Annotated in this window: 53 protein-coding genes (1 of these 53 running past the window's edge); 44 read left to right on the forward strand and 9 right to left on the reverse strand. The window is 48.9% G+C overall.

Annotated features, from left to right (window positions below; genetic code table 11):
• The first annotated feature begins 191 nt into the window (after window positions 1-191).
• The 8 genes from DWZ61_RS14305 (at window position 192) to DWZ61_RS14345 (ending at window position 7,447) form a co-directional block, all read left to right on the forward strand.
• The gene (locus DWZ61_RS14305; RefSeq protein ID WP_243026428.1) at window positions 192-425 is read left to right on the forward strand and encodes an NAD(P)H-dependent oxidoreductase; all 234 of its coding nucleotides are present in this window, start codon (window positions 192-194) and stop codon (window positions 423-425) included.
• A gap of 77 nt (window positions 426-502) precedes the next feature.
• On the forward strand, window positions 503-955 hold the full coding sequence (locus DWZ61_RS14310; RefSeq protein ID WP_117467023.1) for a hypothetical protein: 453 nt from the start codon (window positions 503-505) through the stop codon (window positions 953-955).
• Window positions 956-1,844: 889 nt separating this feature from the next.
• Window positions 1,845-2,783, forward strand: a complete 939-nt coding sequence (cysK, locus tag DWZ61_RS14320; protein ID WP_118539279.1) for a cysteine synthase A — start codon at window positions 1,845-1,847, stop codon at window positions 2,781-2,783.
• Window positions 2,784-2,907: 124 nt separating this feature from the next.
• Window positions 2,908-3,918, forward strand: coding sequence for an ATP-binding cassette domain-containing protein (locus DWZ61_RS14325; RefSeq protein WP_118539281.1), 1,011 nt, complete (start codon window positions 2,908-2,910; stop codon window positions 3,916-3,918).
• Window positions 3,908-4,570, forward strand: coding sequence for a methionine ABC transporter permease (locus tag DWZ61_RS14330; protein WP_118539283.1), 663 nt, complete (start codon window positions 3,908-3,910; stop codon window positions 4,568-4,570). The genes DWZ61_RS14325 and DWZ61_RS14330 overlap by 11 nt, the downstream gene beginning before the upstream one ends.
• A gap of 89 nt (window positions 4,571-4,659) precedes the next feature.
• Window positions 4,660-5,472 (forward strand): MetQ/NlpA family ABC transporter substrate-binding protein, encoded by an 813-nt coding sequence (locus DWZ61_RS14335; RefSeq protein WP_118539285.1) that lies wholly within the window; start codon window positions 4,660-4,662, stop codon window positions 5,470-5,472.
• 274 nt (window positions 5,473-5,746) lie between these two features.
• Entirely contained in the window at window positions 5,747-6,187 is a 441-nt protein-coding gene (locus DWZ61_RS14340) for an Rrf2 family transcriptional regulator (protein WP_022311798.1), read from the forward strand.
• A gap of 360 nt (window positions 6,188-6,547) precedes the next feature.
• On the forward strand, window positions 6,548-7,447 hold the full coding sequence (locus tag DWZ61_RS14345; protein ID WP_118539287.1) for a DegV family protein: 900 nt from the start codon (window positions 6,548-6,550) through the stop codon (window positions 7,445-7,447).
• Here the strand turns inward: DWZ61_RS14345 and DWZ61_RS14350 are convergent.
• Window positions 7,440-8,318, reverse strand: a complete 879-nt coding sequence (locus DWZ61_RS14350; RefSeq protein ID WP_118539289.1) for an HAD-IIA family hydrolase — start codon at window positions 8,316-8,318, stop codon at window positions 7,440-7,442. The two genes, DWZ61_RS14345 and DWZ61_RS14350, sit on opposite strands and share 8 nt — an antisense overlap.
• Before the next feature lie 259 nt (window positions 8,319-8,577).
• On the opposite strand from DWZ61_RS14350, the gene DWZ61_RS14355 reads away from it, so the two are divergent.
• The 9 genes from DWZ61_RS14355 (at window position 8,578) to DWZ61_RS14395 (ending at window position 19,397) form a co-directional block, all read left to right on the forward strand.
• Window positions 8,578-9,021, forward strand: coding sequence for an SseB family protein (locus DWZ61_RS14355; RefSeq protein ID WP_022311795.1), 444 nt, complete (start codon window positions 8,578-8,580; stop codon window positions 9,019-9,021).
• Between the two features lie 21 nt (window positions 9,022-9,042).
• Entirely contained in the window at window positions 9,043-9,708 is a 666-nt protein-coding gene (locus DWZ61_RS14360; protein WP_022311794.1) for a hypothetical protein, read from the forward strand.
• 84 nt (window positions 9,709-9,792) lie between these two features.
• Window positions 9,793-10,545, forward strand: coding sequence for an exodeoxyribonuclease III (locus DWZ61_RS14365; protein ID WP_022311792.1), 753 nt, complete (start codon window positions 9,793-9,795; stop codon window positions 10,543-10,545).
• A gap of 25 nt (window positions 10,546-10,570) precedes the next feature.
• The gene (addB, locus tag DWZ61_RS14370; protein ID WP_118539291.1) at window positions 10,571-14,002 is read left to right on the forward strand and encodes a helicase-exonuclease AddAB subunit AddB; all 3,432 of its coding nucleotides are present in this window, start codon (window positions 10,571-10,573) and stop codon (window positions 14,000-14,002) included.
• A gap of 115 nt (window positions 14,003-14,117) precedes the next feature.
• Entirely contained in the window at window positions 14,118-18,161 is a 4,044-nt protein-coding gene (gene addA, locus DWZ61_RS14375) for a helicase-exonuclease AddAB subunit AddA (RefSeq protein WP_118539293.1), read from the forward strand.
• Between the two features lie 27 nt (window positions 18,162-18,188).
• Window positions 18,189-18,410, forward strand: a complete 222-nt coding sequence (locus DWZ61_RS19785; RefSeq protein ID WP_118539295.1) for a hypothetical protein — start codon at window positions 18,189-18,191, stop codon at window positions 18,408-18,410.
• A gap of 135 nt (window positions 18,411-18,545) precedes the next feature.
• Window positions 18,546-18,923 carry a GNAT family N-acetyltransferase gene (locus tag DWZ61_RS14385; RefSeq protein WP_118539297.1) on the forward strand — a complete coding sequence of 126 codons (378 nt, stop codon included), beginning with the start codon at window positions 18,546-18,548 and terminating at the stop codon, window positions 18,921-18,923.
• A gap of 106 nt (window positions 18,924-19,029) precedes the next feature.
• Entirely contained in the window at window positions 19,030-19,266 is a 237-nt protein-coding gene (locus tag DWZ61_RS14390) for an ATP-binding protein (protein ID WP_118539299.1), read from the forward strand.
• Complete coding sequence (locus DWZ61_RS14395; RefSeq protein ID WP_182427098.1) at window positions 19,248-19,397, forward strand: hypothetical protein; 150 nt, start codon at window positions 19,248-19,250, stop codon at window positions 19,395-19,397. The genes DWZ61_RS14390 and DWZ61_RS14395 overlap by 19 nt, the downstream gene beginning before the upstream one ends.
• A 107-nt stretch (window positions 19,398-19,504) precedes the next feature.
• Here the strand turns inward: DWZ61_RS14395 and arcC are convergent, their stop codons facing one another.
• The gene (gene arcC, locus DWZ61_RS14400) at window positions 19,505-20,440 is read right to left on the reverse strand and encodes a carbamate kinase (protein WP_118539303.1); all 936 of its coding nucleotides are present in this window, start codon (window positions 20,438-20,440) and stop codon (window positions 19,505-19,507) included.
• Window positions 20,441-20,532: 92 nt separating this feature from the next.
• Window positions 20,533-22,590, reverse strand: coding sequence for a methyl-accepting chemotaxis protein (locus DWZ61_RS14405; protein WP_118539305.1), 2,058 nt, complete (start codon window positions 22,588-22,590; stop codon window positions 20,533-20,535).
• A gap of 286 nt (window positions 22,591-22,876) precedes the next feature.
• Here DWZ61_RS14405 and DWZ61_RS14410 point away from each other — a divergent pair, with 286 nt between their 5' ends.
• Complete coding sequence (locus tag DWZ61_RS14410) at window positions 22,877-24,004, forward strand: acyltransferase (protein ID WP_118539307.1); 1,128 nt, start codon at window positions 22,877-22,879, stop codon at window positions 24,002-24,004.
• Window positions 24,001-25,962 (forward strand): hypothetical protein, encoded by a 1,962-nt coding sequence (locus DWZ61_RS14415; RefSeq protein ID WP_118539309.1) that lies wholly within the window; start codon window positions 24,001-24,003, stop codon window positions 25,960-25,962. The genes DWZ61_RS14410 and DWZ61_RS14415 overlap by 4 nt, the downstream gene beginning before the upstream one ends.
• Before the next feature lie 96 nt (window positions 25,963-26,058).
• Here the strand turns inward: DWZ61_RS14415 and asnA are convergent, their stop codons facing one another.
• The gene (gene asnA / locus DWZ61_RS14420) at window positions 26,059-27,069 is read right to left on the reverse strand and encodes an aspartate--ammonia ligase (protein ID WP_118539311.1); all 1,011 of its coding nucleotides are present in this window, start codon (window positions 27,067-27,069) and stop codon (window positions 26,059-26,061) included.
• A 224-nt stretch (window positions 27,070-27,293) separates the two neighbouring features.
• On the opposite strand from asnA, the gene DWZ61_RS14425 reads away from it, so the two are divergent.
• The 8 genes from DWZ61_RS14425 (at window position 27,294) to DWZ61_RS14465 (ending at window position 36,763) form a co-directional block, all read left to right on the forward strand.
• A complete protein-coding gene (locus DWZ61_RS14425; RefSeq protein WP_347475453.1) occupies window positions 27,294-28,619 on the forward strand; it encodes a putative DNA modification/repair radical SAM protein in 1,326 nt (441 codons plus the stop codon).
• Window positions 28,620-28,787: 168 nt separating this feature from the next.
• Complete coding sequence (locus DWZ61_RS14430; RefSeq protein WP_117464833.1) at window positions 28,788-29,555, forward strand: TIGR03915 family putative DNA repair protein; 768 nt, start codon at window positions 28,788-28,790, stop codon at window positions 29,553-29,555.
• Window positions 29,556-29,823: 268 nt separating this feature from the next.
• The gene (locus DWZ61_RS14435) at window positions 29,824-30,048 is read left to right on the forward strand and encodes an HPr family phosphocarrier protein (RefSeq protein WP_022312539.1); all 225 of its coding nucleotides are present in this window, start codon (window positions 29,824-29,826) and stop codon (window positions 30,046-30,048) included.
• A gap of 267 nt (window positions 30,049-30,315) precedes the next feature.
• Complete coding sequence (locus DWZ61_RS20280; RefSeq protein WP_022312540.1) at window positions 30,316-32,937, forward strand: ATP-dependent DNA helicase; 2,622 nt, start codon at window positions 30,316-30,318, stop codon at window positions 32,935-32,937.
• 262 nt (window positions 32,938-33,199) lie between these two features.
• Complete coding sequence (locus DWZ61_RS14450) at window positions 33,200-34,513, forward strand: alpha-amylase family glycosyl hydrolase (RefSeq protein ID WP_118539315.1); 1,314 nt, start codon at window positions 33,200-33,202, stop codon at window positions 34,511-34,513.
• 189 nt (window positions 34,514-34,702) lie between these two features.
• Window positions 34,703-35,038 (forward strand): PadR family transcriptional regulator, encoded by a 336-nt coding sequence (locus DWZ61_RS14455; RefSeq protein WP_118539317.1) that lies wholly within the window; start codon window positions 34,703-34,705, stop codon window positions 35,036-35,038.
• Window positions 35,039-35,066: 28 nt separating this feature from the next.
• Window positions 35,067-35,792 carry a DUF1700 domain-containing protein gene (locus tag DWZ61_RS14460; protein ID WP_182427102.1) on the forward strand — a complete coding sequence of 242 codons (726 nt, stop codon included), beginning with the start codon at window positions 35,067-35,069 and terminating at the stop codon, window positions 35,790-35,792.
• Entirely contained in the window at window positions 35,789-36,763 is a 975-nt protein-coding gene (locus tag DWZ61_RS14465; protein WP_118539321.1) for a DUF4097 family beta strand repeat-containing protein, read from the forward strand. Before DWZ61_RS14460 ends, DWZ61_RS14465 begins: the two co-directional genes overlap by 4 nt.
• A 69-nt stretch (window positions 36,764-36,832) precedes the next feature.
• On the opposite strand, the gene DWZ61_RS14470 is transcribed toward DWZ61_RS14465, so the two are convergent.
• From DWZ61_RS14470 to DWZ61_RS20285, 3 genes are all read right to left on the reverse strand, one after another.
• Window positions 36,833-37,834 carry a PDDEXK nuclease domain-containing protein gene (locus tag DWZ61_RS14470; RefSeq protein ID WP_118539359.1) on the reverse strand — a complete coding sequence of 334 codons (1,002 nt, stop codon included), beginning with the start codon at window positions 37,832-37,834 and terminating at the stop codon, window positions 36,833-36,835.
• Between the two features lie 208 nt (window positions 37,835-38,042).
• Window positions 38,043-38,999 (reverse strand): bifunctional hydroxymethylpyrimidine kinase/phosphomethylpyrimidine kinase, encoded by a 957-nt coding sequence (locus DWZ61_RS14475; protein ID WP_118539323.1) that lies wholly within the window; start codon window positions 38,997-38,999, stop codon window positions 38,043-38,045.
• Entirely contained in the window at window positions 38,989-39,573 is a 585-nt protein-coding gene (locus tag DWZ61_RS20285) for an ECF transporter S component (RefSeq protein ID WP_227064249.1), read from the reverse strand. Before DWZ61_RS20285 ends, DWZ61_RS14475 begins: the two co-directional genes overlap by 11 nt.
• An 898-nt stretch (window positions 39,574-40,471) precedes the next feature.
• Between DWZ61_RS20285 and DWZ61_RS14485 the strand changes: the two genes are divergently transcribed.
• From DWZ61_RS14485 to DWZ61_RS19795, 12 genes are all read left to right on the forward strand, one after another.
• Complete coding sequence (locus tag DWZ61_RS14485) at window positions 40,472-43,150, forward strand: valine--tRNA ligase (protein WP_118539325.1); 2,679 nt, start codon at window positions 40,472-40,474, stop codon at window positions 43,148-43,150.
• A gap of 50 nt (window positions 43,151-43,200) precedes the next feature.
• On the forward strand, window positions 43,201-44,601 hold the full coding sequence (locus tag DWZ61_RS14490; RefSeq protein ID WP_022313051.1) for a folylpolyglutamate synthase/dihydrofolate synthase family protein: 1,401 nt from the start codon (window positions 43,201-43,203) through the stop codon (window positions 44,599-44,601).
• Window positions 44,588-44,737, forward strand: coding sequence for a hypothetical protein (locus DWZ61_RS19790; protein ID WP_022313050.1), 150 nt, complete (start codon window positions 44,588-44,590; stop codon window positions 44,735-44,737). Before DWZ61_RS14490 ends, DWZ61_RS19790 begins: the two co-directional genes overlap by 14 nt.
• A gap of 11 nt (window positions 44,738-44,748) precedes the next feature.
• On the forward strand, window positions 44,749-46,164 hold the full coding sequence (locus DWZ61_RS14495) for a tetratricopeptide repeat protein (protein ID WP_022313049.1): 1,416 nt from the start codon (window positions 44,749-44,751) through the stop codon (window positions 46,162-46,164).
• A gap of 123 nt (window positions 46,165-46,287) precedes the next feature.
• Window positions 46,288-46,596 (forward strand): anti-sigma factor antagonist, encoded by a 309-nt coding sequence (locus tag DWZ61_RS14500; protein ID WP_022313048.1) that lies wholly within the window; start codon window positions 46,288-46,290, stop codon window positions 46,594-46,596.
• A 172-nt stretch (window positions 46,597-46,768) separates the two neighbouring features.
• Entirely contained in the window at window positions 46,769-47,251 is a 483-nt protein-coding gene (gene spoIIAB, locus DWZ61_RS14505) for an anti-sigma F factor (RefSeq protein ID WP_243026429.1), read from the forward strand.
• A 3-nt stretch (window positions 47,252-47,254) separates the two neighbouring features.
• On the forward strand, window positions 47,255-48,022 hold the full coding sequence (locus DWZ61_RS14510; protein WP_118539329.1) for a SigB/SigF/SigG family RNA polymerase sigma factor: 768 nt from the start codon (window positions 47,255-47,257) through the stop codon (window positions 48,020-48,022).
• Between the two features lie 301 nt (window positions 48,023-48,323).
• On the forward strand, window positions 48,324-49,469 hold the full coding sequence (locus DWZ61_RS14515) for a glycoside hydrolase family 25 protein (RefSeq protein WP_022313045.1): 1,146 nt from the start codon (window positions 48,324-48,326) through the stop codon (window positions 49,467-49,469).
• 30 nt (window positions 49,470-49,499) lie between these two features.
• The gene (locus DWZ61_RS14520; protein WP_022313044.1) at window positions 49,500-50,207 is read left to right on the forward strand and encodes a hypothetical protein; all 708 of its coding nucleotides are present in this window, start codon (window positions 49,500-49,502) and stop codon (window positions 50,205-50,207) included.
• A gap of 920 nt (window positions 50,208-51,127) precedes the next feature.
• Window positions 51,128-51,826 carry a metallophosphoesterase gene (locus DWZ61_RS14535; RefSeq protein WP_118539335.1) on the forward strand — a complete coding sequence of 233 codons (699 nt, stop codon included), beginning with the start codon at window positions 51,128-51,130 and terminating at the stop codon, window positions 51,824-51,826.
• Window positions 51,827-51,845: 19 nt separating this feature from the next.
• Window positions 51,846-52,160, forward strand: a complete 315-nt coding sequence (locus DWZ61_RS14540) for a hypothetical protein (RefSeq protein ID WP_117464815.1) — start codon at window positions 51,846-51,848, stop codon at window positions 52,158-52,160.
• Window positions 52,157-52,330 (forward strand): hypothetical protein, encoded by a 174-nt coding sequence (locus DWZ61_RS19795; protein ID WP_182427106.1) that lies wholly within the window; start codon window positions 52,157-52,159, stop codon window positions 52,328-52,330. The genes DWZ61_RS14540 and DWZ61_RS19795 overlap by 4 nt, the downstream gene beginning before the upstream one ends.
• Here the strand turns inward: DWZ61_RS19795 and DWZ61_RS14545 are convergent.
• Entirely contained in the window at window positions 52,327-52,848 is a 522-nt protein-coding gene (locus tag DWZ61_RS14545) for an acyl-CoA thioesterase (RefSeq protein ID WP_118539337.1), read from the reverse strand. The genes DWZ61_RS19795 and DWZ61_RS14545 overlap by 4 nt on opposite strands.
• A 278-nt stretch (window positions 52,849-53,126) precedes the next feature.
• Here DWZ61_RS14545 and DWZ61_RS14550 point away from each other — a divergent pair, with 278 nt between their 5' ends.
• Together DWZ61_RS14550 and DWZ61_RS14555 are read left to right on the forward strand one after the other, a co-directional pair.
• Entirely contained in the window at window positions 53,127-53,612 is a 486-nt protein-coding gene (locus tag DWZ61_RS14550; protein ID WP_118539339.1) for a stage V sporulation protein AB, read from the forward strand.
• Between the two features lie 99 nt (window positions 53,613-53,711).
• Window positions 53,712-54,338 (forward strand): stage V sporulation protein AA, encoded by a 627-nt coding sequence (locus DWZ61_RS14555; protein ID WP_118539363.1) that lies wholly within the window; start codon window positions 53,712-53,714, stop codon window positions 54,336-54,338.
• Between the two features lie 7 nt (window positions 54,339-54,345).
• Here the strand turns inward: DWZ61_RS14555 and DWZ61_RS14560 are convergent, their stop codons facing one another.
• On the reverse strand, window positions 54,346-56,481 hold the full coding sequence (locus tag DWZ61_RS14560) for a clostripain-related cysteine peptidase (protein ID WP_182427109.1): 2,136 nt from the start codon (window positions 56,479-56,481) through the stop codon (window positions 54,346-54,348).
• Between the two features lie 164 nt (window positions 56,482-56,645).
• On the opposite strand from DWZ61_RS14560, the gene DWZ61_RS14565 reads away from it, so the two are divergent.
• From DWZ61_RS14565 to DWZ61_RS14575, 3 genes are all read left to right on the forward strand, one after another.
• Complete coding sequence (locus DWZ61_RS14565; protein ID WP_207664187.1) at window positions 56,646-56,999, forward strand: ATP-binding protein; 354 nt, start codon at window positions 56,646-56,648, stop codon at window positions 56,997-56,999.
• Window positions 56,971-57,192 carry a hypothetical protein gene (locus DWZ61_RS14570; protein ID WP_118539345.1) on the forward strand — a complete coding sequence of 74 codons (222 nt, stop codon included), beginning with the start codon at window positions 56,971-56,973 and terminating at the stop codon, window positions 57,190-57,192. Before DWZ61_RS14565 ends, DWZ61_RS14570 begins: the two co-directional genes overlap by 29 nt.
• 171 nt (window positions 57,193-57,363) lie before the next feature.
• Window positions 57,364-57,671, forward strand: the 5' portion of a protein-coding gene (locus DWZ61_RS14575; RefSeq protein ID WP_182427111.1) for a SpoVA/SpoVAEb family sporulation membrane protein. It continues 175 nt past the right edge of the window; the window shows 308 of its 483 coding nt (coding positions 1-308); it begins with the start codon at window positions 57,364-57,366; its stop codon lies off the right edge, out of view.

Below are 57,671 nucleotides of genomic sequence, written 5' to 3' on the forward strand. Positions count from 1 at the left end.
TGTGTTTGCTTTAGCATTTTGTGTTATATTTTATTGGTTTATGTCTAAAAAAACGGTTCATGCGGGACTCAATGTACGCTTTAATGAAGAAAAATAGATTACTTCTGATAACGAAATTCAAAAGTGGGCGAAACAGATTGTAAAATAGTACTCTTACTAAGATTGAAGAATAAAAAGATAAGGTGATGGAAATGAAGATATTAGTATTAAATGGAAGTCCACATCCACAGGGAAGTACAAAAGATATGGTTAATGCATTTAAGAAAGGAGCTGAGAGTGCAGGACATATCGTTGATGTGGTGGATGTATGCAAAAAGAAGATAGGTGGGTGTTTGGCATGTGAATACTGTCATAGCAAGGAAAACAATAAGGGAAAGCTCACCTGCGACAAATCCAGTGTTTTCAAGGGATTGCGGAGAATTTGATAACAAAATATAACAGTTATTAAATTTCTTAAAACAGGTGAAATCTCAATCGGAATTTGACGAAGGAGGTTGATTGTATGAAAAAGTTGATAGCATTAGTTTTAGCAGTGGTTTGTGTGCTTGGCTTGGTTGGGTGCAACAACAAGACAGTCAATATTGATTTGCCTTTTGAGGTAGGTGATGTTGAAAATATAGAAATGTATCACTTTGTTGGAGCACCTGTGTCAGCAGAAAAGAAGGTCATTGTTGCCGAAGAAACCATAAAGAACTTGTATGATATGTTTGAGGGGCTATCCTTGGAACTCAAAGAAGTAGAGGAAACCGCTGGAGCAGAGATAACCAGTTTCAGATTTAACCTTTCTGATGGAACAAGTTATGAACTGATTTATGGTTGCTATGGAGTAAAGACAGGCAATCTGAAATCTTCCACAGATAATTTTGAATACTTTACAAGTGCAGATATTAGCTCTTATTGGAGCAACACTGACTTAGAGGCAGTTCCCGTTGAAGAAAGCGAGTTGCCAAACTAAGCAGAACAATTCCAATTTGTCAATTACATGAGATATTGAAAGAGCCAGTCCACTCAAGGTGCTGGCTCTTTCAAAATTCCAATCTAATAAATTGCACGACAACTTAGAGTAAAAATGAATACTCATTAGCCAGAAATGAATAGAAAATGAATAAAAAGTGGTGTTTCGTATAATTATGAGTTAATATGCATCAGACACACTTTTGTAAAAAGGGAGTTACAATATTTCCCTGAAATGATGTCGGGGCCAAAAGCCCCCGACTTTGATGCCTACGGATTGTTCCGTGCTACGCACTCCCACGTCTCCGCTCCGCTTCGGTCCGTGCTAGACATGTGCCACTGGCACATAGCACCCTACCCAATATTCGCATACCGTGGGATTATCATCCCACTTTTATGCTCATATCGGGGCGGGTCCCAAGGTCTTTCACCCATTTATGAGCAAGCTCATATGGGATTAGACCTTTTGACCCTGGTATCATAAAATATGACAATAACCCAGTAGTCACGACAGCAGGTAAGAATAAGCAGGCCGTAAGCAGACGTCGGTATCATAGCGCCCTAAGGGACACATTGCGCAAGTACTTTTCACGCTTATGTACCGCTACGCTCTGCGACATGAGCGCATCGTACTAAAGTATGAGAGTGCCGCGTTTCTTACCTGCTGTTGTGACTACGGAGACGCAAAAGCGGCTCCTGGCCCCAATGGAGGCTACGGACTAATTGTATAAATCATACCATCTTCTCTCCTCTAGCACAATTCCAAAAAAAATATAAAATAATTGTTGACATTCCTAGCGGAATAGTATAGTATAAAATCATAACATCCCTATCAGATAAGTAGGAAATAGAAAACGAACACAATTTTCAAGTATAAGGAGGATTTCATTATGAGTAAGATTTACACATCCGCAACCCAGCTGATCGGACATACACCCCTTTTAAAAGTAAACAATTACTTGAAAGACCAGAACATTGAAGGTGTAGAACTTCTGGCAAAGCTGGAGTATTTCAATCCCGCAGGAAGCGTTAAGGACAGAATCGCACTGGCAATGATCGAGGATGCTGAGAAGAAGGGCATCTTAAAGGAAGGCTCCACCATCATCGAGCCCACCTCCGGCAACACCGGTATCGGTCTGGCAAGTGTGGCTGCTGCCAAGGGCTACCGGACCATTTTAACCCTTCCCGAGACCATGAGCGTGGAACGTCGTAACCTCCTGAAAGCTTATGGCGCAGAACTGGTACTGACCGAAGGCGCCAAAGGCATGAAGGGTGCCATTGCCAAGGCAGAAGAGCTGGAGAAATCCATCCCGGGAGCCGTGATCCTCGGACAGTTTGATAACCCCGCGAACCCCGCTGCACATGCAGCTACCACCGGTCCCGAGATCTGGGAAGACACCGATGGCAAGGTAGACATCTTCGTAGCAGGCGTAGGTACCGGCGGAACCGTGACCGGCATTGGTACTTATTTAAAATCCAAGAATCCCAATGTGAAGATCGTAGCAGTAGAGCCTGCAGATTCTCCCGTACTTTCCGGCGGACAGCCCGGACCGCATAAGCTGCAGGGTATCGGCGCAGGATTCGTTCCTTCCGTTCTGAATACCGGCATTTATGATGAGATCTTTACCGTTACTACCGATCAGGCATTTACCACCGGCCGCCTCATCGCTCATAAGGAAGGTATCCTGGTAGGAATCACCTCCGGCGCAGCTCTGTATGCCGCAGCACAGATCGCAAAACGCCCTGAAAATGCAGGCAAAACAGTCGTAGCATTGCTTCCCGATTCCGGTGACAGATACCTGTCCACCCCGATGTTTGCAGAAGCTTAAGACGAAATTTGCAGAACTGGACAGACTTGCATTCTTGTGTTAGAATGTATGGCATGGTACTAGGAATTCAAGGAATTTGCGCTTTTCTCCCCCTTAAAAGCACGAACCTGGAATGGAGGAACTTATGGAACCGATCATTCAGATCAAGAATGTAACAAAAACTTTTATAGGTAAGGATAATCAGGTAGAGGCCCTGAAGGGCATCAGCCTGGATATCAACAAGGGAGATATCTATGGCATCATCGGTATGAGTGGTGCCGGAAAGTCTACCCTGGTGCGTTGCCTGAACTACCTGGAGAAGCCCACCACCGGAACTGTTGTGGTAGAGGATCAGGATCTTTCGACCTTGACAGAGGCGGAACTCCGCAAGGTGCGGACGGGCATCGCTATGATCTTTCAGCATTTTAACCTGCTCATGCAGCGCAGTGTCCTCGACAATGTGTGCTTCCCCATGGAGATCGTGGGTGTGAAAAAACAGGCAGCCAGAAAGCGTGCCATGGAGCTGCTTGAGATCGTAGGACTGAAGGAAAAGGCAGACGCTTATCCTTCCCAACTCTCCGGTGGACAGAAGCAGCGTGTGGCAATCGCAAGAGCTCTTGCCAATACGCCGAAGATCCTGCTGTGTGATGAGGCGACCAGTGCGCTGGATCCCACGACGACCAAGGAGATCCTGAAATTATTACAGGACATCAACAAACAGTATGGCATCACCATCGTGATCATCACTCATGAGATGGCTGTGGTACAGGAGATCTGTTCCCATGTAGCCATTATCGATGCCGGAGAACTGGCAGAGCACGGTACTGTGGAGGAGGTATTCTCCAGACCCCAGTCCGCAGCCGCAAGAAAGCTGGTGTTCATGGTGGATCCCAAGGCAAAGGAAATGTCCGGCAAACGCTGCATCCGCATTGTTTTCACTGAGAATTCTTCTTTTGAACCTGTGATCGCCAATATGGTGCTGGAGTGCAAGGCTCCCGTTAATATCCTGTTAGCGGATACCAAGGACATCGGCGGTATCGCCCATGGACAGATGATCTTACAGCTGCCGGAGGATGAAATGGCGGCGAACAAGATGGTTCATTATTTACAGGAGAGAAAACTGGAAGTGGAGGAGTTGAGAGACTATGTGGGATAATGCAACGACTATGATGGTGGTGGAAGGCATCTTTGTTACTTTGTACATGACGTTGGCAACAACGTTTATGGGGTATGTGCTCGGACTGCCGATGGGAATTGCCCTGGTAATTACCGCACCGAAGGGACTTCGACCGAATAAGATTATTTATAAGGTATTAGATGTGGTCGTGAATGTTGTTCGAAGCTTTCCGTTTTTGATTTTGCTGATCGTGATTCAGCCGTTGACACGGATCATCGTAGGAAAAAGCTATGGACCGACCGCAACGATCGTTCCGTTGACACTGTCAGCGGCACCGTTTATAGCCAGAATGGTAGAGTCCTCTCTGTTGGAAGTGGATCACGGCGTTATTGAGGCGGCACAGAGCATGGGAGCGAACCTCTGGACCATCATCTGGAAAGTAATGATCGGAGAGGCAAAGACTTCCCTGATCGTCAATGTAACGATTGCTCTGGGTACGATCCTGGGATACTCCGCTATGGCGGGCATCGTCGGCGGTGGCGGACTGGGTGATATCGCAATCCGTTACGGTTACTACCGTTACGATAGCAGCATCATGTGGGTGACTGTGGTATTGCTGATAGTGCTGGTACAGCTGATGCAATATGTTGGAATGAAGTTATCCAAGAAGCTGGACAAGAGAACCAGATAAGATGGTTTGATAAAAGGTTGAGACAGGTGCAGATCACCTGATTCAATAAAGTTAATATTATGAACGAATGATTTAGGAGGAGAAATATTATGAAAAAGAAAGTAATCGCTTGGATCGCCGTTGCAGCATTGTCCGTGAGCGCACTGACCGGCTGCGGCAGCAAGGGAGCCGACGACAAGACCATTAAGGTAGCTGCAACTGCAGTACCTCATGCAGAGATCCTGGAGGCAGCAAAGCCTCTGTTAGAGGAGCAGGGTTATACTCTGGAGGTTCAGGTATTTGATGATTATGTACAGCCCAATGAAGTAGTAGAGTCCGGTGAGTTCGATGCTAACTACTTCCAGCATATCCCTTATCTGGAGAGCTTCAACGAGGAGAAAGGTACCCATCTGGTAAATGCCGGCGATATCCATTACGAGCCCTTCGGACTGTATCCCGGAACTGAGACCAGCTTAGACAACATTGACAATGCAACTATCGCAGTACCCAACGATACCACCAATGAGGCACGTGCTCTGTTACTGTTACAGGATAACGGTTACATCACCCTGAAGGATGGTGTGGGTCTGACTGCTACTACCAAGGATATCGTAGAGAACCCTCACAACATCACCTTCGTAGAGCTGGAAGCAGCACAGGTTCCCAGAACCCTTCCAGAGGTATCCTTCGGTGTCCTGAACGGCAACTATGCTATGGAAGCAGGCCTGACTGTTGCAGACGATGCTCTGCTGTATGAGAGCGATGATTCCGAAGCAGCCGCTACTTATGTAAATGTAATCGCTGTTAAGGAAGGCAACGAGAATCTGCCTAAGATCAAGGCACTGGTAGATACCCTGAAGTCCGATGAGATCAAGCAGTTCATCAACGACAATTATAACGGTGGCGTTATCCCTTACAAGTAAGGTGAAGTGCCAGTAAAGTAATGCGAAAATCCGGAGAGCATTCCGAGGAATGGGAGGAGATTTTTCCGAACAGCATTCGAGTGGATGCTCTCCAGATTTTTCTGTTGTTTCCACAAATCCTATATGAACTATAGGAAAAAGAAAAATAAAGAAAAAATAAGGTAGAATCTGTGGAAACCATAGAAAGATCGGAGCAGTTTTGAACTGCTTTGGAATAAGCAGGCTGATATTAAAAGTGAAACAGAGCAGGAAGATGCTCGGAAATGAGGATAGGATGAAAATTTCAACCAAAGGAAGATATGCAGTACGTGTCATGCTGGATCTGGCATTGAACAACAACGGAGAGTGTATCAAGGTAAAAGAAATTGCTGCCAGACAGGGGATTTCCGAAAAGTATCTGGAGCAGATCATTGCTGTTTTGAACAAGGCAGGTTATGTAAAAAGCGTCCGTGGTGCCCAGGGCGGTTATCGTATTGCCAAGGATCCGGCAGATTTTACCGTAGGAATGATCTTACGACTGACGGAAGGCTCACTGGCCCCGGTGGCATGTCTGGAGGAAGGCGCTGACATCTGCGAACGATGTGATACCTGTGAGACTCTGGAGGTATGGCAGGAATTGTATGATGCAGTGAACAAGGTAGTGGACGGAGTCACCATTGCGGATCTGGTGGAACGACGGAACAAGCGCCTGGAGAATCTGGATTACTCCATATAAAGATAGGAATAATAGAAGACAATAACGCAGCCCGACAGGAGATCCTGCCGGGCTGTTTTTTGGGTTTGCAAAGAATGAAAGGGGGTCATTCCTGCAGAAAATGTTAACCGGGGGAATGAATGGTTAACAACTCAAGTATATCGAGAGAACTGCCCATTGTCAACGAATGCCGTATGTCGGTTGACAAACTTTCATCGACAAATATCGCGTAATTCGGATTTTTCATACATATAGTTATAAAAACTACATAAAACAGCATAAAACACCACGAAATGAAATATAATAACAAAAACTCATTGCTTTTTACTCCACAACGTGGTAAGCTAAACTCTGCAAACAAGTAGAAAGGTGTATGCGAGAATGAGCGAAGCATTTCATATTATATCAGACGGTTCCTGTGATCTTCCCATGGAGCTGACCAAAGAAAAAGACATTACGGTAGTTCCTTTTTATGTATCTTTTGAAGAGGGGAAATACCAGAAGGAAATGATAGAGATCGGTGTCCGTGAGTTCTATCAGGAAATGGTGGATCACCCGGATGTATATCCGAAGTCTTCCATGCCTTCCGTGCAGGATTATGTAGATGCATTTCTTCCTTTTGTCAAGGCGGGAATTCCCATCATCTGCATCTGTATCACAACCAAGTTCAGCGGCTCCATGCAGTCTGCTCTGAATGCAAAAGCGATCCTGGAAGAGGAATATCCCAATGTACAGATTTATGTCTGCGACTCTACTGTGAATACCGTATTGCAGGGCATCTATGTATTGGAAGCGGTACGCCTTAGAGATGCGGGGAAGAGTTACCAGGAGAGTATCGACCGCCTGAATGAGATCAAGAGCTCCGGCAGAATCTTTTTCACCGTAGGAAATATGGAATATTTAAAGCACGGCGGACGTATCGGCAAAGTAGCCAGCGTGGCCGGCAGCCTGCTTGGCATCAAGCCCATCATTACCTTAAAAGAGGGAGAAATCTTCCCCTCCGGTATCGGCAGAAGCCGTCGCAAGACGGTAGATAAAAATATCGATCTGCTGTTAGCATATTTTGCAGAGGAAAAGGCAGATATTGCCAATTACAACGTCTGCGTGGGATATGGCTACGATTATGAAGAAGCCGTAGAGTTCCGCGACAGACTGGCAGGCAGACTGAAAGAAAAGGGATACGACATCGACACCATTCCCATCTTCCAGATCGGTGCCACCATTGGCGTACACACCGGACCTTATCCGTTGGGAATCGGTGTCGTGAAGAGAGCTATTTAAAATTTATTTCACCCTGGCAGGCATTTAATAATTCCTGCACATTTTCAAAAGCATAGTCCGGCAGATATTGGGTATTCGGCTCCCCCTCTGGAGTCAGAATATCCTTTTTTTGTGCCTCGCCGGTGAAGAGAACACAGGTGTCCACACCACCGTTGATGCCGCAGGCAATATCGGTGTACAGACGATCGCCAACCACCAGAGTCTCCTCGGGAGTGAAGCCGGAGACTTCAAGGCAAAGCTTTACGACCTCTTTGCTGGGCTTGCCCAGATAGATGGGCTGTTTGTCTGTGGTGGCGGTGATCATGTCGCAGATGGCACCGCAATCGGGGATAAAGCCGAAGTCGATGGGGCAGCGCAAATCCGGGTTGGTGCCGTAGAAAGGAACATCCTGGGTGAATAAAACCTTGCAGACTTCGGTAAGTTTTGCATAATTTAATTCACTGTCATAGGCAACGACCACGCAGTCAATGCCGTCCTCGCAGACCTCGGTTACCAAGAGGCCATTCTTTCGCAGTTCCGCCACAAAAGAAGCGGTTCCCAGCACGAAGATTTTCTTGTCTGCATAATTCTCCTTCAAAAAACGCAGCGTCATATAGCCGGAGGTGATGAAATGATCCTCCGTGCTGTCTAGGTGAAATGCATCGTGGAATTTTTTCACATAGTCCAGTCCGCTTTTTGTGGAATTGTTGGTAATGTAATAAGCCCTGCCGCCGATGGCCTGAATGTAGCGGAGAAGATCCGCACTTCCCGCATACAAGGTATCGCCTACGGCAATGGTGCCGTCGATATCGAACAGGAAAAGCTTTTTATCTTTCAGACGAGCCAGCTTTGCGGCATCGCTGTAAATGTGCTTCGGGTCAAAAGTATCCATAATTATCCTCATTTCTAAGCATCAAACGCTCAGGTTCATGTTAGCAACGAATATCCCCACTGTCAAGGAAAAGACGGCTTCTGGAGGGAAACGTGAGTGGAATTGCGGAGGCATTTATGGTATGATGGGCATAGGCATGAGCTGTGTTGCCTGTGGCTCTTATGGAATTCGACAGATTGCATACAAGATTGCGCAAGGGACATGGGAAATAGGATGAAGTGATTTAACGACTACAATTAAAAAGGACAACATTACGGTTATGGACGAAAAGAAAGATAAAGGTTTACAGGGAAATGAGAAAATAGAGGAGGCAATTCTGGCATTACAGCAGGAGCCGACAGAAGAACTTCTGGCGCATGCTCTGACGGTGGTGCGCAGACGTATGCGGGAGCAGGGACAGCTTATCGTGGCGGTGGAACCGCCCTCAGCAGATGTGCAGGAAGCGGTGACACAGGCCGCCGGAACTGCCATGCGCCTGCAGGCGGTGCAGACCTCCGATGGGAAAAAATGGTGGTCGGCCTTCACCGGATTTGAGGAAGAATTAAAGGGAAGCGGCAGCGTAATGTCCACTTTTCTCACGGATATGGAGCAGCTGTTCCGCATGACGTTGACTGCCGATGGTATCGAGGGTGTGATCCTGAATCCCTGGAACCGGACGTTGATGCTGGACAAGCGGTTCCTGCATATTATTCTCGGAGAATAGCAAAAGAGGGAGAAGCGGAGCATGACAGAGAGCTATGAACTGCCCGTGCTTTTTACGGACGATGAATGCAAGGCTTATGCCGCATGGGGCATGAAAAAAGAAAAAGTACTGATGCCGTTTGCCCTGATCACTATACTGATCTATATGGTAGCAACCGTGCTGGTAGTGATGAAGGTCTGGGGTGTGCGGGAGAGTGACCATCTGCTGTTCCAGATGCTGTTGTGGGGTGACTGGATTCCGGAACTGACGGGAGCGCTGGCGGTTTTCATGACGATCCTGTTACTGGGACCGTTGAACTTTATACTGGATAAATTATGGAAAAAACCGGCAGAGCCCATGTGGCTGTGTGTAGTACCGGAGGGTGGGACTGTGAAGGTCACTGCCGTGAGAGGTCTGGAAGGTAATCCTCGTACACCGGCAGAGACCTATCCACTGACGGAACTGGAAACCTTTTTAAACCCGGCGGACAACACGATCTGCTATCAGAAGAAATGGTATCGGATCGGGGAAAATACCATAGAAAATATTTATCCGCCAGAAAAACAGCATCCATGGATGGATCACCCGGAAAATAAAGCCAGCGGCATCATCGATGTACAGAGACTTATGGAGATCCTGAAAGGGTACGAAGCGTCTCTGAAGGCTGCCCGGAAGGAATGTGAATGGATGGAAAAGCACGGCGGATAGAACGAATAGATGACAGAAAAGCGGATAAAAATTATGACCGGGATAAGATGGCATAAGACAAATCAGGAAAGAGGTAGGGAAAATATGAAACTGATCTCATGGAATGTGAACGGGCTGAGAGCCTGCATGCAGAAGGGATTTCTGGATTTCTTTCAGGAAACGGATGCAGATATTTTCTGCTTACAGGAGACAAAATTGCAGGAGGGACAGATCGCACTGGATCTGCCCGGATATCATCAGTATTGGAATTACGCAGAGAAAAAGGGCTATTCCGGCACTGCAATTTTTACAAAGGAAGAGCCCATACAGGTGACTTACGGCATCGGCGTGGAGGAACACGACCATGAGGGCCGGGTGATCACTGCAGAGTATTCGGAGTTCTATTTTGTGACAGTCTATGTACCGAATGCCCAGAGAGAGCTGACGAGACTGGAATACCGCATGCAGTGGGAAGCGGATTTCCTGGCGTATCTTAAGAAGCTGGAAGAGAAAAAGCCGGTGATCTATGCGGGAGACCTGAACGTGGCGCATCAGGAAATCGACCTGAAAAATGCGAAGACCAACCGTGGCAATGCGGGCTTCACTGATGAAGAGAGAGCCTGCTTTTCGAAGGTACTGGAGAACGGATTTATCGATACGTTCCGCTATTTTTATCCGGACCTGACCGGGGTGTATTCCTGGTGGTCTTATATGTTCCAGGCGAGAGCAAAAAATGCCGGATGGAGAATTGATTATTTCGTGGTATCGGAGTGTCTGAAAGACCGGCTGGCGGATGCGAAGATCCACACGGAAATTTTGGGATCGGATCATTGTCCCATTGAACTGGATCTGAAATAAACGGACAGCATAACGGAGGAGACTTATGAGCTTACGTTTCTGTTTTGGCCCTTCCGGGTCGGGCAAAAGCCACAGAATCTATGAAGAGATCATGCAGCGGGCGGCAGAGGAACCGGGCAGGAATTTCCTGATCATTGTGCCGGATCAGTTCACCATGCAGACCCAGAAGGATCTGGTCATGCGCAGTGACCGGGATGGCATCCTGAATATCGATGTCCTGAGCTTCGGCCGACTCAGCCACCGCATTCTGGAGGAAGTGGGGACCAAAGAGATGCCGGTACTGGATGACACCGGCAAAAGCCTGGTGCTGCAAAAAGTGGCGGCGGATCTGAAGGAACAGCTTCCGGCCATGGGAAGTCTCCTGCACAAGCAGGGCTATATCCATGAGGTGAAAAGTGCGATCTCCGAGTTCATGCAATACGGTATCAGCACACAGGATATGGACAAGCTGATCACCAGTGCACAGAAGCGTGGCGCGCTGGCCATGAAACTGAAAGACTTAAAGACTCTGTACCGGGGCTTTCAGGATTATATCAGGGATCATTTTATCACCACCGAGGAGACACTGGATGTACTGCGCAGATCCCTGTCCAAATCAAAGATCTTAAAGGGCAGTGTAGTGGTGTTTGACGGCTTTACGGGATTTACTCCCATACAGAACCGGCTGATCCAGGAACTGATGCGCGTGTGCGCAGAGACCATCGTTACCGTGACCATTGGAGTGGGAGAGGATCCGTATAAAATGGATGGTGAACAGAAGCTGTTCCATCTGAGCAAGAAGACGGTGGCGGATCTGGAAAAGCTGGCAGCGGAGGCAGAGGTAGAGCGGGGAGAGGATCTCTTTGTCAAGGGGGGGCCCAATCGCTTCGCCAAGGCACCGGCATTACACTATCTGGAACAGAATCTGTTCCGGTATCAGTATGAACCGTATGCGGGAGAACAGCAGGAGATCCATATGTTTGAAGCCCTTTCCCCCAGAGAGGAAGTCCACCAGACAGCGCTGTACATCCGGCACCTGATCAGAGAGCAGGGGATGACCTACCGGGACATTGCCGTGGTCATCGGAGATCTGGAAGGATACGCTTCCTATGTGGAAACAGAATTCGGACAGCTGGAGATCCCATGTTTCCTGGACCGTACCAGAGGGATCGTGCTGAATCCCATGATCGAATATATCAAGAGCGCATTGCAGCTGTATATTAAGGATTTTTCCTATGATACGGTGTTTCATTTTCTGCGCAGCGGCATGGCGGATATTTCCAGAGAAGAGATTGATGAGCTGGAAAATTATGTGATCCGCACCGGGGCGAGAGGCTATCGGACCTATAGCCGTCTGTTTACCCGCAGAACGGAAGAACTGCAGGGAAATGCGGAGGGGAGCGAACAGGCGGAAGAGAAGACCTTGGAGCGTCTGAATCGTATCCGGCAACAGTTCATGGATGCGGTGGAGATTCTGCACATGGGAAGCCAGGAAAAGGCTGGAGACTATGTCAGCCATCTGTACGATTTCCTGGAACAGAATCAGGTGCAGCAAAAGCTTTTGAACTATCAGCAGCAGTTTGAAAAAGAGGGAGACTTATCCAGAGCCAGAGAGTATGCACAGATTTACCGGCTGGTCATGGATCTGCTGGATCAGGTCTATGAACTGTTGGGAGAGGAAGAAATCTCCAGACAGGAATTTGCGGATATTTTAGAGGCCGGTTTCGGCGAGATCACTGTCGGTACGATCCCTCAGAACGTGGATCGTATCGTGGTGGGCGATATGGAGCGAACCCGTCTGAAACAGGTGAAGGTATTGTTTTTCCTGGGAGTCAATGACGGAAGTATTCCGAAAAATGCTTCCAAGGGCGGGATCATTTCGGATATGGATCGGGAATTCCTGATTGAATCCGGGACGGAGATGGCACCCAGCCCTAGACAGCAGATGTATATCCAGAGATTATATCTGTATCTGAATATGACCAAGCCCTCAGAACAGCTGTATCTGTCCTATGCCAAGGTAAACAGTGAAGGAAAGGGCATAAGACCGTCCTACCTGATCGATACGGTGCGGAAGCTGTTCCCGGCAATGAGCGTGGAGTATCCCCAGAACCGCAGCCGCCTGGAACAGATCGAGGGCAGACAGGAAGGTGCCAGATATCTGGCGGAGGAACTGCGGGAATATGTGGAAGGAACCCTGCCGGAAGAAGAGAGGCAGGACTTCTATCTCATGTACCGTGCCTACGAGGCGGATGCGGCGGGCAGAGACCTGCTGACCCGGGCGGCATTCCGCAGATACAGGGAGAGCGGTCTGTCCCGGATCGTGGCCAGAGCATTGTACGGACAGCAGCTGGAAAACAGTGTCAGCCGTCTGGAAGCTTATGCTGCCTGTGCCTGCAGACACTTTTTGCAATATGGTCTTTCCCTGCAGGAACGGGAAGAATTCGGCTTCGAGGTTTCGGATATGGGTACGGTATATCATGCAGTACTGGAAAACTTTGCAGGAAAACTTGCAGAATCCAACCTGACATGGTGGGATTTTACGGAGGATTTTGCAGCCAAAGCCGTCAAAGAATCCGTGGAAGCCTATGCGGCAACCTACGGGGAGACGGTATTATACAGCTCTGCGCGGAATGAATATGCCATTACCCGCATGAGCAGGATCCTGACCCGCACAGTGCTGACCTTGCAGAAACATTTGAAACAGGGCAGTTTCCAGCCAGATGATTATGAACTTTCTTTCCGGTTTGCGGAGGATCTGGACAGCATTCATGTGGATCTGTCTGAGGACGAGAAGATGCATTTGCAGGGACGGATCGATCGTATCGATGTGTCGGAAGATGCAGAGCATGTCTACGTCAAGGTCATTGATTATAAGTCCGGCAACCGGAAATTTGATCTGGCGGCATTGTATTACGGTCTGCAGTTGCAGCTGGTGGTATATATGAATGCAGCCATGGAGATGGAGAGCCGAAAGCATCCGGACAAGGAGATCGTTCCGGCGGCACTTCTGTATTATCACATCGATGATCCCACCATAGAGACACCGGTGGAACTCACGGATGAGCAGATCAATGAACAGATCCTTGCAAAGCTTCGTATGAACGGTGTAGTAAACAGTGATCCTGAGGTCGTGGAGCGGCTGGACCGCTATATGCAGGATAAGTCTGTGGTCATTCCGGTGGAGAAGAAAAAGGATGGAAGCTTCAGTGCCAGATCCGGTGTCTTAAGCCGGGAGGAGATGCAGCTGATATCTTCTTATGTAGATGCCAAGATCCGCAGCATCGGACGGGAGATCCTGGACGGAAAAATAGCAGCCAATCCCTATGAGAAAGGCAATGAAGAGGCTTGTACTTATTGCGCCTATAAAAAGGTCTGCGGTTTCGATGGCAGTATTCCGGGCTATGAGAAGAGACAGCTGGAAGATCTGGATAAGCAGGCGCTGATGCAGCGGATGCAGAAGACCGTGGAAGCTTAGGGCAAAGGGTGCCCGGCGGGAGTGTGTGCCTGACAGGAAGCTCGAAGAGAAAGCACCCGCTGCCCGGAGGAACAGGACGGCAACAGGAGAAAAGAAACAGGAACAGAGGTAGCGTATGGGAATGAATTTTACCCCGGAACAGCAAAAGGTAATCGAACTGCATAACAGCAACATTCTGGTATCGGCGGCCGCGGGAAGCGGTAAGACGGCGGTACTGGTAGAGCGTATCATCCGTATGATCTGTGAGGGGGAGCATCCGGCGGACATTGACCGCCTGTTGATCGTGACTTTCACCAATGCGGCGGCTGCGGAGATGCGGGAGCGTATCGCAGCCGGGATCGCCGCCAGACTGGAAGCGGATCCGGGGAATGACCATATCCAGAAGCAGTCCGCCCTGTTACACAATGCCCAGATCACCACGATCGACAGCTTCAGCCTGTTCCTGATCCGGAATCATTTTAATGAGATCGGTCTGGATCCGGATTTCCGTGTGGCAGACGAGGGTGAGATCAAGCTGTTGCAGCAGGAGGTGTTGGGACAGCTGCTGGAGGATGCCTATGCGGGGAAATTTGTTCCGGATGATGTTCCGACGTCCCGGGAAAACCGTGACAGCGGAGCGATGATACCGAAGGAAGCGTCAGGGAATGATTTTGCGGAAGAGGTTCCGGGAAAACGTGACAGCGGGGACCCATCCCGGGAGGCACGGGAACGTTTCCACGCCTGTGTGGAATATTTCTGCCCCGGCGGCAGAGAGAGCGTGCTGGAACAGCATATCCTGAACCTGTCCCGCTATGCCGGAAGTTTTCCCTGGCCTGCAGAATGGCTGGAAGAGCGTAAAAACGATTATGCGGCGGGAGATCTGGATGCCCTGCTGCACAGTGATTACGGACAATATCTGGCAGAGCGTGTGAGCCGTGTCCTGCAAGGGTGTCTGGAAAAACTGGTGGAAGTGAAAAAGCTGTGTGAGCTGCCGGACGGTCCATATATGTATGGAGAACTGACAGAAGCGGAGAGCGAACAGCTGGAACGCCTGGCTGCCTGCAAGGATTTGAAGGAACAGGCAGCAAAGGTTCCAGCAGTGACTTTCGGCCGTCTTTCTTCCAAGAAGGATGAGAGCGTGGATCCCGCCAAACGGGAGCTGGCGAAATCCATCCGTAATAGCGTAAAAGACACGCTGGCGGATCTGACGGAACAATATTTCAAGACACCGTTAGAGTTGGTGGTGGAACAGGGAAAAGCCTGCAGGGAGCCGCTCCGGATGCTGCTTAACCTGGTGCTGGAATTCGACAGAAGGCTTCTTGCGGCCAAACAGGAGCGACATCTGATCGACTTTTCCGACATGGAGCACTATGCATTACAGATTCTGCTAAAACGGGAAAAAGTGGAAGAGACCGGCGATGCAGGGACGGACAGCACCGGTGATACAGGAATGGATAGCACCGGTGTGAAATATGACATTGTGCCAAGTGACGTGGCATTGGAGTATCGCCAGTATTTTCAGGAGATCCTCATTGACGAATACCAGGACAGTAATCTGGTACAGGAATATCTGTTAAGTGCCATCTCCGGGGAAGCGGAGGGACATTATAACCGCTTCATGGTAGGTGATGTGAAGCAGAGTATTTATAAATTCCGTCTGGCCAGACCGGAACTTTTCCTGGAAAAATACGACACCTATCAGGAGAGTGGGGATCTGTGCCGGATCGACCTGGCGAAGAACTTCCGAAGCCGTGTGCAGGTGGTGGATGCGGTAAACGATGTGTTTTCCCGCATCATGAGCCGGGAGATCGGTGGCATTGCCTATGATGATAAGGCAGCATTGTATCCCGGGGCCACATATCCCGCCACAGAGGATCCTGCATACGGCAGTGAACTATTACTGATCCGTAAGCCGGAGAAGGGGGATGGTGCGGAAGGCGGCAGCGGAGAACAGCGTCCCGACGGGGCAAGAGGTCCCGTGGACTATGACAACGTAAGACAGCTGGAAGCACTGGCTATTGCGGCACGTATCAAGCAGCTGAAGGGCAGTCTGAAAGTCATGGAGAAGGCTACGGGAGAATTGCGCCCGGTGCGGTACTCGGATATGGTGATTTTGCTTCGTACCACCAGTGGCTGGGATGAGGAATTCAAGAAAGTACTGGAACAGCAGGGAATCCCTGTCTACATTACATCCAAGACCGGATATTTCGGGGCCCTGGAAGTACAGGAACTGCTGCAGTTTTTACGAGTGCTGGACAACCCGAGACAGGATATTCCGCTGTTCAGCGTGATGCAGTCGATCTTCGGAGGCTTTACCCAGGAAGAGATCGCCCGGATCCGCAGCGGAAGCAAAGGGCATTCCCGGAAGAGAATGACACTGTATGAGGCATTGAAAGAAGTGGCGCAGAGTGGACGGATGGCGGAAGCGGGAGAAGAGGCATCAGCGGGCGAAAGCGCCGGGGAAGAAACCGCCGGGGCCGGACAGTACTGGCAGCGCGCATTGGAAGCTGCAACAGTACCGGAGGACATGGAACCGGAGACAGAACTTTCCCAAAAGGCAGATACTTTCTTACAACGTATTGATCATTACCGTGATCTGACTCCCTTCACCTCCATCCGCGACCTGCTGCAGCGGATCCTGGACGATTACGATTATCTGAACTATGTGACGGCACTTCCTGCTGGCAGCAAGCGCCGGGCCAACGTGGAGATGCTGCTGACGAAGGCTTCTGCTTTTGAGAAGACCAGTTATTTTGGACTGTTCCATTTCATCCGTTATATGGAACAGTTGGAAAAATACGATGTGGATTACGGTGAGGCGGATACCCTGGACGAAAATGCCGATGTGGTGCGGATCATGAGCATCCACAAGAGTAAAGGTCTGGAATTCCCCGTGGTATTTGTCTCCGGGCTGTCGAAGCGTTTCAACATGCAGGATGCGAACCAGTCTCTGATCGTGGATATGGATCTGGGAGTAGCGGTGGACTATGTGGATTCCGGCCGCCGCATTAAAAATAAGACCCTCCGCCGGGCCGTTCTGTCAGCGAAAATGAAGGAGGACAATCTGGCGGAGGAACTGCGTGTGCTTTACGTGGCACTGACCCGTGCCAGAGAAAAACTGATCCTGACAGCGGTGTTGGATAAGGCGGAGGAAAAATGGGAGCTGTCCCGGATGACAGGACAGGAGAAGCTGACCTATCTGGATTTCTGTGAGGCGGGGAGCTATATGGATTTTCTGCTGCCGATCCTGCCTAAGACAGGAATTGCAGTAACAACGCTGGGAACAGAAGACCTGGTGGCAGAGGAGATCAGGGAACAACTGCGCATGGGAGACCGCAGGGAACTGTTGCAGCGTGTGACGGACGGCGAGACTCCTTTGCCTGGGGACCCGGAGGAGAACGAACGAAAGCTTGCGAAACTGCGGGAGCGATTTGCCTATGCCTATCCGTATCCCGGCCTGCAGAAGCTCTATACCAAGACCACGGTATCGGAACTGAAGATTGCGGCCATGGCGGAGAAGGATGAAGCGGCATTTCATACCTTCGAAGAAAAAGAAGTGGTGCCTTATATCCCGGCTTTCCGCAGAGAACAGGAAAAGGTCAGCGGAGCCGTCCGCGGTAACGCGTTCCACCGGACCATGGAACTGTTGGACTTTTCTTATCTGTTTATGGAATCCGGACTATTTGCCGGATGCCCTGGGACTTATGAGGAATACCGTCAGGGCCTGGATACGGACCGGTTACAGGTACGTCTGAAGGAATTCCTGCAGCGGGAGACAGCTTCCCTACGACTGACAGAGGAGTATGCGCAGGCCGTAAGCCTTCCCAAAATCCGGCATTTTCTGGAACAGGAGCTGGCCTACCGCATGTGGAGAGCTTTCGAACAGGGCCTTTTGTACAGAGAGCAGCCCTTCGTGCTGGGCATTGATGCGAAGCGCCTGGATCAGGACCTTCCTGAAGGGGAAAAGGTTCTCATTCAGGGTATCATCGATGTCTTCTTTATAGAAAACGGAGAGATCGTCCTGCTGGACTACAAGACCGATGTGATCGATTCCCTGCAAGCCCTCTGGAACCGCTACAGCGTCCAGATCCAATACTATGAGGAGGCACTGACGAAGCTGATGCAGCTGCCCGTGAAAGAGAGGATCCTGTATTCCTTCTATCTGGAAAAATACGAGTAAAAAAGCCGGAGTAAATGGAGGTTTCATATGAGTCAATATTTTGATTTATCAATAAGAAGGATTGAGATAAAGAAACCAAAAAGAGACTTGAAACCTGTTATTAAATTACAGGATGAAGTTAATAAGACTTTGCTGCATGATGAATATTATTATCCTACAGATGAAAGAACTATACAGGAATGTTTGGATGGTGATTATATCTTATTAGGCGTATATAATGATGTCGGGGTCAAAAGCCCCCGACTTTGATGCCTACGGATTGTTCCATGCTACGCACTCCCACAATCCTACCCAATATTCGCATATCGTGGGATTATCATCCCACTTTTATGCTCATATCGGGGCGGGGCCTAAGGTCTTTCACCCACCTATGAGCAAGCTCATGTGGGCTTAGACCTTTTGACCCTGGCATCATATAATAAAGATAAGCTTATTGCAGCAAGCTTTGCATTTGAAGGTGGTTTGTTCTTCTCTAAGTCTATTACTGATTGGATGGAAATTCCTGGCAATAAAATTATGTGTCATGAACTCGTTGTGGTTGATATGGAATATAGAGGTAATGGTATACAGAAGAGCTTCATGGATGCTACTATAAGAGAAGCTAGACAGATGGGTTATGATACTATTTGGTGTTGTGCTCATCCTAATAATACTCCGTCTGTATGTAGCATAGAGAGTACAGGCTATAAATTTGCCGATCAGTTTGTTGTAGATGGCTGGCCTAGGAATGTTTATTACAGAAGTACATCTATACAGAGATAGCAATTATTTAGAGGGAGAGTATAAGTTAAGTATGGCATGGTATGCAGAACGAAAAGGAAAATGTTGGTATTGTATCTGTGGTGTAGAAATGAAGTAGGATGACAAGGTGGGAATCCGGTTTCGTGTGAGGGATAACGGTATCGGAATGAGTCCGGAGTTCCTGCCGCACCTGTACGATCCGTTCTCCCAGGAGCGTTCCGAGGAAAACATCACGGAGAATCTGATGGATGCCAGAATTTTACTGGTGGAAGATAACGAGATCAACATTTATGTGGCCCAGCTGATCCTGGAAAAAGCCGGATGTGTGGTGGAGATTGCAAAACGGTGCTTATCATTGCCATGACAGCGGATGCCTTTGAAGAGGAGAAGAAAAAGATACTGGAGGCCGGAATGAACTATCACTTGTCCAAGCCCATCAACCCGAAGACATTGTATAATATCCTGTCGAACCATCTGACCGGAAAGGAAGCATAGAGATCAGAGATATATAACCCAGAGATATTAGAATCATGACATGTAAAAAGGAGGTATCCGTGGCGGATATCTCCTTTTGTGTTGCCTTAACTGCTTCCGATATAAAATTAAGCGGTGATCACGGTGCCGGCCTTGCCCCTGATGGCATCCTTGACGTGATCCATGGAAGTGATCAGGACCTTTCCTGCTGGAACCTTCTCCAGATAAGCAATGGCTGCCTCGATCTTGGGAAGCATGGTGCCTTCCTCGAACTGACCTTCTGCCATCAGTGTCTTGGCTTCCGCAACGGTGAGAGTCTCCAATGCAGTCTGATCCTCTTTGCTGTAATTTTTATAAACGCAGGGAACACTGGTCAGGATGATCAGCTCATCACAGTTTAAGTCGGAAGCCAGCTTACCGGCGATGGCATCTTTCTCAATGACAGCGGAAGCACCCTTCAGGGCATGCTTCTGCTCGATGACGGGAATTCCGCCTCCACCGCAGGCGATAACGACCTGATCTGCGGCTGCCAGAGCACGGATGGCTTCAATCTCTACAATATCAATGGGCTTGGGAGCTGCAACTACACGGCGGAAGCCCTTGCCGGGATCCTCCTTGACATAGTTGCCCTTTTTCACCTCAATCTCAGCATCCTCTTTGGACATATAACGGCCGATGACCTTGGTGGGCTCATAGAAAGCCTCGTCATAAGGGTCTACGGTTACCTGGGTGAGGATAGTGCTGACCGGCTTGGAGATACCGCGGTCCAGCAGCTCTGCCCGGAGAGAGTTCTGGATATCGTAGCCAACATAACCCTGACTCATAGCGGAGCAGACACACATAGGTGCGGGGGTATAATCGATGTAGACACGACGCAGCTCTGTCATGGCCTTGTGGATCATGCTGACCTGCGGACCGTTACTGTGGGTGATGGTCAGCTGATAATCAGCCTCCACCAGATCTGCCAGTGCTTTTGCGGTTACTTTTACCGCATCCCACTGCTCGGTAGTGGTATAGCCCAGGGCATCATGTCCCAGAGATACGACAACTCTTTTTTTGCTCATAAGATTACCTCTCTATATGTATTTTCCTAAGAATTTCTTTGTCAAAAGATGTTATCAGTATAACATATTTTCTCCAGGGTGTATAGCCATTTCTATACAATGAAACCTTCCAGAATCGTAGTCAGCTCTTCTGAGCGGGCTGCCAGTGCGGAGGTAGCTTTGTCCAGATCCTGAATAGCCTGCAGCTGTTTTTCGGCAGCAGTCTGTACATTGGAGGACCCGGCAGCAGTTTCTGCGGATACTGCGGAGATACCGGAGATGGCAGACAGGGTAGTGGTGCGCTGGTGTTCCATTTCCGACACGCCTGCATTGATCTGCTGCAGGAATTTCAGAAGCTCTGTTACCTTGGAATCTATCTCACGGAAGGAGTCTGTGGTACTGCCAACGGACTGGTTCTGATCCGCTACAATGCCCTCGGCCTGTCTGGCAACCTGCGTAGCTTCGTCAGTGGTAATCTCAATCTCTTCGATGATCCTGGAGATTTCACCGGAGGAGTGCAGGGACTGATCCGCCAGCTTCTGGATCTCCTGAGCGACCACTGCGAAGCCTCTTCCGGATTCGCCGGCTCTGGCAGCTTCAATGGAAGCGTTAAGGGACAGGAGGTTGGTCTGCTCTGCAATCTCATTAATGGCTTCAGTGATGGAGCCGATGGCTTTGGATTTCTCGTTCAGCCTGCCGATGGTATCTACGATGTTGGAGGTGATCTGCATGGTGGAAGAGGTGTTCTCCTTCAGATGTTCCACGGATTCGATACCGGTATGGATCGCAGCGGTGGTGCCGGTGGCAAGCGCACTGATCTGGTCAGAATGTGAGGATACGCTGCCGATGGTGTCGGACAGAGAGTCCATCTGCTGCAGGCAGTCCTCAGAGCTTTCATCCAGTTTTTCGATACCCTGGCGCATTTCGCCTACCTGATTCTGGATATCCTGGGAGGTCGCCAGGAAATGTGAGGAAGCCGCAGACATATCGGTGGCAGCCCGGGATAATTCTTCATTGACATCCTTCAGCCCGGATACCAGCTTCTTCATGTGTGCGATCATATCACAGATGCCATCAGCTAATAGCTGGAATTCGTCATTGCGCTTGGAGTGGACTTCGATCGTCAGATCTCCGTCAGAGACTTTTTTCAGCCGGCGGATAAAATAGTAGATGGAGCCGCCATACTGTCCGGCCAGCAGAGACCCTAGTAGGATCGCCACGGCACTTGCTGCAACGACAAGGATCAGAGATACATTTTTAATCTCCGCTGTCTGACCGATGATATTTGCCTGAGGGATCAGGGCACAGATCATGGCATTACGGGCACCGATCTTGGAATAGAGAAAAAGATATTCGTCGCCTGCCTCTTCCACATAGGAGGAGCCGTTGTCTTCCTCAGAGGCAAATGCTTCATCTACATAGGATTTGCCGACAAACGTATTTTCTGCCGCTGTATCGGACCGGGAGGAGAGGTATTCGTTGCCATCGCAGGTGACAAAGCCTACGAGACTGCCCTCACCGCCATCCAGGGAGGATAAGGAGGTATCCAGGACACTCGGTTTGAAATCAATGATCAGGATCGCCGGAGCGTTGGAGAAATATCTGGCGAGGCGGACACTGTATTTGGAGGAATCCGTGCCAAGCTTTGCATCGACCTCGGACTGGTTGCCGAAAAGGTAATATTTTGCCCTGTCCGCAGATAAAATCTGCCCCTGGGAGCTTTCCAGGTACGCACTTAAGAGACCGGTCTCCTTCGTTTTCGTGGTAGAGATCGTCCGCTCTTTGTCGGAGAGCACGTAAATATTGGAGAGCAGGGCATCCGTGGTCACGGCTTTGATAAAGGTGTCTTCATAGGTGTTTGGAGTATTGTACAAGGTAGTGGCATCGTTATCATACAGACCGTTCAGATACTGCTTCAGGGTATCCTCATTCATATATCCCTTGTAGTTGGACTGGACCGTGTCAAAAGAAAGCGTCAGGTACTGATTCATCATGCTGACGGTCTGGTCTACGGAGTCACGGTAGGTTGCAATGATCTGAGTGGTAGCCTTCTGATAGGATACGAAGCCTAAGACAATGATGAAGACCACAGGGATCAGAAAAGCGAAGATCAGCTTAAAGCGTATCCGCTTCCAGAGAGGAATAGGGTTTTTCTTGGTATTTTTTGTCAAAACAGACACCTCCGATGCAGATTAGTATTGATAGATGCATTTTACCAAAGTTTTACACAAATATCTACATCAATATGAAAACGATTTCCTAAATTAACATCTTTATCAGGCAGAATCTGGGCGGAATCGCTTTTGCTTTACATAATATGTTACAAAGTAATATAATGATACCAGGGTCAAAAGGTCTAAGCCCACATGAGCTTGCTCATAAGTGGGTGAAAGACCTTGGGTAGAATTGTGGTAGTGCGTAGCACGAAGCAATGGCAGGAAGGAAACGGGAATCGATATGCAGAAAAAAGAACGTATGGCAAATCTGGAAGTACTGCGCTGTGTGGCAATGATGATGGTCGTGGTGCTGCACTATCTGGGCAAGGGAGGACTGTTGCCGGATCTGACGGCGCCTTTATCGGTGCAGGATATGGTAGCCTGGCTGTTGGAAGCATTCTGCATTGTAGCTGTGAATGTGTATATGATGATCAGCGGATACTTTTTATGCGAAAGCTCTTTTAAACTGAGCAGGCTGCTTACACTGTGGCTGCAGCTGTGGCTGTATTCTGTGGGCATCGGTGTGCTGGCGGTGGTGACTGGGATCGTTCCCGCGGCGGAAGTCAGCACTCACTATTATCTGACCCTGTTGTTCCCGGTGACTATGGGACATTACTGGTTCCTGACAGCGTATCTTTTCTTATATATATTGCTCCCCTTTGTGGGAATGGGACTGCGGCGGATGACGAAGCAGCAGTTTCAGGTGGCATTAGTATTGCTGTTTGTCACCTTCTGCCTGTTAAAATCTGTGCTGCCCTTCCGGCTGGAAGAAGACGGTAAAGGCTATGATTGTCTCTGGTATCTGTGTGTATTCTGCGCGGCGGCTTACCTGCGCCGATTTGGAATCCCGTTTTTACAGAAAAAATCCCGGGCATTATTGTTGTATCTGATCGGTATCTTCGGAACCTTTGGAGAAGCCATGCTTTTGCACCTGTTTTATTTGAAAACAGGCAGTCTGGAGCTGATCCTGAAGATTCCGTATGAGTATAACCATATTTTCCCGTTTCTGGCTTCACTGGGGCTGTTCTGCCTGTTTTTGGACAGCAGCATACAGGGAAAGATCGGCAGTGTGGCGGTGAGGATCGCGCCCTATACGCTGGGAGTGTATCTGCTGCATGAAAATCTGGGTGTGCGCTATGCCTGGCAGAAGTGGCTTGGTGTGGAGCAAATCGACGGTGTACTGCCGTTGCTGTTGTGGACGGTACTTGTTGTTGTGGTAGTATTTGTACTGGGAATTCTGGTGGATTTTGTGCGGAAAGCTATCTGCGACGGACTGCATAAGATATTCCTGCATATCCGTCCCTATCGCAGTCTGACAGAGAAAATACGGGACGTAGATACTATGTTCAAAAGAGAGGTAATGGAGTGACAGAGATAATAAAAAATAAAAAAGCGGGTATTGACAGTCAGAGACGTCTCTGGGAATTTGTATTCGTGGCAATCCTGGTGCTGTATCCTCTGCGGCATATTGCCTGGGGACTGGATCTGTGGGATACCGGTTACGGCTATGCGAACTTTGAATATATGGGGACGCAGCATATGGATCCCATGTGGCTGTTTTCCACCTATCTGACCACAGCCATCGGACATTTTTTCAGTTTGCTGCCCGGGGCCGGGACTTTGATCGGCATGAACTTTTATACCGGACTGAGTATCAGTCTGCTGGCGGTGCTTGGGTATTATTTCTGCACGAAAGTACTGAAGATCCCGGCACTTCTGGTATTCCTGGGAGAATTTACGGCGGTGAGCTTCTGCTGGTGCCCCACGGGCTCTTTTTACAATTATGTGACCTACGTGTTCTATCTGGTATCGGTGGTCTGTCTGTATCTTGGCCTTGCCCGGGGGAAAAAGGGGTGGCTGTTTGCCGCCGGAGTAGCGCTGGGCTGTAATGTGCTGTCCCGATTCTCCAATCTGCCGGAGGCGGCCATGATCGTGGGCGTGTGGGCTTACGGAATCATCTGCTGGCTGGAAGCGCGCAAAGAGATTGGAAAGAGTCTCGGTCAGGCTGGGGAGACGACAGAAACTGCGGAAAAAATAAAAGCGCGGAAAAAGGCAGCGGGGGTGAAACTCCGTAAGAAATTATTACAGGATACCGGCATGTGTCTGGCGGGGTATCTGACGGCACTGCTAGTATTATTCGGTTATATCCAGATCTGCTACGGCATGGATGAATATGTGAAGGGCATTCTGCGACTGTTTTCCATGACGGAGGTGGCAACGGACTATACGGCTGCATCCATGATCATGGGCATGTTCGACTGGTATTTTCAGAATCTGTACTGGGAGATCCGGATGTGCGTGTTCTTTGTAGTGGGGATTGTCACTGTGGGAGTATTGGAACTCATCGGCTCCTACGTGAGAAAAGATACAGTAACAAAGGTTCTGCGGATCCTGGAATGGGCGGGAAGTATCGCACTGGCGGCTGTGATGGTGTTCTGGCTGTACCGCCAGGGCTTCTGTGCCAGAGAATATACGAATTACGGTGCCATTATCTGGCCCGGAGTGACGTTTTTGACATTGACTCTGCTGGTGACCCTGTGGCGGATATTTACGCCCTCCGCGCCGAAGGAAGAAAAGCTGATCAGCGGACTGATCTTCCTGATCGTATGGATCACTTCCCTGGGCAGTAACAACAAGCTATACCCCAGCATGAACAATCTGTTTCTGGCATTGCCCTATATGTACTGGCAGTTCTACAGGTTCTGCAAATATGTTGGCAGCTTTCGGTGGAAGCGGATCACCATATCTGCTATGCCGGTAAAATGTCTCTTGGGCGCTTTCTTTCTGTTGTTCTTTGTCCAGGTAGGACTGTTCGGCAGAAACTTTGCATTTGCCGAAGGTACCGGCATACAGGACATCGATGCGCAGGTGACGAATAATGAGACATTAAAAGGTGTGTGGATGAGCGAGGAACGGGCCGGATGGATGCAGGGGATCTCAGAGTATGTGAATGAACGGGGACTTGCCGGAAGAGATGTACTGATCTACGGACAGATCCCGGCGCTGTCTTATTATTTACAGATGCCTGCAGCGTTCAATCCCTGGCCGGATCTGGATTCCTATCAGATCGCACAGCTGGAAGAGGATATGCATAAGATGCAGGAGCGGATGGACGCGGATGCGACTTACCGTCCGGTGATACTGTTAGAGAAAAAATATGCTGTGTATCTGGAAGCGGGAGAGGATGCCCTGGAAGCATTACAGCCCACGGAAAAAGAGCGCAGCCTGATCGTGGATAATCCGAAGCTTTTGCTGATCGGGGATTTCATGGATGCGTACGGATATGAGAAGACTTTTGAAAATGAGAAATTTGTGATTTATGAATAAGCGTTAGACACTATAATAAAAAACCCGGAATATAGGTCATCATGTATTCCGGGTTTTTATAACAAAGCTTGCTTGTTATTTGCGTATTGCGGTTATTTATAACAGCTGTAAGCCGTTTTCCTCTGCAATTTTCATGACTTCATCGGACCACAGAGAACACTGTACTTCACCGATGTGAGCTTTGCGCAGGAAGAACATACAGATACGGGACTGACCGATACCACCGCCGATGGTAAGGGGAAGCTCGCCGTCAATAACTGCCTTGTGATAAGGAAGTTCTGCACGCTCAGGGCAGCCGGCCTTCTGTAACTGGTCTAACAGAGCCTTCTTGTCTACACGGATACCCATGCTGGACAGCTCCAGAGCAATGTCCAGAACCGGATAATATACCACGATATCAGCATTCAGCGCCCAGTCATCGTAGTCCGGTGCACGGCCATCGTGAGGCTTGCCATTCTCTAAGGTCTCACCGATCTGCATGATGCAGACAGCGCCTTTTGCCTTGGCAATGTAGTATTCCCGCTCCTTCGGGGAGTAGTCGGGGAACATCTCTGCCAGCTCACTGGTAGTTACAAAGAAGATGTCATGAGGAAGGATTTCTTCGATGTAGTCGTAATGGATGGACATATACTTCTCGGTCTTGCGAAGAACCTTGTATACGGTGCGGACGGTTTCTTTCAGAGTCTCCAGATTCCGCTCTTCCTTCGTGATGATCTTTTCCCAGTCCCACTGATCCACATAGATGGAATGGATGTTGTCGGTCTCCTCATCCTGACGGATGGCACTCATATCGGTGTAGAGACCTTCGCCGGGCTGAAAACCGTATTTCTGCAAGGCATAACGCTTCCATTTGGCCAGAGACTGTACGATCTCTGCTTCACGGTCTCCCTGTGCTGCAATATGGAAATTCACGGGACGCTCCACACCGTTCAGATTATCGTTCAGTCCGGATGTAGGATCCACAAATAAGGGAGCAGATACACGCAGCAGGTGCAGACGCTCTGCTAACAATCCCTGGAAAAAGTCCTTCACTGTCTTAATGGCAACCTGTGTCTCGTACAGGTTCAGCTGAGACTTATAATTTTTAGGTATGACAATATCTGACATACTGACCTCTCATTCTGCCGCCGGGCGGCGTGTGTTACAAAATATTCCTATATTATTTAACTGCGAAATGCACGATTTTGCAAGCCTTTTTTCGGAAAAAATAACCACTTGCAAAAATCGAACATATGTGCTAACTTGAATATACACAAGAACAAACGTTCTGATTCTGGAAATTTTCGGTAAAAGGCGGTGATAATGTGGAATATCTTATACAAAATGGGGAATTGTCCATCAAGCAGAAGCTGGAGATCCTGACCGATGCAGCCAAATATGATGTGGCCTGTACTTCCAGTGGGGTGGAACGTAAGGGCGACGGGAAGCACATGGGGAACTGCACGAAGGCCGGGATCTGTCACAGCTTTTCTTCGGATGGCAGATGCATTTCTTTGTTGAAGATTCTGATGACCAATGAATGTATCTTCGACTGTAAATATTGTCTGAATCGAAAGTCCAATGATGTTCCCAGAGCCACCTTTACCCCGGAGGAGATCTGTACACTGACTATGGAGTTTTACCGGCGTAATTATATCGAGGGACTGTTTTTAAGCTCCGGTATCATACAGGATCCTACTTTTACCATGGAATTGTTGTATCGGACCATATGGCTGCTACGGAATCAATACCATTTTAACGGCTATGTCCATGTAAAAGCGATTCCGGGAGCGGATCCCGAACTGGTGGAGCGGATGGGGTATCTGGCAGATCGTATGAGCGTGAACCTGGAGCTGCCCACGGCGGAGGGGCTGCGGACACTGGCACCGAACAAGCACCGGAAAAATATTCTGACGCCCATGCGGCAGATCCAGAATGGAATTCATGCGAATAAGGAGGAACTGATCCTGTACCGCAAGAGCCCTGTTTTCGTGAGTGGCGGGCAGTCTACCCAGATGATCATAGGGGCAACCCCGGAGACGGATTATCAGATTTTAAATGTAGCAGAGAATCTGTATCAGAAGTTTGAGTTAAAGCGTGTGTTCTATTCCGCTTTTGTAAAGGTCAATGAGGACAAGAGCCTGCCGGCGCTTCCCGGGGGGCCGCCGCTTCTGCGGGAGCATCGTCTGTATCAGGCAGACTGGCTGCTGCGGTTTTATGGGTTTAAGGCGGAGGAACTGTTGGACGAGAAAAGACCGTTTTTTAATGTGATGCTGGATCCCAAGGAGGACTGGGCGGTGCGGCATCTGGAATGTTTCCCGGTGGAGATCAACCGGGCACCTTATGCAGATCTGCTTCGGGTGCCGGGGATCGGCGTGAAAAGCGCCAGACGGATCCTTAGTGCCAGGAGGAGCACAAAGCTTACGTTTCAGGATCTGAAGAAGCTGGGCGTGGTGATGAAACGGGCTGTTTATTTTATTACCTGTGGTGGCAGGATGATGTATCCCACGAAGCTGGAGGAGGACTATATCGTGCGGAATCTGACGGATCCGAAGGAACGGATCCGGTTCGGCAGCGATGGCATGAGTTACCGGCAGATGACCTTGTTTGATGATGGGATGTTCCCGAACGGGGTACGGCAGGAGGAAGTGCTGCCTGCAGCAGTGGGAGAACTGTAGCGCACAGCGTACAGGGAAACATTTCCTGACTGCCTGCATTGGCAGGTAAACGTAAGGTCCTGTACCGGTAGATGACGGCCGTTTGCAGAAGCAAGGCAATGCAAAATGATAGGTTGACAGCGGCAGAAGGGGAAGAGAACAGAAACAGCGGGAGGTGAAACTTATTATATGAAAATATATCATTGCGAGGATTCGTTAGAAGGGATATTCACTGCCATTTATAATACTTATGAAGATCATTCTCCCGTTCGGGACACCATGGTCACGACCATCGAGGAGAATCTGTTGTTCTCTGAGTCTGTGGAGGTGGTGCCGGATCCGGAGAAGACGGTGAAGGTGATCCGGACATTGAAACGCAGATTTGGGGAGGAAGATTATGAGAGCCTGTGTCTGGCTCTTTCATCCCCGAAGCCGGAAAAGGCCCAGGCGGTATACCGTACCATTGCAAAGGGGCTTTCCGAGAAGTGTCCGCCGGGACATCTGCTGGATGCCATGGCAGACACGTATGTAAACCAGACCTTCAGCCTGGCCAGAGGCGCCGGGAATGAGTATCACCATCTGAAAGGATTTACGCGGTTTGAAGAACTGGAGAATACAATCCTCTATTCGAAGATCGCGCCGAAGAATAATATTCTGACCTTTCTGATGGTGCATTTTGCAGACCGCTTTCCCATGGAAGACTTTCTGGTGTTCGATGCAGGCCGGTATCTGTTCGGAATACATCCGGCGGGAAAGCCCTGGTATACGCTGCAAGGGAAGGATGCCTGGGAGAAAGTAAGATCTGAGACGGAGAAACTGTCCGCTGCGGAACAGCACTACCGGGAACTTTTCCGTTCCTTCTGTCATACAATAGCCATAAAAGAACGTGAAAACAGGGATCTGCAACGAAATATGCTTCCGCTGAGGTTCCAAGAATATATGGTGGAATTTCGGTAGATTTCGCCAATTTGGGATTTATATTTTACCGCGGTAACGCAACAAATATACAAAACGCCGAAAAGGTTTTCCATACGGCGAACATATATTGTGAAAATGATAACAGAGTGGTAAAAATGCCCAAAATGTGCGTTTTCTGGAAGAAAAAAACAGCTTTACATTTGGGGATGGTTGGCTATAATAGTAATGATTTCAGATGTGAGGGGAAAGTACCCGGTGTATTATTTTACTTACGATCGAACTTACTATTGAAAGGAAGGAACAAGAAATGTTAAAGACGATCCGTTTGACACCTGAAGACGTGAAACATTTTGTTGATGTAGCTTCAAAGTGTGATTTTGATATTGATATATGCTATAACAGATACGTAATCGATGCCAAATCATTCCTTGGAGTGTACGGATTGGATTTCACGAAGCCGTTGACCGTGTCCTATGACGGCTACAATGATAAATTCGAAGAGATGCTGAAGCAGTGTGCGATTGCATGTTAATGCACTGACAGGTCAGTATTTCTCAACAACAGAATGTCATTTGACTACCCAGGTAAGATAGAGTACTATTTACCTGGGTAGTTTTATTATATGATGCCAGGGGACAAAGGTCTAAATCCACTTGAGCTTGCTCATAAGTGGATGAAAGACCTTTAGCCCCGCCCCCACGATATGCGAATAGTGGGGAGGCTTGTGAGAGTGCGCAGCACGGAACAAGCCGTAGGCATCTGGGTATCGTAGGGACTTGTTTGAGGGAGGTGAAGTCACATGGCAGGAGAAGTCAGAATATCGGTACGTAATCTTGTAGAGTTCATCCTGCGCAGTGGCGACATCGACGACAGGAGGCAGGGATCCCCGGAGAATGCCATGCAGGAGGGCAGCCGGATCCACCGTATGATCCAGCGCCGTATGGGTGCGGAGTATCAGGCAGAAGTGGCATTAAAATACACCCATCCCACGGAGGACTATGTCATCATCGTGGAAGGGCGGGCCGACGGCATCATCGAGCAGAATGGAGAGACCACCATCGATGAGATCAAGGGAACCTATAGAGATCTGTCGAAGCTGAAGGCACCCTTGCCTTTACATATTGCCCAGGCGAAATGCTACGCCTATATGTACAGCCTGCAAAAGGAGCTGCCCTATATCCGGGTGCGGCTGACCTATTGCAATATAGAGACGGAAGATATCCGCTATTTTTATGAAGATTATGAATTCGTCAGACTGGAAGCCTGGTTCCAGCAGCTGATCAGTGATTACCGCAAATGGGCGGACTATACCTGGCAGTGGAGAGAATTGCGGCAGCAGTCCATTGCTGAGCTGCAGTTTCCCTTCGACTATCGGGATGGACAGAAAGAGCTGGTCAGCTATGTGTACCAGACCATTTATCATAAGAGAAAATTATTTATTGAAGCTCCTACGGGAGTCGGTAAGACCATATCCACGATCTTTCCCACGGTAAAGGCCATGGGAAAGGATATGGGAGACAAGCTGTTCTATCTCACCGCCAAGACCATCACCCGGACGGTGGCGGAGGACACCTTTTCTTTGCTCAGGCAGAAGGGACTGCGCTTTAAGAGCATTATCCTGACAGCCAAGGAGAAGATCTGTTTTCAGGGTCATACGGAGTGCAATCCGGAGCAGTGCCCTTATGCAAAGGGGCATTTTGACCGTGTCAATGAGGCTATCTATGATCTTCTGACCCACGAAGAGAGCTTTACCAGAAGCAAAATAGAAGAATATGCCCTGAAATATCGGGTATGCCCTTTTGAATTCGGACTGGATTTAAGTCTGTTCGCAGATGGAATTATCGGAGATTATAATTACCTCTTTGATCCCCATGTGTATCTGAAACGTTTCTTTGGAGATGGCAGTCAGGGTAATTATGTATTTCTGATCGATGAGGCACATAACCTCTTAGAGCGGGGCAGGGAGATGTACAGTGCACCGCTACGGAAGGAAGATCTGTTGGAACTCAAGCGGGAGATCAAACAGACAATCACGTCGGAAATGGAAGAAGCAGCCCAGAAAAAGCGTGATAAAGACGGGATTTCCGGGCAGATGACATTAGAAATGACAGGTATGTCAAAACAACTGCCACAAGAGATTACCCTGGAGGAAACAGACGGTACCGATTCCCTCTATGTAAGGGGACACAAAGGGAAAAAGTCTGACGGAAAGAGTACCTTTGTTCGGGAAGGCTATGCGGAACGGATCAGCCAGCTGCTGGAGAAATGCAACGCACAGCTGCTGTCCATGAAGCGGGACTGTGACGGGTACCGGCTGGTGGATGATATTGACATGCTGGTGCAGCCCTTGACCAGACTGCACGCTGTGATCAGTGATTATCTGGAGGAGCAGGAGAAGGTCAGCCTGGAAGTACGGGAGAATCTGCTGGACTTCTATTTCAAGCTCAGTCATTTTCTGGATATTTACGAGAGACAAGATGAAAACTATGTGAAATATACCAGATTGTGTGAGGATGGCAGCTTTGAACTGAAGCTGTTCTGCGTGAATCCCAGAGAAAACCTGAAGGAATGCATGCTCAGAGGACGCAGTACGATCCTTTTTTCCGCTACCTTCCTGCCCATCCAGTATTACAAGAACCTGCTGGGCGGTGAGAAGGAGGATTACGAGGTGTATGCCCACTCGGTGTTTGATCCCGAGAAGCGTACCATACTGATCGCCGGGGATGTGACTAGCAAGTTCAGCAGAAGATCCCAGGAAGAATACTACAATATTGCCCGTTACATTCACGAAGTGGTGAAGAACCGGCACGGCAATTACATGATATTTTTCCCGTCCTATTCCTTTATGAATCATATTTACGAGATCTATGAACAGTATTTTATGACAGAGGAAGAAGAATGTCTCGTCCAACAGGAATCCATGAATGAGGAAGAGCGTGAATACTTCCTGAATCGCTTCCGGGGCAATGAGGAATGTGACCTGCAAAGTCTCATCGGTATGGAGATCGAGGAGGAAGAGGAGCAGACGCTGATTGGCTTCTGCGTGCTGGGGGGAATCTTCGGAGAGGGCATCGATCTGAAGAAGGACAGTCTGATCGGAGTCATTGTAGTAGGAACCGGACTGCCCCAGGTAGGCTGTGAGCGGGAGATCCTCAAGGGCTATTTTGATGAGGACGGAGAGAACGGCTTCGATTATTCCTACCGCTATCCGGGAATGAATAAAGTATTGCAGGCGGCAGGCCGCGTGATCCGGACGGCGGAGGATGTGGGTATCATTGTTCTGCTGGATGATCGGTTTCAGCAGTATTCCTACCGGAGATTATTCCCCAGAGAGTGGGAACAGGTGCAGCCTGTGACCGTGGATACGGTAGCCAAAAAGGTGGAGCGCTTCTGGGATGCCTGGTTGTGGCAAAAGGGATGATTTTCAATGTGATACACGAGTTGATATCCGATATGACAATCCACATAACCACATATGACACATGTGTATATGTGGATAAGTCGGTGGATTTTGTGGATTATTTGTGGTTTTACACAGAAAAAACGACAGACGGTTCAAAAATGGTGTATAATAGCAAAAGAATTGATGTGGACAAATAAATAAAAGCAGTACTGAACCAGTCAATGGAAAAGCATTACGAGTACAAGGTATGAAATTAAGGCAGAAAGGAATGGTAACTAATATGTGGGCGTATGAAAGTGTTTTTTATCAGATCTATCCCATGGGATTCTGCGGAGTTCCTTTTGAAAATGACGGAGTACAGAGACATGAGATCAAACATGTGGAGGACTGGATCCCCCATATGCAGAAGCTGGGAGTGAACGCGGTATATTTCTCCCCGGTATTCGAATCGGATACTCATGGTTACAATACCAGAGATTATCGTAAGATCGATGTGAGACTGGGAACCAACGAAGATTTTAAGGAGGTCTGCGACGCATTGCACAGGGCCGGGATCCGGGTCGTGCTGGACGGTGTGTTCAATCATGTGGGCAGAGGCTTTGCCCAGTTCCAGGATGTGATCCGCAACCGGGAGAATTCACCGTATGTGAACTGGTTCTACCGGATCGACTTCGGTGGCAATTCCAATTACAACGACGGACTCTGGTATGAGGGCTGGGAAGGCTGCTTTGATCTGGTGAAGCTGAACCTGCAGAATCCCGATGTGGTGAACTATCTGCTGGACAGTGTCAAGGGCTGGATCGATGAATTCGGTATTGACGGTCTGCGACTGGATGTGGCTTACAGTCTGGATGAAAATTTCGTCAGAAGACTGCGGGAAGTAACCAGCGCTTACAAACAGGATTTCTTCTTATTGGGAGAGATGCTTCACGGAGACTACAACCGTCTGATGAACGATCAGATGCTGCATTCCGCAACGAACTACGAGTGCTACAAGGGACTTTACAGCAGTTTCAACAGTATGAATATGTTCGAGATCGTACATTCCCTGTTACGTCAGTTCGGACCGGAGAACTGGACCCTGTATAAGGGCAAGCATCTGCTGTCCTTTGTGGACAACCACGATGTGACCCGTGTGGCAAGTATTTTGAACAACGAGAATCATCTGCCGCTGATTTATGCCATGGCATTCGGCATGCCCGGCATTCCCTGTGTCTATTACGGAAGTGAATGGGGCTTCAAGGCCCGCAAGGAAGACGGCGATCCTGCACTGCGCCCCTGCTTTGATAAGCCGGAGTGGAATGGTCTGTGTGACTGGATCAGCAGACTGGCAGAGGCAAAGAAGCATTCGGAAGCATTGAATTACGGTGCTTTCCGTTCAGTACTGCTGACCAATAAGCAATGCATTTTCGAAAGAAAGTCGGAGCATGAGAGAGTCATGGTGGCTATCAATGCGGATGGAGCGGATTTCATGGCGCATTTTGATGCCGGATGCGGCACGGCGGTGGATCTGATCACCGGAGAGAAACATGACTTTGGCGGCGGCAGTCTTCTGCCGGCGTACAGTGCATATTTCTGGCTGATGGAAAACTAACGGAGTAGCCCCGGTCATGATGGCAAAGCCATTGTGGAATCTTTGGAAAGTCTTTAGAATTTCTTACGGTTTCTCTATATTGACGCATGATATTATATGCCGTATAGTATAGCTACAGAGCAATACTATACGGCATATAATATTGTAAGGAAAGGCGGATAGCCGCAAATTTCAGAGAGGAGCGATAGGATGCTTTTTAATACAGGAGCAGCTCTGCTGGATGCTATCGTACTGGCGGTGGTGGCCCGGGAATCGGAAGGAACCTACGGCTACAAGATCACGCAGGAGGTCCGGCAGGTGATCGAATTGTCGGAATCCACCCTGTATCCCGTGCTTCGGCGATTACAGAAGGACGAATGTCTGGAAGTCTATGACCGGGAATGCAGTGGCAGAACGAGGCGTTATTACAAAGTCACCAGCAGAGGTTGGGCGCAGCTTCATTTATATGAAAGTGAGTGGCGCAGCTACAGCGATAAGATCACGGGATTGTTTGAAGGAAAACTAAGTGACAGGTCAGAGGCGTAAACAGGCGCAGATGGGAGAACATAGTAGAATGAATAGAACGGAGTTTATGAGGCAGCTGGAAAGTCTGTTGCAGAATATTTCCGCTACAGAGCGGGAGGAAGCATTACAATACTATAATGAATATTTTAATGATGCGGGTCCGGAAAATGAACAGAACGTTATTGAGGCTTTGGGAAATCCTGCCAAGGTGGCGGAAAACATCAAAAAGGACATTTTCGGGAACGGTTATGGAGAGAATATTTACCAGAAGATCAATGCGGACAACCGTGCGGTGATCACTTATCCGGCGGATTCCGGCGCGAAGAGCGGTGCCGGAGAGGCAGGCTTTGGGCAGGAAAATGAAGCACAGGCAGCTGGAGCAGTGTCCTCTCGGAAAAAAGAAGGAATGTCCACCGGTATGATCGTGCTGATCGTAATTTTATGTATTTTGGCATCTCCGGTGATCCTGGGAGTAGCTTCCGCAGGCATCGGTGTGGCAGCGGGGCTGATCGTTGCATGGCTCGGTCTGATCGTTGGTTTCGGGGCAACGGCAGCAGCACTGATACTGATTCTGATCGCACTGGTGGTTGCAGGGATCATCAGTCTGTTTACGCATCCCTTCGTGGGAATGGGGCTGATCGGTGCCGGACTGATCTGCGGAGGTGTCGGACTTCTGTTCCTGATGTTGACCGTGGCCATGGCGGGAATCGCCACACCGGCGATCTGTTGTTGGATCGGAGGATTATTCCAGAAAAGAGGTAAAGCAGAAGCATGAGAAAATTTATGAAGGGCTGTGCCATCACAGCGTTGATATTCATATTATTGGGACTGATCCTGGGAGTGAGCGGAAGCCTGGGGAATGGCTCCACGCATTTTTCGCCGGGGGAGATCCTGTCAGCGGTTACTCTGGGAAGAATCTCCGGAGAAAAGGTAGATGACTGGAGTGACGGTGTGACGGAGCAGATTCGGGAAAATATGGACGATGTGCACTATGATCTGGAGGACAACGTGGATTATGACTCAGATTATGAAGTAAAGTCGGGAAAGATAGAGCTGTATGTTCTGGGGGATGACAGTCAGGGCATCACGGATCTACGTGTGCAGGCCGGTGGCTGTGTCATGAAGATTCAGGTGTCAGAGGACGACTGCTTCCGGGTAGAAGCCGACGGAATGCGAAAGTTCCAGGGATATGTGGAAGGCGGTACGATGGAGATCCGCGGCACTTCGAAAGCAAACAGCAACAGTGATGGCAACCTGGGCGGTTCCATCTGCCTGTATGTGCCGGAGGGATATTATTTTGAAAATACCTCTTTGGATATGGGAGCCGGAAGCCTCAGTGTAGAGGAATTGCAGACGGGGGCACTGGAAGCCAATGTGGGTGCTGGCAAGATGACGTTTGAGAAACTGGATGCTGACCAGGCAGAGTTAGACTGTGGTGCCGGTCAGATGACAGTAGAAGCACTGAGCAGCCGCGTGGCAGAGGTTTCCGTAGGAATGGGATCCGTTCGTCTGAACGGAGATGTGACCGAACGATTGGACGGAGAGTGCTCCATGGGAGAGCTGAAGCTGACACTGGCAGGAACGCAGACAGATTTCAACTACGACTTAAGCTGCGGCATGGGTGAACTGAAAGTCGGTGATGACAGTTACAACGGCCTGGCACAGGAGAAACAAATCAACAACAACGCTTCTAAAAATATGGAGCTGGAATGTGCTATGGGCAGCGTTGTGGTGGAGTTTAAATAAAATATTTCTTGGTATTACCGCCTGAGTGGAGTTGTGATTCCCTCAGGCGGTAATGTTAGAATTCTTTTGTTATTCTTTTTCCGGTTTGTGCCATTCATCCAAAACAGCTTCTACCTGTGCGATGAGCTGCTCCTTATTTGGAATATAAGAAACATAGCGTGAAGCAAAGATATTGTTGGACAGACCTCCGAGAGCATATTCAGCAGCTACACTGTCTTTGTCTGTACAAAGGATAATACCGATGGGGGGATTATCATGTTCATCATTTACTTCTGCGGCGTAGTAGTTCAGATACATATTAAGTTGCCCGGCGGCTTCCGGTGTGAGCTTGGTTGTCTTTAATTCAATCAGCACATACGCTCGGAGAATTTTATTATAGAAAACCATATCCACATAGTAGTGAGTATTGTTCAACGTAATGCGTTGCTGCGTCCCGACGAACATGAAACCGCGACCTAATTCCAACAGGAATTTTTCAATCTGCGCGACCAGTGCTTTTTCAAGATCACTTTCCAGCAGGGGCTTGTTTTCCGGCACACCCAAAAATTCAAACACATAGGGGTCTTTGATAATGTCGCTTGGCGTAGTCATTTCAATACCTTTTTCCGCGAGGGCAAGTACCGTTTCCTTGTTTGTCTTTCCTTCTGACAGTAATAATCGTTCATAGAGAGAAGTGGAAATCTGCCGCTTTAATTCTCGGATCGACCACCCGGAGTTGATGGTTTCCTTTTCATAAAAACTGCGTTTGTCTGGATCCGAAATCGTCAACAGCTCACAATAATGCGACCACGACAATTTTCCAGACACTGTCTGGAATTTTTGATGGTGCATATAGAACAGGCGCATATTGTATAGATTGGAAACAGAAAATCCCTTTCCAAATTCTTTTGTCAATCCTTTAGAAAGTTCCTTTAAGGTCTGCTTTCCGTAATCTGCCCGATCTTTGCTTTCCTGCTCATACTCAACAATGATCTTTCCTACATTCCAGTAGGTAGACAGCAATTCCGTATTTACCTGTACCGCCACGCGCTGACGTGCATTTAATAACAATTCTCTGATTTCATTCATCATAGAATCAGTATGTGTCAAATTACTCAATTTTAATGCCCCCTTTCCAGATGGAGGATAGCCAGTATAATATAAAAAAAGAATCGCAGCACACCGTTTAAGCATTTGCTATACGGGATCTCATTCTTGAGAACAACCACAATTCCTTTTCTATATAAAATATAAAAGAGATGAAATGAAAAGTCAACTAAATCATTGAGCTTTAATATTCTTACAACAGCGCCGCCAGATACCTCTCAAACACTACGCCCTCCTGCACCGGCGTTCCGGCCTTTTCGCTTCCGGCGATGCAAAGTCCTACGAAGTTCGCAGCCTTCTGCACGGAGGTTAGTAGTGTCTCCCCGCGGACGGCATCGGCAGCGAGGATGGAGGCGAAGATGTCTCCGGTGCCGGGGCGGGAGGCTCCGGCGATGGGGGTGGCAACGGTGGTATAGACACCGTCATCCCACAGGAAATTTACCAGAGAATCGCCCTGACGGATCCCGGTGATGACGATGGATGCACCGGCGGAGCCATTGGAGACAGCGCCAACGGAACTCCCGTCAGAACCACTGGCAGTAGTGCCCGTGGAGGCTTCGTCGGATGTAATGGAAGCTGTTTGACAAATGTCAGCCAGCCGTTCACATAATCCGGACAGCTCCTGCAGCGTCCATTCCCCATCCTTCCAGGGAGTCCCGGTCAGCAGGCAGGACTCCGTGATATTCGGCGTGATAATATCCGCCAGAGGCAGCAGCTCCTTCATCTTCTGAACATGGGTCTCTGTAATGGAAGAGTAGGCTCTGCCGTGGTCTCCCATGACCGGATCCAGCAAAAACAGGGGCGGCCGGAACATTTTCACGAATTCCCGTACAATGTCGATCTGCTCTTCATTTCCTAAGAATCCACAGTATAACCCATCGAAGGTAAGTCCCAGTTCGCCCCACACTTTTATATAATCTCGCATATGAGAGGTATAGTCATCAAAATGGCAGAGAGGAAATCCCAAATGGTTCGATAAAACAGAAGTAGGCACAGGGCATACCTGTACCTTCATTACGCTGATCACGGGCAGGGACACGGTGGTGGAGCAGCGTCCGAAACCGGCAATATCGTTGATCATAGCAAGGCGGGGAACGAAATCCCCGCCTTTTTGTGCATTTCTATCAAAAGTATCGAAATTAGATGTCATGGAATAATCCTGCTTTCTTCAGTGCCGGACGAAGTGCCAGATAGAATACGGAAGCACAGATCACAGCAACGATGGCGTTGACACCGGTAGTTACGGTGCTGATCTTGGCAAGAGCCTTGGAAATATCCTGAGGCACACCCAGCAGATACATTTTATAGAAGTAACCAACCAGTGGATCCGCTACCACGTTAAATGCCATACCGCAGGCAGAAGCAAGAATCGTTACGCCGGTCACATATTTTACGGAATGCTCTTTGCTCAGATGGAAGATCTTGTGAGCAACCAGTCCTACGATCAGACCGATGCACAATTTTAATAAGAAGGTCTTGGGGGCACTGGTCACATAAGCGGTGGTCAGATCGGCGATGGTCATGCCGATGGCACCGGCAAGTCCGCCCCAGTAACCGCCCAGCAGCAGAGCTGCCAGTACGCAGAATACATTGCCCAGATGGAATGCGGTCTTCTCGGGACCCACGGGAATGTCGATCTTGAAGAAAGCAAATCCGATATAGCACAGAGCTGCTAACAGACCTGCCTGCGCCAGCTTCTTTACATCCGCCTTCTGTGCGGGAATTACGCCTGCGATGGCATTGTACAATCCCTTGGCAGTTAACAGGATAGCGAAGAATACCAGAACCAGGCTATAGGAGTAAGGACGCTCTGCGGACAGCTTCTGGTCGGACAGAGTGGACTTCGAAGCGGTCAATTCATCCTTCTGCGCATTCAGGGAATCCAGATCACCGTCTGCTGTGCCGCCGGTGACTGCCTCGATGGAAGCTTCTACTTCCTCCAGCTGTGCCTTGACATCGCTTAACTGGCTGCCATAAGCAACGGATTCCTGATAACTGTTATTGTGGGTAATGACTGCCAGGACGATTCCCAGGATCAGGAGAATGGCTCCCGCAATCAATACACCGTATGATTTTTTCTTTTCCATAATGATGATCTCCTCTTTTAATTTCTTTTTCATAATTCCCATTTGTTCGGTGGGATATGTTAGGATTCAGTGTATAGAAAAAGTGGCTTGCTTAAAAGATCCAGAATGTGTTTTTTTTACCATGCCAGTTTTAAACGTTGATCATACAATCTGTAGGACAATCTGTAGGAAAACAAGATTTTCTTGACAAAGGATTGCTTCCTGTACTATATTTTTTATTAGTAGTTTTACAGATCAAAAGGCAATGACGAAGAGGAGTACACATTTCCCCTTACCAGAGAGAGCGGCTGCATGTATGCGCTGGAAGGCTGCTTCAAGACAGGAATGTGGAAGGTAGCTTCCAAGCCGGAGAGCCGAGACCGGATATTCCGGGCGTAAGTTTTCACGAGTTATCCCCGTTACCGGATAGGACTTTGTAAGAAGTCACGAGGCAGCGCAAGCTGTGAACAAAGGTGGTACCGCGTTACTGACGCCCTTTGCTGACGAGAGTCAGCAGAGGGCTTCTTTAGTTTCAGGAGAATTTAAGGAGGAAGCAATGAGCAAAGAATTAGCCAAAACCTATGACCCAAACGGCATAGAAGACAGACTGTATCAGAAGTGGCTTGACAAAAAGTATTTCCATGCGGAGGTAGATCACAGTAAGACTCCCTTCACTATCGTGATCCCGCCCCCAAATATCACAGGACAGCTCCACATGGGACATGCATTGGACAACACCATGCAGGATATCCTGATCCGTTATAAGAGAATGCAGGGCTACAATGCACTGTGGCAGCCCGGCACCGACCATGCAAGTATCGCTACCGAGGTCAAGATCATCCAGAAGCTGAAGGAAGAAGGCATCGACAAGCACGATCTGGGACGTGAAAAGTTCTTAGAGAGAGCCTGGGAGTGGAAGAAGGAATACGGCGGACGTATTATTAGTCAGCTTAAAAAGCTGGGCTCTTCCTGCGACTGGGACAGAGAGCGTTTCACCATGGATGAGGGATGCAACAAGGCTGTGACCGAAGTGTTCGTGAAGATGCACGAAAAAGGCTATATCTACAAGGGTGCTCGTATCGTTAACTGGTGTCCCGTATGTAATACCTCCATCTCCGATGCAGAGGTAGAATATCAGGAGCAGGCAGGACATTTCTGGCACATCAAGTATCCGCTGATGAACGAGGACGGAACGCCCAGCACCACAGAGTTTCTGACCTTTGCCACTACCCGTCCCGAGACCATGTTAGGTGATACCGCAGTAGCCATCCATCCCGATGATGAGCGTTATACCCATCTGCATGGCAGAAAGGTACTGCTTCCTATCGTAAACCGTGTGATTCCCATCGTTGAGGATGCTTATGTAGACAGAGAGTTCGGTACCGGTGTCGTTAAGATCACCCCCGCTCATGACCCCAATGACTTTGAGGTGGGCAAGCGTCACAATCTGCCTGTGATCAATATCCTGAACGATGATGCCACTATCAATAAAAACGGCGGCAAGTTCGAGGGCATGGACCGTTACGAAGCAAGGAAAGCCATCGTGGAAGAACTGGATCAGATGGGCCTGTTAGTAAAGATCGAAGATCATGTACACAACGTAGGTACCCATGACCGTTGTAAGACCACCATCGAGCCTATGGTAAAAGACCAGTGGTTCGTTAAGATGGATGAACTGATCAAACCTGCAAGAGAAGCTGTGAAAAATGGCGAGATCAAGCTGATCCCCGAACGTATGGAGAAGAACTATTTCAACTGGACGGATAACATCCGCGACTGGTGTATCAGCCGTCAGCTGTGGTGGGGACACAGGATTCCCGCATATTACTGCGATGACTGCGGTGAAGTAGTCGTAGCCAAGGAGATGCCGAAGGTATGTCCCAAGTGCGGCTGCACCCACTTTACACAGGATCCCGATACGCTGGATACCTGGTTCTCCTCCGCACTGTGGCCTTTTGAGACCCTGGGCTGGCCGGAGCAGACCGAGGATCTGAAGTATTTCTATCCTACCGATGTCCTGGTAACCGGTTATGATATCATCTTCTTCTGGGTGATCCGTATGATCTTCTCCGGATACGAGCAGATGGGAGAGAAGCCTTTCAAGACCGTATTGTTCCACGGACTGGTACGTGACAGTCAGGGACGGAAAATGTCCAAATCTCTGGGCAATGGTATCGATCCTCTGGAGATCATCAGCCAGTACGGTGCCGATGCACTGCGTCTGACCCTGATCACCGGCAACGCACCGGGCAACGACATGCGTTTCTACTATGAGAGAGTAGAGAACAGCCGTAACTTCGCCAACAAGGTATGGAATGCTTCCCGTTTCATCATGATGAACATGGAGCAGGCACTGGAGAAGACCGGAAAAGATATCACCACCCCTGCGGCAGCAGATTTACAGCCCGTAGATAAGTGGATCCTGTCCAAGTTAAATACTCTGGTAAAAGATGTGACCGACAACATGGATCACTTCGAGCTGGGTATCGCCGTACAGAAGGTATATGACTTTATCTGGGATGAGTTCTGTGACTGGTACATCGAGATGGTAAAACCCCGTCTGTACAGCACCGACGATGCAGTCAGCCAGAATGCGGCACTGTGGACGCTGAAGACTGTCCTGATCGACGCCCTGAAGCTGTTACATCCTTACATGCCGTTCATCACTGAGGAGATCTTCTGCACCATTCAGAATGAAGAAGAGTCCATCATGATCAGCAAGTGGCCGGAGTACAGCGAGGATCGTGCATTCCCCGCAGAGGAGAAGGCCATCGAAACCATCAAGGAAGCCGTTCGCGGTATCCGCAACATCCGTACTGAGATGAACGTAGCACCCAGCCGTAAGGCAAGTGTGTATGTAGTCAGCGAAAATGACGAGATCCGCAGGATTTTTGAGGAGGGTAAGCTGTTCTTCGCAAGCCTTGCTTATGCGAATGAGATCATGATCCAGGCTGACAAGACCGGAATCGCAGAGGATGCGGTATCCGTAGTGATCCCCGGTGCAACCCTGTACATTCCGTTTGCAGAGCTGGTAGACATCGCACAGGAGATCGAGCGACTGAAGAAGGAGCAGAAGAGACTGGAAGGCGAGCTGTCACGTTCCAGGGGAATGCTGTCCAATGAGAGATTCCTGTCCAAGGCTCCCGAAGCGAAGATCGCAGAGGAGAAGGAAAAGCTGGCAAAATACGAGCAGATGATGGAACAGGTGACAAAGCGCTTAGAACAGCTGGCATGATCTGCAACGAAACGTACAGAATAAAAAGAACGTAAAGCATAAGGAATACGATGAGATTCGGTAATGACATGATAACGTTTGAAGAAGCGGTGGCATATCTGAAGGATATGCCCCGCTTTACTGTTAAAAAAAATCCTGCGGACAGCAGGGACCTTAAATGGTTTTTAAAAAAACTCGGAAATCCGGAGAAGGATCTGCGGATCATTCATGTGGCGGGCACCAATGGAAAAGGCTCCGTCTGTGCCTACATGAGTTCGATCCTGCGGGAAGCAGGCTATCGCACGGCTGTATTCACTTCACCTCATCTGGTGGATATGCGGGAGCGTTTTGCCGTGAATGGTGAAATGATCTCAGAGGAAGCTTTTTTACAGGAGTTTCTTGCGGTATGGGACGCTTTGCAGGAGACCAATTCTGCTAATACTGGGGACGGGCAGCGAGGGGAAGAAGCGCCACAGGAATTCGTTCTCAACTTTTATGAATACCTATTCTGCATGGCATTACTCTGTTTTGCAGAAGAAAAACCGGATTATTGCATCATTGAGACCGGCCTGGGGGGAAGACTGGATGCCACGAATTATGTGGACAATAAGCTCCTGACCGTCATTACGCGGATCAGTCTGGATCATGTACAGTATCTGGGAGACACCACAGCGAAGATCGCTGCGGAAAAGGCAGGGATCCTGCGCCCCGGTGTTCCGGTGGTGTATCTGGACGGGGATGCGGATGCCAGTGCGGTAATTTGCCGCAAAGCGTCAGAACTTGGTGCGATACAGATACCGGTGTCGAAAAAGGACTATACTTTCCTTGGATTTCGGAAGAAATACATTGATTTTTCCTTGCGCTCTGAGTATTATAATTATATTAGTCTTACTTTGCATACCATTGCACGCTACCAGATGGAAAATGCGGCATTGGCAGTGCGGGCCGTGGAAGTGCTGTTTCGCAGTACGGACATGCCTGACGGCAGAATGTGTGCCGCATCCGGGTGTCCCACTGTGGAAGAGATCCGACAGGGAATCCTTGGCTGCTTCTGGCAGGGACGCATGGAAGAAGTACTTCCGGAGGTGTACGTGGATGGTGCGCATAATGACGACGGCATCCGGGCTTTTCTGGATACCGTGGAACAGGACGGCTGCACGGAGGGCAGGAGACTGTTATTTGGTGTGGCGGCGGATAAGGATTGCAGGCATATGATACAGAGGGTGATCACGTCGGGATTATTCGACCGGATCGCTTTTACGCATATGCGGACGGCGAGGTCGCTTTCGCTGGAAGAACTGAAAGGTTTACTGGCAGCTTATCCGGAAGACCGGTTTACTATGTATACGGAAGCGGATACGGCACTGCGGACGGAAGTCTCGGGCAGACAGCCAGGAGAACGGCTCTATATCGCGGGAAGCCTGTATCTTGTTGGGGAAATAAAGGAGTCTTTGGACCATGATCAATTTTGAAGAAGAACTGAAGAAATTTCATCCCAGTCTGGAAGTGGAAGACGCTGAGGAAGCTATCTACAATCAGGATCTGACCGATGCGGCGGATCTGTTGGTGAAAATGATAAAAGAATCCGAAGAAAAAGAAGAGAAATAAGGAGGGAGAGCATGTTTTGTTATAACTGCGGCTGCCATCTGTCAGAGCACGATTTCTGTACGTCCTGCGGAGCAGATGTATCCCTCTACAAGAAGATCATGTGTATGTCCAACCGTTTCTACAATGACGGTCTGGAGAAAGCAGGAGTACGGGATCTCACAGGTGCGATCAACAGCTTACGGCAGAGCCTGAAATTTAATAAGAACAATATCGAAGCCAGAAATCTGCTTGGACTGGTGTATTTTGAGACCGGAGAGGTCGTTGCGGCACTGAGCGAATGGGTCATCAGCAAAAATATGCGGCCTGAGAAAAATATCGCGGACGATTACATCAATATGCTGCAGTCCAATGCGGCCCGCCTGGATGCCATTAACCAGACCATCAAGAAATACAATCAGGCACTGGTCTATTGTAATCAGGACAGCAAGGATCTGGCTATCATCCAGCTGAAAAAGGTACTGTCCCTGAACCCGAAGTTCATCCGGGCACATCAGCTGTTAGCCCTGCTTTATATGGACAGTGAACAGTGGGACAGAGCGGAGAGAGAACTGCGTAAGTGCATGGACATCGACCGCAACAATACGCTGACCCTGCGGTATCTGAAGGAAGTTGAGATGCAGCTGACTCCGGACGAGAATAGCAAGCAGACCGGACGCCGGAAGAAGGATGATGCGGTTCGCTACCAGAGTGACAATGAGATCATCATTCAGCCTTTGAATGTGAAGGAGCAGAAGAGTGCAGGTCTCTCTTCCCTGATCAATATTGCCATCGGTCTGATCATTGGTCTGGCCGTGATGTATTTTCTGGTGGTTCCGGCAGCGGTATCCAATGCCAACAATGAGGCCCAGAAGACCATCACCGACATCGGCAATCAGTTAGACACCAAGACCTCCCGGATCCAGGAACTGGAGACCCAGATGCAGGCACTGCAGACAGAGAATGATACGCTGAATCAGGAACTGCAGGGGTATGTGGGAACCGACGGTACGCTACAGACCATCGACAGCCTGTTAGCGGCAGCCACCACATATCTGGAGACGCAGGATATTACCCAGACGGCGGCTAACCTGGAAAGCATTTCGGCATCCGTGGATGTGGACAGTACTTCCGAAGCATTCCAGAAGCTGTACAAGACGTTGCTTGGCCTGATCGGGCCGCAGCTGTCCGCACAGTATTATGAGACAGGCTACAATGCTTACCGCAGCGAGGATTACGCGACGGCCATCGAGAACCTGTCCAAGGCAGTTATTTACGATGAGACCAACAAGGATGCCTGGCTGAGCCTGGGCAACTCTTACCGTAAGAGTGACGATGCCCAGAATGCCATCACCACCTATGACAAGATCATAGAGCTGTTCCCGGATACGGAGACGGCCAGAAGTGCCCAGAGATATCGTTCCCAGCTGGCAGAGAATACGGCACAGTAGGGAAGAACAACATACCATCAGACAATGACACACAACACACGAAAGAGAACTTGCGTAAAGTAAAGCGCGGGTTCTCTTTTCTTTTGAGTAAAAATGCTGGAAAACAGCGGAATGTGAGGAAATATGGAAGACTTTCAGATCATTGATAACTGCCTGATGGTGCGCATGCCGGAGGAAGTGGATCACCACAGGGCCTCCTATATCTGCGAAGGGGCGGACAGGCTCTTGGTCAGGGAAAACGTGGAAAATGTAGTGTTTGATTTTGAGGATACCCGGTTCATGGATTCTTCCGGGATCGGGATCATCATGGGGCGGTACCGCAAGATTTCCTGCTTCGGCGGACATGTCTATGCGATCCATGCAGACCGGCAGATCCAGCGGATCTTCCGTATGTCCGGGCTTCACAAGATCGTCGAGATCCTGCCGGGTTAAACGTTGGAAGGAAGATCCTGTCGAAAATGAAAGAAATCATTCAAAAAATTATGAAAAACAGTGCAATAATAGGCGCAGAAATGAGGAAAACATGGTAGCAGAGAGGGAAAACATTCAGGTGACGGAAGAAAAAGAACTTTTGCAGCAGAGAACGCAGGGCAGCCGGAATGAGATGGAGATCGTATTTGACGCGGTCTCCTGTAATGAAAGCTTTGCCAGAGTGGCGGTGGCGGCTTTCATTACCCATCTGAATCCTACACTGGAAGAACTGGCGGATATCAAGACCGCAGTATCGGAGGCGGTGACCAATGCCATTATCCATGGCTATGAGAACCTGTCTGGATACACCAGACATGGGGAGATACGTCCGGCTTACAGCATCATCCATCCGGGAAAAGTAAGGCTGCACTGCATTCTGGAGAACGATACCCTTTCCATCGAGGTATCGGATCAGGGAAAAGGCATCGAGGATGTGGCCAGAGCCATGGAGCCGTTATTTACAACGAAGCCGGAACTGGAACGGTCCGGTATGGGATTTGCCTTTATGGAAGCCTTCATGGATGAGCTGGAAGTGGAGAGCATCCCCGGCAAGGGCACAAGAGTACATATGTGGAAGAAAATGCGCTGCGGAGACTGGATCGGAAAAGAGGACTGAGGCATGGAAGAAGTATCAGTACTCATCGGAAAGTCACAAAGCGGAGATAAAGAAGCGAGAGAAGTACTGATCGAGAAAAATCTGGGACTGGTGCATCACATTGTGAAAAGATTTCTGGGCAGAGGATATGACCCGGAGGATCTGTTCCAGATCGGCGTGATCGGCCTGATGAAAGCCATCGATAAATTTGACCTGAAGCTGGAGGTACGGTTTTCCACCTATGCCGTCCCCATGATCACCGGGGAGATCAAACGGTTTCTGCGGGATGACGGTCTGTTAAAGGTATCCCGTACCATCAAGGAGGATGGGCTGAAGATCAGACTGGCAAGACAGCGTTTACAGAGCAGACTGCACAGGGAGCCCACCTTACAAGAATTGTCCGAGGAAGCACAGCTGGACAGAGAAGATGTGATCCTGGCTATGGAAGCCGGAGCGGAGGTAGAATCCCTCTATAGCAGCAGCGGACAGGAGGACGGCAGCGAGCTGTGTCTGGCGGACCGGGTGGTGGCCGCGGCCCACGGCTGTGTGGGAGCCAGCATGGGAAGCAGCGGTGCGGTGGAAAATGATGTGGAGAAGGACAGGCTGCTGGACCAGATGCTGCTGGCACAGCTGCTGGGGGAGCTTCCGGAGAGAGACCGGGAGTTGATCCGTATGCGCTATTTTCAGAATAAGACCCAGACGGAGATCGCCGGGATCCTGGGGATCAGTCAGGTGCAGGTCAGCCGCCTGGAGAAAAAGATATTGCGGGAAATGCGGGAGATGGCCGGATAAGGGCCAATTCATTAATAATTCATAAAACAAATTTTTTCCTCTTCCTTTCCGTCGGAAATTCGATTATATTATATGAAGGAACTATTCAGCCCGCATTCGCAAAACCGCTCTTTCAGAGCTTGCTTTTTGCTTATGTGGTTATTTCGCCGTATAAATTATGTCAAATGTTCTTACGAATGCAAGCATTCGACGTACATATTGCCATAACTTGCACGGCTCTGAATAGTTATATATAATCTTATAGACCGCAATGCTGCATAGTTATAGAGAGACAGCATGAAAAAGGAGAGCAGGGGTACTTATGAAAAAACAAAATGAAAACGGACGGATCCCCGAGGATCGTCTGAGCAGAGCAAATAAGCGTAAGAAAAACAACACCATAGCATCCATTCTGGTCATGACCGGATGCCTGTTGGTGTTAGTACTGGTAACGTATGTTGCGGGAATCCTGTATTCCTGGATCGACAGCAAGTTCCAGAATAATGCCAACGATCTGGCGGCAGCAGCGGAAGCCGGAAGCCAGACGGAAGAGAGCACACAGGAAGTGGTGAAGACCTATACGCAGGAGGAAGTGGATGCCCTGATCGCTGAAGCAAAGCAGCAGGCTGAGGACGAGGAAGAGAACAAGATCCTCTCCGGGATCCGTGATGGTCTGACCTCCGGCACTACCATGGTAGAGACCCTGCGTCCTTACTATCCCAATGAACTGGTCGTTGTGAGCAACGGAACCTTTAATTTCGTACCCATTCGTGATGATTTGCAGAAAAATGATTATGTATTGGAGAACCTGAACATTCTCGAGGACGGAGAAGTGCAGTATATGCAGGACGGTCAGGTAGTATCCCACAAGGGAATCGACGTCTCCAAGCATCAGGGCAATATCGACTGGACCAAGGTAGCCGCAGACGGTGTGGAATTCGCATTCATCCGTGTAGGCCTCAGAGGCTACGGCACTGAGGGTAAGCTGGTGGAGGACGAATACTTTGAGCAGAATGTCAAGGGAGCATTACAGGCAGGAATCAAAGTAGGTGTCTACTTCTACTCTCAGGCCATCACAGACGAGGAACTGTTGGAAGAAGCCAATCTGGTACTGGAAAAGGTAAAACCTTATAACATCGAACTGCCCATCGTCTTCGACGTGGAAAAAGTCAGCGGCGGCAAGGGCCGTGCCAACGAACTGAGCGTGGAAGAGAGAACCCGCCTGACCGCCCTGTTCTGCCAGACCATCCAGGATGCCGGCTACAAGCCCATGATCTATCACAACATGGAGATGGGAACACTGATGCTGGATCTGGGACAGCTGGAACAGTACGATAAGTGGTTCGCTTATTATAATGATGATCTGTATTATCCGTATGCCTATAAGGTATGGCAGTACAGCGAAAAAGGTGCTGTGGACGGTATTAATGAGGAAGTGGATCTGAATATCTGGTTCGGGGACTTCTAAAGGGTGATTACGATGAAAGAGAAGATCTAGATGAAAGACTGTAGAAGGACATTACTGGACGAATTTGTGAAGCTGTCGAAGGATTGGGACAACAATAATATGTTATATAATTCTCTTATGTTTTCTAAATTATATCCTGGAGATGTTGAAAATAGCGTAGCAGATGCTTCACTGATGCCGAAGCAGAGTGATGAAAAGATGAGAAATGATATCATGACAAGCTGGTGGACTCCGACTAAAATCTTTTTATTGGGAAATAAGAAGGAGTTAATGCAAAAATCAAGGAAAGAATTGGAGGAAGTCTTATTGGAACGGATTCCTATGGGGAAGGATGAAGAGCAACTCCGAGAAAGCTTATCAAAAATTCGGCATGAAAAAACAGGGGAAAAAATAGAAAAAGACGTTATAGATGCATTTATGGGGTTCCTTGGATCAGTTTATGCCGTGGGCAATATGACAAGTGCAGCGGTGACATCCAGGGGTGGTGCCTTGGATAATTGGGATGCAAAACTGAAAAACATACATGAGAAGTATATAAAAGAAGAAAAAGCGTGGGTTGATTATGTAAAGACCAATAAATTTGAGTGTTATTTTGTGGATAAGGATCCACGTAAGGAAATAATCCCATTTTGGAGTTATGGTCCCAGTAAATTAGCAAACGCAACGGATAAGGATTGGAAGGAATATTTCGAAAACGCAAAAAGAATGATTGAAGAAAGAGACAAATTGAAAGCCTGAATAGATATTCATTCACTTGCGAATATAGCTCCTATAATACAAATAATGATACTTTTTAAAAGTAAGACTTTAAATGAGACGGTTGCGGCCGTCTCGTTTTATGTAGCCAGAAATTTTTTATAACCTTATCCATATCCCCATATCCAAAAATCATTTTATTTTCTAAATATACTACCACTTATTTACAAAAATATTGCCATAGATGTTGTGGAGAAAGAGAGGAAGAGACGGGGAGGAAAGCATTATCAGGCATCTATGATGCATATGATATTCGGAGGAAATCCGGGAAGTAGCAAAAGGAGGCGTATTATTCATTGATGAAGCATATTCTCTGCAAGGCGAGATCACTATTACGACATTGCTTCGGGAAATGGAAAACCACAGAGAGGATGTCATTGTGATATTTGCCGGGTACCCGGAACCTATGCAGGGGTTCCTTGACAGAAATCTCGGTATGCGGTCCAGAATTGTATTTCAGGTGAAATTTGAGGACTATTACAGCCAGAACTTCCCGGCAGGGAGGAATGCATAGGAATAAGCAGTGGGAACAGCATGCATAAAGCCGGTGGAGAATGTCTGACATGGGATTCTTGCGAGATTCCTGCGGAGGAAGAGGAGCGGGTGGATTCCCAGAGAAAGGATCGCTTTGAATATCAGTTTTTCCGAATCCCCTGTATCTGGAGGCAGATTTTCCGGAGATGGAAGAGGTGCAGGATGAGAAGCAGAGAGCACACTGGGTTTGCGGGTGAGGCAGAAACTATATGGGACAAAGTATATTAAGGAGTCTGAATGAGCAGAAGCTATAAGCATACGCCGGTATATGAGGCGAAGGGGAACAGAAGCAAGGAGCGATCCCGCTTCCAGAAAGCTCGACAGATATCAGAAGTGCTACCGAAGGAAATGAGAAAAGGAGGAAGGATATGCATTATGTTATTGGCGACATACATAACAACCTGAAGAAACTGAAACAGATCCTAAAGCAGATCAATATCACCAGGGATGATGAACTGATCGTCCTTGGTGATGTGTTTGACCGGGGTGGAGAAACTGCGGACCCCTTCGGAGTATATTGTGCCCTTGCCGGCTTGCAGGGAAAGTGCTCCTGGATACGAGGCAACCACGATGACTGGCTGGCAAATTATACTTATGAGTACTTTAATACTCCGGAGAAAAAACGGCACAAATTAGCTCCCTATGGTTACAACAGTTTTGAACTGCTGCGACAGCGTATTACCGAAGTAGACATGCGGAACATTGCTGATCTGATCAAGGGACTGCCGCTACAGAAGGAACTGGAGCTGGAGGGAAAGAAATATCTGTTTGCCCATGCCATGACTTCCCATCCGGATGTCCGGGAAGAGGACCGATATTACATGCGGGGGACGATGGATATTGACAGCTTTTTCTTTGAAGGTATCGATGGATATATCTCCATGTGCGGTCATACGCCCACGGACAGCATTGTGTGGAAGAAGGACAGAAGATATCTGGACGAGCCGGGCAATTCCATCTGGTGCAACGACAGACATAACGTATATCTCTTAGATTGCGGATGTGGCTTTGCCGGTGGAAGACTTGCCTGTCTCTGTCTGGAGACAAAAGAGCGATTTTACGCCTGAAAACGGGAGGAGGATATTTATGTACAGGAATTATTTCTACATCGACCGGGTGGAGATCGTATTGTATCAGAAACCCCGAGATATTGCCCGGAGTACGGAAGGAAAGCTTTTGTTTCGGGACTTGAAACCTTATTTACAGATATTCGGATATTTTTCTGTAGTGGACAGAGACAACTGGTCCGGTGAAATGTATAAGTACAGAGATGACATACCGGAGAAATACGATGACAGGCCCGTATATGGAATCGGTATGGAGGATAATCCCGATGCGGATACATTGCCGCCAAAGCGGCTGGTGATCGTGCTTTCAGAGAATGAAAAGGAAGAATCATGAAAAAGTTTATCTCTTTTCAGATACATGAGGATTACGGAAAAATCTTCTGGATCAGAGATGACCTGTATCGGGAAAATTACCATAATGTGATCGAACCGCTGATCCATTATCCGGGAGATCGGAGATTTCTGAGTTCTCCGATCTGCGGATGCGACGAGAATCGGATTTAGAATCCTTCTTTCTTACGAACTAATCGTAACTCTCTTCTCTTAATGGCATTGTCCCATTCCATCCGTTCCCCGTCGTTCTCCAGGATCAGGCCGGGAACCGGAGTGGGCTTTCCATCGTCGCCCATGGCTACCATGACAAAATAAGCCCGGTTGATAGGGTGTCTGGTACCATCCTGTTCTTCGCGGTAGGTGTCCACGCGGACTTCCATGGAAGTGTGTCCCACATGGGTGACCTTGCCGATCAGCACAATAATATCATTCAGATAAGCGCCGGATTTAAAATACAGGTTATCGATGGCTACGGTGGTAGCGTCTCTGCCGCAGTGACGTCTGGCGGTGGCACCGGCTACTTCGTCGATCCACTCTAACAGTCTTCCGCCGAACAGGCGCCCGAAACCGTTGATATCCGGATGAATGACCACATGCAATTGATGAGTCTCAGAATCGGAGACTTTTTTCGCAGGAAGCGTTTCTGTCTTTATTTCTTTATTATTTTCCTTATTATCTGTTGTATTCATGTTCTATAACCCTCACAATAATTATTTTTTCAGCTAAATAATGATGATGCATTAAGCATTTCATATTGTTTCAATGATCCAATGACGCTGGCAGGTTACGGATCATTGCAGAAATCAGCGTAAATAAAAATATATAAACGTAGTATAGCACACTCCTGAAGAAAATGCCATCCGCATAGGATTTTTGCTTTTGGGATATTCTATTGTGTGCAGAAGGGAATTCTTTGAAGAAACGTCGATAACTGCCGGGAGCAGAACTTTGCGAAAGGGGAACGGAAATGCTGATCAGACAATTATTGCTCATAGTAACCGGGGCCAGTTACGGCCTGCTGTCGGCAGCCGGAGTGTTTACAGTGCTGGTGGCGGTGGGGCTGATCCCCCGGTTCGCAGGCAAGACCCATACCGCACGTTATGTACTTCTCTATGAGGAAATGGTCATTTTCGGGACGCTGGCGGGATGTTTTGTTACGATTTTCCCAGAGTACAGTCAGTGGGGAAATTATCTGCGGGAACACTTCCCGGAACAGATGAGGCTGTGGACGGCAGCGGGCATTGGAGCACAGGCGGTTTTCGGGCTGTTTGCCGGAATGTTCATCGGCTGTCTGGCACTGGCTATCGCGGAGATGCTGGACAGTATTCCTATTTTTGCCAGAAGAATCTCTTTCCGCCACGGGCTGGGCTGGGCCATTCTGGGGATGGCAGCGGGAAAGATCTGCGGGTCACTGTTTTATTTTGCCACAGAACTGCATCGGACCGTGCAATAAGCAGGGGAATTCTTCTGGAGGAGCAAGCACACAAATGATATGGACAATCCGGGGAAATATGTCTATGCAGAGCAGAAACGGCAGGAAGGGACAGGGTATATGAAGCAGCAGACGGTTTATCTGAAATGTGACAGAAGTGCGGAGGTGCAGGCACAGGATGTTTTCCTGAAAGATGTGGCAGAGATTCGCTGTCAGGATCCGGTATTGCAGGCAAAACTAAAAGCCATCAAAATTTATCATTTTCCCAAGGACGGCGAAAAACGATGTGTGATCAGTTGTCTGAAACTGGTAAGTCTTATGGAAGAAATCTGTCCGGAGATCGATGTGCAGGTGGTTGGAGAGACAGATGTGCTGGTGGAATGGATCTGTGTGAACAGACACAAAGGCTGGCAGCAGTGGATCAAGGCTGCTTTTGTGTGCCTGATCAGCTTTTTCGGTACAGCCTATACGATCATGGCTTACCATAATGATGTGGGGATCAATGAGGTTTTCACAGAAGTGTACCGGATGACCATGGGTGCTGAACCCGGAGGCTTGAATACGTTGGAAGTATCTTATTCTCTTGGGCTGGCAGCTGGCATTATCGTCTTCTTCAATCATGTCGGTGGCAGGCGCCTGACCAAGGATCCTACCCCCGTCGAAGTCTCCATCAAAAACTACGAGACCGACGTGGATAAGACCCTGATCGAACAAGCAGGAAGAGAAGGAAAAGAGCTGGAAAGCTGACCTTCCCTTATTTTAGCGGAATCATTTCGGAATAAGAGGTATTCCCCTGGGAATCCTTCATGAAGAAGATGCATACGTAATTTTCCGGGTGATCCAGCGGCTGTACCACGGTATGATAATCGCCGGTCAGATCCACATCGAAGCCCATCATCCAGCCGGATTTTTCCCAGTCGAAGAAGTTCAACAGATTACCGTTGTCATCCCGGGTCACGTAGCTGCATCTTGCCACTAAGGACATAGTTTCATAGTCATCCAGATGGATCAACTGCTTGCTGGCACTCTGCAATTCCGCATCGTCATGATCCAGGGGAATCGCATTACGGATGATACCATCGGGATATTCGTCGCTGACAACGATCTGTACTTTCGCCGTCTGGGATTCCCAGTTGTCAGTGTAATTCATCAGCACCGCATGTGCCAGATAACGATTCTCTGTGTCGCTGATATCGGTCTCTGTCAGGATCATGGGAATATCGGAGAGACCATCCTGATCCTGCATGTAGACAGCGTTATTTTTGTAAGCAGCATGTAATACACCATTTTCATCCAGAGTCACACGGGTACTTCCCTGAATGAAGAGATACATATCATCGGCACGTTCGTCTTCCTCTGCGGCAATATAGCCTTCGTCCTTCGCCTTGCAGAGGATGTAGTAACCGCCGGAAGCAAAGTTAGCCTGCTGTTCGGGGGTCAGCTGCAAGGTAATGTCGGATTCATCGTAAGTACCGTCGTTCTGGGTGATAACAGTAGTCTCCGCATTGGAAATCTCTCGATCTGCCAGCAGGGTGTCACCGTTTTCAATGGCGTAAAAGTCTTCCAGAAAACGGGTGTAATTGGGAGCAAAGCCCAGATAATATAACATTTCGATGCAGGCATCCCGATAATCCGCATCCGTCTGGTAAGGATAGCAGATAGAGATTCCTCCGGCATTGTCCATGTTGGTGCCAGAATAGACGATACAGTTTTCCACGGCCTCTGCGGCAGCCTGTGCGGCTTCGGAATCATTTCCCACCAGCTCTAACAGATGCAGGACATCCACCATGCCATAATCCATATCGGAGGAGTAAGTACCGAAGTCTCTTACCCGGGCACGGTTACGCACCAGCCTGGGGTAATTCTGCACATCCAGAGAAGTGTCCAGTTCCGCAAAATAATCGTTCAGAGCTTCTTCGGCTTCGGCATAGGCATTCAGGTCGATGCAGGACAGGGTCAGGTCGGAGTACAGATTCGGATAGTAGTCGAAGACATATTCACCGTAATCCATGTAGGAATCCACGATATATTCCCCCATGACATCGCCCGGGATCACCTCATCGGACAGCTCTGACAGGAAATCGTAATTCCAGCCCCAGCCGGGTTCGGTCTCCTGGGAGGCAATCATATAATTGGCATAGGGAGCCAGCACGGAAACCACTTCCAGGGAACTCATCAGGCAGGCATCAAAGCCGATCCATTCCAGTTTTGTCATGTGGGCGCCCACGGAATCTCCCAGCGCCTCGGACAGTTCATCCAGCGTCAGAAGGTCGCGGAAGTTCTCATCCACGCCGTAGCCCAGCACCGGTCCGCCACCGTGATCCCAGAGGATCAGACTGTAGGAATCTGCCGGGAAGAAATCAAAACCGTAATTTAAAAAGCTGCTCAAAGTCAGGGGATCCCCCATGTTTTCCGCCGGATAGGTATCCACGGGGACGAAACCGGTATCGGTCAACAGCAGGACGGTGCACTCCTCACCGGACAGGCCACGGTCCTGCCATTCGGATGCACCACCGGCATAGACCAGAATATTATTGTGCGCTGTGTCCACTCCGGCCGCTTCCATCTCGTCCAGGTCCAGACTGGCATTACCGTAATCGGATTCCAGATCGGAGCCTACCAGATAGACCATGATGGTCTGGACTTCACCGATGGTATCCAGCGAGTCGTAATCCATCTGGGGCATAGGAGTGGAAGACGGTTGGGACTCGGTATGGTAAGTACCATGACCGTGAGACGAGGATGCCTGCGAATTGTTTTGTCCGGCATACTCCATGATCTGTGCAAATACGCCCACAGGCGTGGTGCGGATGCGGCACCCGGTCAGAACCACGGGGACCAGCAGCAGACCCAAAAGGGCCCGTAACTTTTTCTTTGTTCTTTTTTTCATAATAATTTCCCTCATGAAATAAAATTTATACTCATCGCCCATTATCGCATGAAAAAAGGAGGGCGTCAAACAGTGTAATTGCTTACAATCTGAAAAAATACCAAAGAAAAAACAAAATTCTGGTTCTTTCTTTTTTTCGGAAAAAGATGGGGAGCCGGAATCCGGTGGACAGTCAGAACCACAGGAAAGAAGAAAAGACTTTTTTACAGGAAAACGGTGTGGACCTCATGATCCGGGTACATGACACCGGAATCGGTATGGCCATCACGGATCAGCTGGTACAGCTCATGGGCGGAGAAATCGTCGTAGAGAGTCTGAAAGATAAGGGCTCGGATTTCACCGTGTTTTTGCAGCTGCCTCTGGCAGAGGAAGGCAGTATCGAAGAGAAAACGACAACAGAGAATCGGGAACAGAATGCGGATAACGCGTTCCGCGGTCGCAGGATCCTGCTGGGCGGAGGTCTATTTCGACGGTATTGGATGGCTTCCGGTGGATGTGACACCGGGGTATTATTATGACGCGGTGAAATTGCAGCAGATGGTGGCGACACCGGATATGGTGCACAAGACACTGGCAGAAGATCATAATCTTATGGATGCGGAACAGATCACGGATACCGGAAATGATATGGATACCGCCGTGGCAGAGGTCGCGGAGCTGTTGAGAAGTCTGTTTTTATGGAAGAAAACTGTGTTAAAAGAAAATTTGTAAATAGAAGCATACATAAAAAGAGTGAAAACGGACATTCTGTTATCAGAGAGAGCAGTCACAGAGTCTGCCTGCCGTGCAAGCGGCCGGGCGGCGGAAAGGCATGGTACATCTATGAAACAGGAAGACACAAAACAGGGCAATCAGCAGAAGATGCAGAAAGAGACCCCGCATATGTCCGGGAATCCGGCACAACCGGATGTACAGCAGAAGCAGGAATACGAACAGTATGTCAAATCGGTGACTCCCACCCACAATCTGTGGGCACAGATGGGAAAAGCGTTTCTGACCGGTGGGATCATCTGCTGTATCGGGCAGGGAATCCTGAACTATACCGGCAATGTGCTGGGAATGGATCCCCAGACGGCAGGCAGCTGGTGTTCCCTGATCCTGGTGTTTGCATCGGTGGTACTCACGGCACTGCATATTTATCCCAAGATCGTCAAATGGGGAGGTGCAGGAGCCTTAGTACCCATCACCGG

The organism is Clostridium sp. AF34-10BH, assembly GCF_003478095.1.
Classification (GTDB): Bacteria; Bacillota; Clostridia; order Lachnospirales; family Lachnospiraceae; genus Acetatifactor; species Acetatifactor acetigignens.

What these genes read in the sequence shown, in the direction of transcription:
- DWZ61_RS14460 (WP_182427102.1), top strand. Translation starts at nt 35,067, where the DNA reads ATGAATAGAACGGAGTTTATGAGGCAGCTGGAAAGTCTGTTGCAGAAT.
- cysK (WP_118539279.1), top strand. Translation starts at nt 1,845, where the DNA reads ATGAGTAAGATTTACACATCCGCAACCCAGCTGATCGGACATACACCC.
- DWZ61_RS14545 (WP_118539337.1), bottom strand. Translation starts at nt 52,848, where the DNA reads ATGAATACAACAGATAATAAGGAAAATAATAAAGAAATAAAGACAGAA.
- DWZ61_RS14310 (WP_117467023.1), top strand. Translation starts at nt 503, where the DNA reads ATGAAAAAGTTGATAGCATTAGTTTTAGCAGTGGTTTGTGTGCTTGGC.
- DWZ61_RS14410 (WP_118539307.1), top strand. Translation starts at nt 22,877, where the DNA reads ATGCAGAAAAAAGAACGTATGGCAAATCTGGAAGTACTGCGCTGTGTG.
- DWZ61_RS14485 (WP_118539325.1), top strand. Translation starts at nt 40,472, where the DNA reads ATGAGCAAAGAATTAGCCAAAACCTATGACCCAAACGGCATAGAAGAC.
- DWZ61_RS14550 (WP_118539339.1), top strand. Translation starts at nt 53,127, where the DNA reads ATGCTGATCAGACAATTATTGCTCATAGTAACCGGGGCCAGTTACGGC.
- addA (WP_118539293.1), top strand. Translation starts at nt 14,118, where the DNA reads ATGGGAATGAATTTTACCCCGGAACAGCAAAAGGTAATCGAACTGCAT.
- DWZ61_RS19785 (WP_118539295.1), top strand. Translation starts at nt 18,189, where the DNA reads ATGAGTCAATATTTTGATTTATCAATAAGAAGGATTGAGATAAAGAAA.
- DWZ61_RS14340 (WP_022311798.1), top strand. Translation starts at nt 5,747, where the DNA reads ATGAAAATTTCAACCAAAGGAAGATATGCAGTACGTGTCATGCTGGAT.
- DWZ61_RS14475 (WP_118539323.1), bottom strand. Translation starts at nt 38,999, where the DNA reads ATGACATCTAATTTCGATACTTTTGATAGAAATGCACAAAAAGGCGGG.
- DWZ61_RS14345 (WP_118539287.1), top strand. Translation starts at nt 6,548, where the DNA reads ATGAGCGAAGCATTTCATATTATATCAGACGGTTCCTGTGATCTTCCC.
- DWZ61_RS14325 (WP_118539281.1), top strand. Translation starts at nt 2,908, where the DNA reads ATGGAACCGATCATTCAGATCAAGAATGTAACAAAAACTTTTATAGGT.
- DWZ61_RS14510 (WP_118539329.1), top strand. Translation starts at nt 47,255, where the DNA reads ATGGAAGAAGTATCAGTACTCATCGGAAAGTCACAAAGCGGAGATAAA.
- DWZ61_RS14330 (WP_118539283.1), top strand. Translation starts at nt 3,908, where the DNA reads ATGTGGGATAATGCAACGACTATGATGGTGGTGGAAGGCATCTTTGTT.
- DWZ61_RS14495 (WP_022313049.1), top strand. Translation starts at nt 44,749, where the DNA reads ATGTTTTGTTATAACTGCGGCTGCCATCTGTCAGAGCACGATTTCTGT.
- DWZ61_RS14360 (WP_022311794.1), top strand. Translation starts at nt 9,043, where the DNA reads ATGACAGAGAGCTATGAACTGCCCGTGCTTTTTACGGACGATGAATGC.
- DWZ61_RS20280 (WP_022312540.1), top strand. Translation starts at nt 30,316, where the DNA reads ATGGCAGGAGAAGTCAGAATATCGGTACGTAATCTTGTAGAGTTCATC.
- DWZ61_RS14450 (WP_118539315.1), top strand. Translation starts at nt 33,200, where the DNA reads ATGTGGGCGTATGAAAGTGTTTTTTATCAGATCTATCCCATGGGATTC.
- DWZ61_RS14560 (WP_182427109.1), bottom strand. Translation starts at nt 56,481, where the DNA reads ATGAAAAAAAGAACAAAGAAAAAGTTACGGGCCCTTTTGGGTCTGCTG.
- addB (WP_118539291.1), top strand. Translation starts at nt 10,571, where the DNA reads ATGAGCTTACGTTTCTGTTTTGGCCCTTCCGGGTCGGGCAAAAGCCAC.
- DWZ61_RS14490 (WP_022313051.1), top strand. Translation starts at nt 43,201, where the DNA reads ATGAGATTCGGTAATGACATGATAACGTTTGAAGAAGCGGTGGCATAT.
- DWZ61_RS14540 (WP_117464815.1), top strand. Translation starts at nt 51,846, where the DNA reads ATGTACAGGAATTATTTCTACATCGACCGGGTGGAGATCGTATTGTAT.
- DWZ61_RS14355 (WP_022311795.1), top strand. Translation starts at nt 8,578, where the DNA reads ATGGACGAAAAGAAAGATAAAGGTTTACAGGGAAATGAGAAAATAGAG.
- DWZ61_RS14555 (WP_118539363.1), top strand. Translation starts at nt 53,712, where the DNA reads ATGAAGCAGCAGACGGTTTATCTGAAATGTGACAGAAGTGCGGAGGTG.
- DWZ61_RS19795 (WP_182427106.1), top strand. Translation starts at nt 52,157, where the DNA reads ATGAAAAAGTTTATCTCTTTTCAGATACATGAGGATTACGGAAAAATC.
- DWZ61_RS14435 (WP_022312539.1), top strand. Translation starts at nt 29,824, where the DNA reads ATGTTAAAGACGATCCGTTTGACACCTGAAGACGTGAAACATTTTGTT.
- DWZ61_RS14470 (WP_118539359.1), bottom strand. Translation starts at nt 37,834, where the DNA reads ATGATGAATGAAATCAGAGAATTGTTATTAAATGCACGTCAGCGCGTG.
- DWZ61_RS14305 (WP_243026428.1), top strand. Translation starts at nt 192, where the DNA reads ATGAAGATATTAGTATTAAATGGAAGTCCACATCCACAGGGAAGTACA.
- DWZ61_RS14465 (WP_118539321.1), top strand. Translation starts at nt 35,789, where the DNA reads ATGAGAAAATTTATGAAGGGCTGTGCCATCACAGCGTTGATATTCATA.
- DWZ61_RS14365 (WP_022311792.1), top strand. Translation starts at nt 9,793, where the DNA reads ATGAAACTGATCTCATGGAATGTGAACGGGCTGAGAGCCTGCATGCAG.
- DWZ61_RS14430 (WP_117464833.1), top strand. Translation starts at nt 28,788, where the DNA reads ATGAAAATATATCATTGCGAGGATTCGTTAGAAGGGATATTCACTGCC.
- DWZ61_RS14515 (WP_022313045.1), top strand. Translation starts at nt 48,324, where the DNA reads ATGAAAAAACAAAATGAAAACGGACGGATCCCCGAGGATCGTCTGAGC.
- spoIIAB (WP_243026429.1), top strand. Translation starts at nt 46,769, where the DNA reads ATGGAGATCGTATTTGACGCGGTCTCCTGTAATGAAAGCTTTGCCAGA.
- DWZ61_RS19790 (WP_022313050.1), top strand. Translation starts at nt 44,588, where the DNA reads ATGATCAATTTTGAAGAAGAACTGAAGAAATTTCATCCCAGTCTGGAA.
- asnA (WP_118539311.1), bottom strand. Translation starts at nt 27,069, where the DNA reads ATGTCAGATATTGTCATACCTAAAAATTATAAGTCTCAGCTGAACCTG.
- DWZ61_RS14350 (WP_118539289.1), bottom strand. Translation starts at nt 8,318, where the DNA reads ATGGATACTTTTGACCCGAAGCACATTTACAGCGATGCCGCAAAGCTG.
- DWZ61_RS14535 (WP_118539335.1), top strand. Translation starts at nt 51,128, where the DNA reads ATGCATTATGTTATTGGCGACATACATAACAACCTGAAGAAACTGAAA.
- arcC (WP_118539303.1), bottom strand. Translation starts at nt 20,440, where the DNA reads ATGAGCAAAAAAAGAGTTGTCGTATCTCTGGGACATGATGCCCTGGGC.
- DWZ61_RS14335 (WP_118539285.1), top strand. Translation starts at nt 4,660, where the DNA reads ATGAAAAAGAAAGTAATCGCTTGGATCGCCGTTGCAGCATTGTCCGTG.
- DWZ61_RS14520 (WP_022313044.1), top strand. Translation starts at nt 49,500, where the DNA reads ATGAAAGACTGTAGAAGGACATTACTGGACGAATTTGTGAAGCTGTCG.
- DWZ61_RS14455 (WP_118539317.1), top strand. Translation starts at nt 34,703, where the DNA reads ATGCTTTTTAATACAGGAGCAGCTCTGCTGGATGCTATCGTACTGGCG.
- DWZ61_RS14500 (WP_022313048.1), top strand. Translation starts at nt 46,288, where the DNA reads ATGGAAGACTTTCAGATCATTGATAACTGCCTGATGGTGCGCATGCCG.